A 48725-nucleotide genomic window follows, 5' to 3' on the forward strand; every position below is an offset into this window, starting at 1 on the left:
CGCGGTCTCCGCGCCCAGGCGGCCCCTGACGGCACGGGGGATTCACCCGAGTACGACCCGGTACGAGGGCAAATCCCCCGCACCGCCAGGAACCACCTGGATCACGAAGCCCATCGAACAGATTCACCAGACACGACCTAGGTGAAAAAGGGCTGGGATTGTGCCTCTTCAGGCAGAATCCCAGCCCTTTTTTGATCGAGGATGGTAATACGAGTGGATTTGGATTCCTGATGACCCGTGGTCGTCGGGGAGAGCACGGGTCATCAGGATGTATTGGGGGGCCGGGGAAAGCTTCGGCGCCGTGGTTTCGAGTGTAGCGGATTCAAGTCGCCGATGAACTAGGGAAAACGCGGTTTCGGCCGCGATCGGGGAATACTGGGGAAAAGATGCGTGACGCATCCCTCTGCCGTAACCCTGGTCGGCGCTAGCGGAGAAGTGGATCACGCGTGCTAACTTTGGTGAAAATGTTTTGTGAACAAACTTCCTCGAAGGGGCGTGTCGGTGCCAGAATCGTCGACTTCCTGCGTTTTACGTGAGCGGTTGAAACCGGCGGACGGAGTGACCGTGAGCGTTTCGCGGTATGGCTGGCTGGAACTCACCCACTCCGAAACGGGCGCCAGGGTGCTGTGCGACGAGTCCGGCACGGCGATGTGGATCGCGCTGCGCCAATATGGGGGAACGGTCAGCGAGGCGGCGCGGAAACTGGCCGAGATCTGCGCCGTCGATCCTTTCGAGGTCCGCGATGTCATGGTGCCGTGGTTCGCCGAGTTGCATGAATCGGGCTATTTGACAAGCGCGGGTCCCGCCTAACGGTATGTGGATTTGAACGTCCTTATGTGGCTTTGCTTGAGATGTGGTCACGTTGTGCGATCGGGCACCTTCTCCTCGGCGAAGGGGATGGAGGAAGACTGTCCGTATCCGTAGTGTCGGGGGCGGATACTCGACCAGATCTCTAAGTAGCGGTCCCGTCGGTTGTGGCAACGGGTCGCCAACTCGCAGAGGGCGCGGACGGTGCGGATGAACGTGGTGGACAGGCGGGGCCCGACCCCGGTGCGGTGGACGCCGTCATGGTGAAGTCCCACCGGCAGGGTTCGCGGAACCAGCAATATCACGCTCTGTCATTCGGCGGCTGGGGTGACTACCAAGAGTGGGCGGACAACGACTTCGTTCCGCGTCCGCTGGACCCGAAACCACCTGCCGAGCCGGTGGCCGAAGCCCCGCACGTTCCGCCGCAGGGTGTGCCTGTGGATGAGGGCAAGGACGAGGATCAGGACTACGCCGACTTCGACCATGACGAATTCGCGGACAGCGAAGACCACTGGCGGCCCGCCGAATCGCGTGAACCCGAGTCGCCCGGCTACGGGGAAAACGATTACCAGGCTCGCTCGCCGCATTTCGAGCGGCAGGTGGAAGCGCCTGAAGAAATCGATTCCCGGATCACCATGGCGCGGCCCTACGTCCGCACGGGCGGGCGCGCGAGAGCCGATTACGACCTTCGTATCGAAACGATGATTTCGACGAAGCACATCAGCATCACCGGCTACGGGCGGCGGGACATCAGCGCCGACCACCAGCTGATCTGCCAGGTCTGTGAGGTGCCGAAGTCCGTCGCCGAGATCGCCGCGCACATCCACGCACCGCTCGGCGTCGCCAGAGTCCTGATCGGCGACGCCATCACCGCGAACCTGCTGACCATCCACGAGCCCGTCACCACGGCCAACGGCAGGCCGTCGATGGAACTGCTGCAGCGCGTCTACGAAGGCCTGGTCCGGCTCGAGTAGCGCGTCAGCCCATGCCGGTCTGGTGCGCGCTCGCCTTCCACAGCCGCTGGACGGCGCCGAGGTCTTCGACGCACGCGGCGGGACGGTAGGGCAGCGCCCGGTCGTTGTAGTAGCCGCCGTTGATCACCGTCGCCTGCGTGCACAGCTGGGCCACGACATGCGCTCCTTCGCTGGGATGCAGTCCGATCTCGCTGTACGTACCGAGCAACGCCGTGTCGAGGATCCCCGGATGCACGCTCACCGCCGTCAGGCTGGTGGGGCCGTAGAGGGTGAGGGCCTTGGTGAACATCGTCAGCGCGAGCTTGGACCGCGCGTAGGCGGCGTGTCGCAGATAGCGGCGCGTTTCCGCCAGGTCGGCCGGCTCGAGGTTGGCCCGCGCGTGCAGCGGTGAGGACACGTTGACCACCCGGCCGCGTCGTGCGTTCGCGAGTGGTCCGGTGAGCATGGTCGTCAGCAGGTACGGCGCCAGGTAGTTGACCTGCCACGTCACCTCGTGCCCGTCGACGGTCAGTTCGCGCGTTTCCGGCCCGGCGACGGCGGCGTTGTTCACCAGCAGGTCGAGCCGCCGATGCGCTTCGCCGACCAGATGCGCCATGGTCGCGACCTGACGGAAGTCGGTGAAGTCCGCGACGGCGACGTCCAGCCGCAGCGGATCCGTGCCGTCCTTGACCAGCCGTTCGACGGCGTAGTCGGCCTGATCGGCCGTCCGCCCGTGCACGACGACGTGGTGGTTCCCGGCGACCAGCAGGCGCGCGGTCTCGTAGCCGAGGCCTTCGCCGGCGCCGGTGATCAGCACCGTGCGGGGCCCGGGCTCAGGCTTCGACATGGTTGTTCCTTTCGGGGTTGTCGGTGCTGCGTCCCATCCGGCGCGGCAGCGGGGAAGGCGGGACGACGAGCACCGGACAGCACGCGTGGGCCGCGCAGTACCTCGCGACCGAGCCGGCGAAGACGCGGCGTACCGGGTTCCTCCGCCCGGCACCGACCACGAGCAGATCGGTTTCGTGGTCCGCGAGGGCCGCCAGCGCGCGCCGGGGCGTTCCGCGCGCGACGAGCAACCGGATCTTGACATCGGGCGGGAAACCGCCGAGCGCGTCGCCGCACGCCTTTTGCAGGCGCTCCCAGGCCGACCGCTCCCAGAGCGGGCGCAGATGCGCGCTGGGGGAGCGCCGATCCGCGATCTCCCCACCGGGTGGCGTCCACGCCAGCACCGCGTAGAGCACCGAACCCCGCAATCGGGCCTCGGCCAGTCCACGGCGTAGCGCCCGCAAGCTGCCCACCGAACCGTCCACTCCGACAATGACCCGCTGTACGCAGTCGTCCACGGCTGATGTCCTTTCGCCACAACACGTCCGCTCTTCCCACTGTCGCCCGGCGCGCCGTGGCCGACAGCGGTGCTGACGCTTTCCTCGCGTGGCTCGCGCGATCCTTGACGCCGTCTTTGCGTGGCGTCGACGGCGAAGGCAAGCTGGGGGTATGGGTGAACCGAAGATTCGGCTGGGGATCGGGCTCGGCGCGCAGACGCGGGCGGCCGGGTTCGGCGAAGCGGTCGACAAGCTCGAGGCGAACGGCGTCGACTCACTGTGGCTGCCCGAGATCGTCTACTCGCCCGCGGTCGACCCGATGATCGGGATGACCCATGCGCTGGCGCGGACGATCAACCTGAAGGTCGGCACCGGGATCTCGGTGCTGCCCGGCCGGAACCCGGTGCTGGTGGCGAAACAGCTGTCGACGTTGGCGGGCCTGGCGCCGAAACGCGTGCTGCCGGTGTTCGGGCTCCAACCGGCCCGGGCACCCGAGCGCGACCTCTTTCCCGTCCCCCGAGGGCGCCGGGCGGACGTGTTCGACGAGTCGCTTCGCCTGATCCGGCTCCTGCTGTCGCGGGACGAGGTGAGCTTCGAAGGCGAGTTCTTCAGCGTCGACAAGGTGAGTCTCGGGGACCGTCCGGCGAAACCGCTCGACCTGTGGCTCGGCGGCAGCGCGCCTGCCGCCCTGCGTCGCATCGGCCGCCTCGCCGACGGCTGGCTGGGCAGTTTCCTCAGCCCGGAGCAGGCCGAGCACGCCGTCGACGTCATCCGCACCGCTGCCGCGGAAGCCGGGCGGGAGATCGAGGCCGATCATTACGGTCTCAGCGTCGCTGTCGCGCCCCACGGCGTCCCCGACGACCTCGCCGCCGTCGCCCGGCAGCGCACCCCGGACATCGACGTCTCGGAGCTCGTCCCCGGGAGCTGGCAGGAGACCCGGCGGCTGCTCGAGCGGTACATCGAGGCGGGCCTGACCAAGTTCGTGCTCCGGCCCGCCGGGGAGATACCGTTCGACGAGTTCCTCGACGGTTTCCTCACCGAGGCAGCCGCCCTCCAGAACTAGGCTGGCGCACGAAGCCGAGTACCCGGGTGGTGATCCGGCCGGCGTCGCTCTCGTCGAGATAGAGCCGGTGCCCGTAGTCGGGCCACAACTCGACTTCCGCGTGCGGGAGAAGTCTCTGGAGACGGGCAGCCGCGGCGGACGAATCCTGTACGACGGCGCGTTCGCCGAACACGGCCAGCATCGGCACGCGGATCGAGCGGAGGTCGTCGTCGGCAGGGCAGGTCTGCGGCGGGATACCGGAAGCCTTGAAGGTCCGTATCCCGGTAAGGATCAGGCGCACGGCCGGTCTGTCCAGCACGTCCTCGCCGGCCGCCCACCGCATGAAGCGGCGCCATAGCCAATCCCGGTTCACGACCGCCGCGGGCAGGCCGTACCAAAGGAAAGCCTTGGCGTAGCCGGCCGTCACGGTCGTGGGTTCGAGCAGGGTGACCGACGCTAGCCTGTCCGGCCGGTGGATCGCGTAGTTGGTCGCGTGCCATCCGCCGGCCGAACCGCCCACCAGATGGATGCCGGTGAGCCCGAGCCGCTCCAGTACGTCGGCGAGCCAGCTCACCTCGTCCGCGACGTCCGTGAGCGGCGCTGTCTGCACACTGGCCCCGGGTTCGCCGAGCGTGTCGACGGTGTAGACCGGATGCCGGGCGGCGAGCGCCGGGAGGAGCGGCGCCCAGCATGCCGAGGTGCACGAGAGCCCGGGCAGCAGCACGATCGGCGGCGCGTCGCCCTGGCCGAAACGGTAGACCCGGGTGGTGCCGAACCTCGTCTCGACATTGTGCACGGCGTCCGGAGCCGGACACTGCGCCATCGCGGTTTCGTAGGCCTCGAAGTACCGTTCCCGGCTTGCGGGATTCTTGAACTGGCTGAGCTTTTTCATGCCACCGAAGTTACGGATCGGCGTCCTCGGAGTCTTGGACGAAAGTAAGGTGGTGGTATGCCCGGGTGGACGCTGGTCGCTTCGCAAGCGGACATCGAGCGAGCGCCGGCCGAACGGGTTTTCGGCACCCCGCACCCACGGCTCGGCGGTCACGTGCTGAGCTACACCTCGCACGACTTCCCGGACATGCCACCGATGACTTGGCGGGTGGCGCCGCTGGGCGTGATCACCATGGTCCTCGATTTCGAAGTGCCGCTCCGGCGGGAGGCCGGTACCGACACGACTTTCCCGGTGTCCCCGGTCAACGGCCTGCGGGACCGGCCGATGATGATCGAGCAGTCGGGTCCGTCACGCGGGATCGCTGTCGCGCTGACCCCGTTGGGCGCGTACGCGCTGTTCGGCCTGCCGTTGCGGGAACTGGCCAACACGAGCATCGGCCTTGCCGACCTACTCGGCGGCTGCCTGATCGAGCAGCTCGCCGAAACCGACGGCTGGGACGCGCGATTCCGGCTACTGGACGAGTATCTGAAGTCGCGCATCGGCGGCGGCCCCGAACTCGCGAGACCGGTCGAAGGCGCTTGGCATCGGCTGAACAGCTCACGCGGTCTCCTGCGGATCAGCACGCTGGCCGACGAGATCGGCTGGACCCGCCAGCACCTCAATATCCGGTTCCGCGAACAGATCGGCCTGCCCCCCAAAACCGTCGCCCGCATCGCCCGCCTCCACCGCGCCGCGTCGATGATGACGCGCCCGTCGCCGCTGCCGTGGTCGGATATCGCGGTGGGCTGCGGCTACACGGACCAGTCGCATCTCAACCGTGACTTTCGGGCCTTGACCGGATGCACACCGTCGGAATTCGTCCGTCCATTGTGGAAATGATCTTTCCCCGGCGTTGCCCCATGGGGCGGCCAACCTTAAGTCTCGCCTAATTCTTTAGCCGTCCGGCCTGGGCGGATCTACTATCAGAAGATGAAAATCGTCCTATGGAGTGCACTGTGTGGGCTGTGCATCCTTGCCGGCCAGGTAATGGTGGGTACGGTCGCGTTTCTGTTGCTTATGGGATGCGTCCACGTCCGCAACGAACCCCGCTACGACTACGACGACCGCCCCGAACGGGAAGAATCGCTGGTCTGAGCGGATCTGTTTTTGCGCGCGTTTCGCCATCTGTCGACAGATGGCGGTCTCTTGGTCACCGGGCCCCACGGGGCAACCCGGTCCGGACCTCATCAATCCCCAGCGGGCGAATAACCAGCGAGTACTCGTAATCAGCATCAGCCCGGACCTGATACCGCTCCCGCACGGGATTGGGCGTATCCCCGACCCCGGTCACCGCATGACTGGCGTGCAACGTAACCCACCCGTCGTTACGCACCCGCTGGAACGGATAGGCCGCCCGGTCAAGATCGTCATACGGACTCACGCTCACATCGTTGGCCCCGGCGACCAGTAACCCGCCGGTCCGGCCGTCCGTCAGCAACGCCCACCGCGAATCGGTGTGGTTCCCATGATCCTGCGGCCGGTAGTAGTCGACGTACTGCTCGTCAACCGTACTGGAGAACACCCCGACCGGAGTCCCGTCCTTCCGGTCGTTGTAGCTCTCAGCCGGCCCACGCCCGTACCACGCGAACCGCTCGAAACTCGACGGCACGGCCAACTTCACCCCAATTCGAGGCAAATACGGCAATTCCCGCGCGACCCCCACCGGACGCACCTGATGCCCCAACCGCACAGTCCCGGCGCCATCGATCTGATAAGTCATCTCCTGATCGAAGAGCCCCGCCGCCGAACTCGACACCACAACGCGAGCATCGGTCCCCGAAGCCTCAACACGAACCGAACCGACCGTGGTGGTCAACCGATCAAGCCCGGCCCGCCGCCAGTCTTCCCCTTCGGCGCGCCCCCAGTCGTACGTCTCGTTACTGATCGGCGCCCGCCAGACGTCGAGCGCGGGACCGCCGCGCAGCAACTCCGTGCCACGCACCTTCATCGAACCGAGCGTTCCCGTCCGCTTGTCGACCACGTAGGTGAACTCGCGCCCGGTCACCGTCACCGAGTCCGCGTTCTCCGTGACATCGACGCGTCCACGGGCGGCAGGAGGCTCCGCGCCGGGAATCCGTGACCCGCCAAGGGAGAACTGGTCCCGCGCGAGGACTTTCCCGGCGACGACGGCTTCAACGGTGAGCAGACGTTCGACATCGCCGGGGTTGCGGGGAACGCTGATCGTGGCCGTTTCTCCGGGGCCGACTCGTAGCGGCTGGGTGCTTTCGGAGACGGTCCTCGCACCTTCGGTCACTTTCCAGTGTAGCGAGGTGCCGTCGGTGCCTGCGAACTGCCGCTCGTTGAAGACCTGCAGTTTCCCGTCGCTGTGGGAGAATCGCAGCGGCTGGTGCGCCCAAGCCAGCTGGACGGTTTCGGGCTGCAGGAAGCGGTCCGACCCGATGAGACCGTCCACGCCGGACAGGCTTTCGCCGTACGAAAGGTAGTCGCCGCGGTCGTCGATCCGGTCGAAGTCCGAGGCGAACAAGGACTCGGAAACCGGGTCGGCGGCGAGTTCGGCAGCCGTCAGCGCGTGGTCGTAGATCCGGACGTCGTCGATCGCGCCGTGGGCCATCCGGCCGCCGTACTGGTCCTGCATGACTTCGGGGTTGCGGCCGATATTGACCGGGTACGAGGACGCGTCGATCGTCCCGGTGAACGGCGTGCTGCCGACTTCGGTGCCGTCGATGAGCAACCGCAGGGCGGTGCCGTCGTAGGTGCCGCTGATCCGGTGCCAGGTGTCGAAGAAGTTCGCGGGCACCTTGGCCTGCACAGTCCGCCAGGTTCCACTGTGGACGAAGAACTCCAGCGTCTGCTCGTCCTTCATCTTGAGCGCGTACTGGTGGTCTCCCTTGGCGATGACGGTGAAATCACCCGTCCACGGCCGCGCGGGCTTCACCCAGGCGTCCAGCGTGAGGCCCGTGCCGGTGAGGTCCAGGGCGCGGTCGCGGTAGACCTCGACGAAGTCGTCCAGGCCGGAGAACGACAATGCTTTGCCCCGGTGGCCGTCGATCACCGCGGGGGCGCCCGAGATGTTCGCCATGATGTCGTGGCCCGAGGCGTCCGGGATGACTTTCAGCCGTTGCCGGAGGTTCTGCTCGGCCCAGTCCCAGATGAACCCGCCCTGCAACGACGGATTCGCGCGGATGGTGTCCCAGAACTCGCGGAAGTTGCCGAGGCTGTTGCCCATGGCGTGCGCGTACTCGCCCAGGATCACCGGTTTCGTCGTGCTTTTCGCTTGCTCGGCAAGCCTTTCCGGCGTCGGATAGCGCGGTCCCCAGACGTCGGCGTAGGGCGCGTCGCCGTTGGGGGAGTTGGACTGGTGGTACAGCGGCCGCGACGGATCGCGCTGCTTCGCCCACGCCGCCATCTCGAAGTGGTGCGCACCGAGACCGGCTTCGTTTCCGGTGTCCCACAGGAAAACACTGGGATGGTTCTTGTCGCGTTCCACCATGGCGATGAACCGGTCCATGAAGGCGTCACGCCATTCCGGCTTGTCGGCGAGGCACACCGACGGGCAGCTTTCGTGGTTGTGCGTCTCGATGTCCACCTCGTCGTCGATCCAGAGCCCGTGGGTGTCGGCGAGGTCGTAGAAGTACGGGTCGGACGGGTAGTGCGAGGTGCGCACGGCGTTGACGTTGAGCTGTTCCATCAGCGCGACGTCCTGTTCCTGCCGCGCTTTCGGCACGTGCCGGCCGTGGTCGGGATCGGTCTCCGCGCGGTTCACTCCCTTGAACAGCACGCGCTTCCCGTTCACCAGGAGTTGCTTGTCCGCGACGCTGATCTCGCGGAAACCGACAGTTTCACTGGTGATGTGGGCGACTTTGCCGTCGGGACCGGTCAGGGTGAGCACGAGCGTGTACAGGTTCGGCGTCTCATCGGTCCATTTCGCCGGATTCCGTACCGGCATGGACAGGGAGACGTCGGCGCCCGTGCCATTGAGGTCCGCGCGGGCCGCAGTATGAGCGACCTCACGACCGCGCGCGTCCCGCAGGCTGCCCTTGACAGTGTGTTCACCGGCAGATCCGTTTGCCTTACGTGCCAACGAAACACGGGCGTTCAGCGTCGCGTCGGTGTAGGTGGCGTCGAGGTCGGTGGTGACGGTGACATCGCGCAGGTAGCTGTTCGGCGTCGAGTACAGCCACACCGAACGGAAAATGCCGGCGTAACGCCACTGGTCGTAGTCCTCGAGATACGAACCCGAGCCCCAGCGGTGGACCTGCACGGCGATGCGGTTCTTGCCGGGATGCAGTGCGGGGGAGAGGTCGAACTCCGCCGGGGTGTACCCGCCCTGGTCGTAGCCGATGTACTGGCCGTTGACCCACACGAAATAACCGGACGTGACGCCTTCGAAGCGCAGGAAAGTCGAGCGCTGCTGCCAGTTCGCGGGCAGGTCGAAGTCGCGGGCGTAGGCCGCGGTCGGGTTGACGTCGCGAGGTGCCTTCGGTGGCGCATCGGGATACATCTCGGTGGGGATGTTGCGGAACATCGGATGGTCGAGGCCGTCGGTCTGCCAGGTGTGCGGCACCGAAACGCCGCGCCAGCCGCTGACGTCGTAGCCCTCGTCGTAGAACCCGGCCGGGACGTCCTGTGGCCGGTCGGCCATGGAGATCTTCCAGTCGCCGTCGAGGCTGCGGGTGTACGGCGTGCTGTCCCCGCGCCGGGTCGCGGTGGCCTCGTCGGCGTAGGGCAGCAGCTCGGCGTGGGGTGCTTGCTGGCCTTCGCCGGTCATCCGCGGGTTGTCGAGGTACTCGTACGCGTCGGGAGGCGGGGCCGCGATCGCTGTCGGCGCCACGATCAGGCCCGCCAAAAGTGCGCCAACCACGCCGGGCAGAACCAAACATCGAACAACGGACATTCGCATGCCAAGCCTCCATGGTTGGACAAAATCCAACAACAGTTGACAGTGTCGCCGTGGCGGGGGTCAATCCGCCAAAAGTTTGTCCTGTCCTTGTCCGGTCATTGACACCCCGACAGTCCGCTTGGTCTTATTCGGGGCGCCGAGTGCGTGCGTAGCGACTTCCTGGGGACGAACCGGGGGCCGCCGTCGCCAGATGACAACGTTGTCACGATCTAGGAGGAAAGCGTCCTATGCGGTCGAAATCCAGATTCGGAGCGGCGGTGGTGACGGCTTCGGTGGTGGCCGGGCTGCTGTCCACGGTCACTCTCGGGACGGCGTCGGCAGCGCCGGCCGACCCGGCCACGCTGGTGAACCCGTTCATCGGCACGCAGAACTTCGGCAACACCTTCCCCGGCGCGAGCGCGCCCTTCGGCATGGTGCAGGTCAGCCCGGACACGGGCGGCCAGGGCGGTTACGACTACCAGCAGAACTCGATCTACGGCTTCAGCCAGACGCACCTGTCCGGCGTCGGCTGCGGGGTCGCCGGTGAGCTGCCGATCATGCCGACCACCGGCGCCGTCGACAGCGTCGACGTGAACGGTTACCGCTCCGAGTACTCGCACGCCGACGAACAGGCCACGCCCGGCTACTACCGCGTCGGGCTCAAGCGCTATGGCATCAACGCCGAGCTGACGGCGACCGAGCGGACCGGCTGGCAGCGCTACACGTTCCCGGAGACCGGCCAGGCGAACGTACTTTTCAACACCGGCAAGGCAAACCAGTCGGTACAGAACTCCGAGATCCACGTCGTCGGCGACCGGACCATCGAAGGCCGTGTCGACGCCGGTGGCTTCTGCGCCGGGACAGACCGCCACACGGTGTACTTCTCGGCCACCTTCGACCGGCCGTTCGCCGCGCAGGGCACCTGGCGCGGCTCGACGAAGACGCCCGGCTCGCGCGACGCGGCGGGTGAGGGCAACACCGGCGCCTGGGTCACCTTCGACGCGACCACGGACCGCGACGCCGTCGTCAAGGTCGGCCTGTCCTACACCGGTCTCGAAGGCGCGCGGAAGAACCTGACCGCGGAAACCGCCGACTCGTACGACTTCGACGCGACCCGCACGCGCCTGCACGACACCTGGGTCCAGAAGCTCGACTCGATCCGCATCGGCGGCGGCACCACCGAGCGGCAGACGGCGTTCTACTCGGCGCTGTACCACTCGCAACTGCACCCGAACCTCGCCGGCGACGTCGACGGCCGGTACGCCGGTTTCGACAAGCAGGTACACACCGCGGACGGCTACACGCCGTACCAGAACTTCTCGCTGTGGGACACCTATCGTCCGCAGAACCAGCTCCTGGAGATGCTGGAACCGCAGGTCGCGCGGGACGTCGCGTTGTCGATCGTGGCCATCGGCCGCGACGGCGGCTGGCTGCCGCGCTGGGCGCTCGCGAACAGCGAAACCAACATCATGACCGGTGACCCGGTGGTGCCGTTCCTCGTCGAAGCGTGGTCGAAGGGCTTGCTGGCGGGGCACGAAGAAGAGGCGTACGCGTTGATGAAGAAGAACGCGACGAGCACACCGCCCGCGGATTCGCCGTACAACGGCCGGTCCGGCGTCGCGTACTACCAGGATCGCGGCTACATCCCGTCCGGGCTCACGCTCGGCACCGACTGCGCGCACAAGGGCGGCGACAACGACTGCGTCCACCCGGCGTCCGCCACGCTCGAATACTCGGCGGCCGACGCGTCGCTCGCGTTGATGGCCAAGGGACTCGGAAAGACCGCCGACGCGAAACTGTTCGCCGACCGCGGCCAGTGGTACCGCAACCTGTGGGACTCCTCGATCGGCCAGTTCCGGCCGCGTACCACCGACGGCACCTGGGTGACGCCGTACGACCCGGTCGAGGCCGGGCACCAGTTCCACGAAGGTGGTGCGAACCAGTACCAGTGGCTCGTGCCGCAGGACCCGGCCGGACTCGTCGGGCTCATGGGCGGAAAATCCGCCACGGAGAAGCGGCTCGACTCCTTCTTCGTCTACGACAAGCTTCTCGCCGACCCGCACCGCACCGCGCGGGAGGACTGGATCGCCGCGCCGTACGACTACTACGCCAAGGCGACCTACAACCCGAACAACGAGCCCGACCTGCTCGCGCCGTACATGTACCTGTGGGCCGGGGCGCCCGCGAAGACCGCGACCGTGGTGCGGGCGGCGATGACGTTGTTCACCACCGGCCCGGACGGCATGACCGGCAACGACGACCTCGGCACGATGTCGGCCTGGTACGTGTTCTCCTCACTCGGTCTGTACCCGACGATGAGCGGCGGCGACTTCCTCGCGTTGTCCAGCCCGCAGTTCGAATCGGCGTCCGTCCAAATCGGACAGTACGGCGGCAAGCAAGGCGGCACGCTGAACATCACCGCGCCGGGAGCCAGTGACACCAAGCGGTACGTGCAGCGCGTGGCGTTGAACGGCAAGGACGTCAAGAAGACCTCGCTCGACTGGAGCGCGGTCGCCCACGGTGGCACCCTCGCGCATCAGCTCGGGGACAAGCCGTCGTCGTGGGGGACAGGGCGGGGAACCGAGCCGCCTTCGGTGAACCAGGCGGCCGGTGATCAGCGCCGTCATGTCGACGCGTCCTTCCGCTCGGCGTCGGTGGTCGTGCCCACGACCGCGAAGACCACAGAGCTCAGTCTCGACGTGCTGACGCAATCTCCCGACGCGGCTCTCGCGTTCGTGACGTCGAAGGCGCCGGCCGGGTGGACGGTGAAGACGAAACCGGCGTGGCCACTGGTGAACTGGTCGGGGCGGCTGCCGATGCGGCAGACGGTGGCGCTGACCGTGTCGATCCCGCCCGGCACCGCGCTGGGGAAGTACCCGGTCCAGGTCACGGTGACCGCGCCGGGAGCCAACAAGGTGACGCGCGACGCCACGATCGAGATACGTCAGGCCGCGGTGTGCGCGACCGGCGTCGACGGGCAGTGCGCGGTGGACCTCAAGGGCGACCTGAACCACGACGGCGCCGCGACTCGCACGGAATCGGCTCAAGGCAACTTCGACGGATCGGGCTGGAGTTATGACGCCGACCTGCTGCCGGCCGCTGGGCCGGTCGTGTGGGGCGGCGTGACCTACTCGGCTCCGGACGCCACCGGCACCGCGCCGAACTTCGTCGAAGCCCGTGGTCAGGGCGTTCTTTTGCCGGACGGTAAGTACGCGAAGCTGCATCTGGTCGCCGCCGCGCACAACGGCCCGGTGAGCACCTCGGTCACCGTGCGGTACGCCGACGGCAGCAGTGCGGACGTCCCGATCACCGTCGGCGACTGGGCCGGTTCGACGCCGCCGGGCAGCACGATCGCGCTCGACATGCCGAACCGCATCAAGGCCGGTTCGGGCGTCGACGGCCCGCCCGTGAAGCTCTTCAGCCAGGTCACAACCCTCGACAACGCCAAGTCGATCTACTCCGTTACGTTGCCGAATGACCCGAGAGTGGAGGTCTACGCGCTCACTGTCGTGTGACGAGCTTCAAGTGCAGTCTGTGCACACTCAAGTGCGATCCGTGCACACCTGAGCGCGATCCGTGCACGTCAGGCGCCGAAATCCTCCAGTGCTTGCTCGGCGTCGGCGAGGGCTTGGGTGGCGGCGTCCACGCTCGCCTGCTCGGCGGCTTCGGCATCCTCCGCTTCCCGAAGCTTCTCTCGCACCTCTTCGGACGCCTTCGCCGCCCGTTTCTCCGCTTTCGAGAGTTCGGCTTCGGCCGCGGCGACGGCTCGGGTTAGCTTGGTCCGCTCCCGCTTGAGCCGTTCCTGTTCCTCGCGCTCGCGTTTCGCGCGCTCCTTGTCCGGCTTGGGTTCGGGCTTGGCTTTCTCCACCGGCGCGGGCTTCTCGGGTCTCGGCTTCGGCGGCGCCGTGGACTCCGGCCACGGCGCCGTCGCGTCAGGACTCAACGCGGTGCTCAGCCGCCCACTCAGGACCTGTTCCGCCGCCACTGGGCTCCCGATGGCAGCCTCAAGCGTCGCCTCGACTTCGCGCGCGATGGCGTCGGGCATCTTCCCTGCCCGGCGAAGCAACATCTGGATCAGCTCGTGCCGCTTGCGCGACAACTCCCGCAGCTCCGCTCCCGCGAGTTCCGCGTGCGCCTTGCGCAACGACTTCCCCAACTCGGCGAGCTTCTCAAGCTCCACGCGCGGCAGGCGGTTGACGACGTCGGCCGCGGCAGTCGGCTTACGCAGCTTCTTGACGCGGTCCGCGAGCGCGCGATCGCCGTCCGCCTTCGCTTCGCGGGCCCGCGCGTCGCGCGACGCGGTGAAGTCCGCGGGGTCGCCCGCGTAGAGCTCGTCCGCGATCGAGTCGAAGTCCATGGCCGACCGTAGCGCTTTGTCCGCTTCAGGACGGAACGGTGGACATAAACCGCGTCTTCCGTTGACAGCAAACCGCCTGCCGCGCCATGGTCTTATAACGTTTCATTCCACGCCTGCAAAGGAGCAAGCCGTGGCTTCACCGCGCCGGAAAATCGCGTGCGTACTGGGAATCGTGCTGGTCGCCGCATCGATCAACGCTCCAGCGGAGGCGAAAGGCAAGGTCCGGCTCTCGGACCAGTGGCGGCAGTACGTAGCCGCGCCGCAGCATCGCGAAGTCGCCCCCGTACGCGTGCTGACCACCACCGGGGACGTGACGAACCCCGACGGCCTGCTGCGAGGGAAGCCGACGACGCTCTCGCGCCCGGTGCCCGCCCCGAAACCGGCCTGGCCCGGCGGAACGAGCGCGACGGCGTCGTCGTTCCACGACCCGAACACCGACAACGGCCAGCCGCGCACCTACGTGCCGGGCAACGCCGTCGACGGCAACACGACCACCTTCTGGAACGACGCCAACGCCGACACCTACCCCGCGGTGCTGACGATCACCTCTCCACAACCCGTCGCGCTGCCCGGCATCACCGTACTGTCCAATTCGGACGGTGTGCCGCAGGACTTCGGTGTCGAAACCTGGGACAGCAGTGCCTGGAAACCGGCGGGAACGGTGACGGGCAACAGTTCCGTCCGGCGTCAGGTGCCGTTCACCGCGCCGGTGACGACGAGCCAGGTCCGCATCACCGTCACCAAGAACCAGGCCGCGGGCAAGGGGAACTACACGCGGGTCAACGAAGTCTGGCCGGGTCTCGTCCCCGACGAGCCGATCGCCAGTGTCACGCTCGACTTCGGCCAGGTCGTCGTCGGCTACCCGAAGTTCGACTTCGCCGGGTCGTCCGGCACGCGCCCCGGCATCCGGCTGGCGTTTTCCGAGTCGCAGCAATACCTTTCCGACGTCTCGGACTACAGCCGCTCGGGTGTCGGCACCGACCAGTACGTGGTCCCGGCCGCCGGTGGCAAGTGGACGGACACGAAGAGCTGCCAGTTCGGCACCAAGGTGTGCGCCGAAGGGCTGCACGGGTTCCGGTATATGAAGATCTCCCTCGACGCGCTGCCCGGCGACGCACCCGAGGCGAATCCTTACGGCACCGTGGAAATCCGCCGCGCGACCCTGGACTTCACCGCGTTCCTCGGCACCCCGAACACCTTCAAGGGCACGTTCCTCTCCTCGGACGCGAACCTCAACAAGTACTGGTACGACGCGTCCTACACCAACGAGCTCGGCACCGACACCTTCCGCGCGACGGACGTCGATCCCCGCAACGCCGCTTCGCCCACGCTGGAAGGCAAACTCGTCCTGCACGACGGCGCCAAGCGCGACCGTGACCCGTACGTCGGTGACATCGCGGTGGCCGGCCGCACGGCGTATCTGACGCACGACGTCTCGGAGGCCGCGAGCAACGTGCTCGCCGACCTGGCCGATCACCAGCGCGCGGACGGTTTCCTCCCGCCGGCGTCGATCTTCGACTACACGTTGAAGCTTTTCGAATACCCGCTCTACTGGGTCACGTCGAGCTGGGATCACGTGCTCTACAACGGTGACGTCGACTTCGCGCGGAAGTACTACCCGCATCTGACGAAGCTGCTCGACGGCTGGTACCCCTCGGTCACCGACGCCAAGGGCCTGTTGTCCAAGGGACTCAACGGAACCGGCGACTACGGCGACTACGCGTTCCTGCCGCGCACCGGCGAAGTCACCTACTACAACGCGCTGTACGTCCAGGCGCTGGACAACGCCAGCCGGATCGCCGAAACCCTCGGGCAGCACGCGGACGCGGATCGCTGGGAGCAGCGGGCACGCGCGGTGAGCGTCGCGATCAACGCGAACCTGTGGGACCCGGCCGTGGGCGCGTACTTGGACTCGGCCACCGGGCCCGTCCGGCACGGCCAGGACGGCAACAGCCTCGCGATCGTCGCCGGTGTCGCCCAGGGCGCCCGGGCGACCTCGGCGCTGAATTACCTGAGCACCGCGACCTGGCAGCCGTACGGGAACTCCTTCATGGACAACAACACTCTCGTCGGCGACGGCACGCAGCGCGTCTACGCGTTCACGTCGTACCAGGAACTGCAGGCGCGGTTCCTGACCGGGCAGGCGGGTTCGGCGCTGGAGGAGATCGGCCGGTTGTACGGCTGGATGTCGGCACACGATCCCGGCCGGACGCACTGGGAGGGCATCGGCGCCGGCGGTTCGCTCTACCAGGGCGGTTTCACCAGCGCGGCCCACGGCTGGTCGACGGGTGTGCTGCCCGCGCTGACCAACGGGCTGCTCGGCGTCACGCCGACCGGACCCGGTTTCTCGACATGGACGCTGCGCCCGCAGCCGGGTGGCGTCCAGTGGGCGCAGGGTGAGGTCCCGACGCCGCACGGGCCGATCAAGGTGAGCTGGGAGCAGGGCTCCACGTTCCGGTTGACCGTCGAGGTGCCGCGAGGCACTACCGCTCAGCTGCGGCTCCCGCTGACGGCGGGGAACGCCCGCGGCGGGGAGACCGTGCTCCAGCCGGGGACTCACGAGATCACGGTGCGGAATCCATGACGCCGCCGCGCGCAAGAGATCGCCACTTGTCGACAGGTGGCGGTAGGTTGTGAGGTCATGGGTGACGTCGCGATCGTCGGTTCCGGCCCGAACGGGCTCGCCGCGGGCGTCATCATGGCCAGGGCCGGGCTGTCGGTGGACCTGTACGAAGCGGCCGACGGGATCGGCGGCGGCCTGCGCTCGAAGTCGTTGTTCGAGCCCGGGATCGTGCACGACATCTGTTCGGCGGTGCATCCCATGGGCGGCGCGTCGCGGTTCTTCCGGGAGTTCGACCTCGCCGCGCGCGGGGTGGAGATGATCCTGCCGGAGGTGAGCTACGCGCATCCGCTGGACGGCGGCCGTGCCGGAATCGCTTACCTGGACCTGGATCGGACCTGTGCGCGGCTCGGCGTGGACGGCGAGCGGTGGCGCCGTTTGGTGGGTCCGCTGGCCGAGCGCAGCGAGAGCCTGGTCGACCTGCTCCTGTCGGATCAGCGGCGCGCCCCGGCGGACCCGCCGGCGGCGGCGCTGCTGCCGAGCCGGATCCTGGAAGCGGGGACACCGTTGTCCCGGCGCATGTTCCGTGAGCCGGAAGCCGCGGCGATGCTCGCCGGTCTGGCGGCGCACTCGATGGCCCGGCTGCCCAGCCTCGCCGCGGCGGGCGTCGGCCTCCTCCTCGGGGAGCTCGCGCATTCCAGCGGCTGGCCGATCCCTCGCGGTGGCAGTCAGGCGATCGCGGACGCGATGGCCGCGGATTTCGTGGCCCACGGCGGAAAACTGCACACCGGTCACCGGGTCTCGGATATCCGGGAGCTGCGGGAAGCACGGACGGTGCTGCTCGACGTCGCTCCGCGTGGGCTGCTCGACATGGCGGGTTCGTTGCTCCCCAACGGCTATCGACGTCAGCTGGAGTCCTATCGGTACGGAGCGGCGGTCGGGAAGGTCGACTTCCTGGTCTCCGAGCCGATCCCGTGGGCGGATCCTGAAGTCGGTAAGGCCGGGACAGTGCATCTCAGCGGTGATCAGGCCGAGACGTATCACGGAGAAACGCTGGTGGCGCGCGGAAAACGCCCCGACCGGCCGTTCGTGATGCTGTCCGAGCCGATGATCGCCGACCCGTCGCGCGGCGAGCCGGGCAAGCGTCCGGTGTGGGCGTACTGCCATCTGCCGAACGGTGACGACGTCGAGCCGTTCGACCTCGTGCGCGACCAGATCGAACGGTTCGCACCGGGCTTCTCCGAGACCGTGCTCGCGTCGCGCAGTGTGACGGCCTCTGAGCTCGCCGCCTACAACCCGAACTACGTCGGCGGCAACATCAGCACCGGCGCGGTCACGCCGAAACAGGTCCTCGCCCGGCCGGTCGCCCGCTGGAACCCTTACCGCACCCCGCTTTCCGGGGTCTACCTGTGCTCGGCCGCCACCCCGCCCGGCCCGGGCGTGCACGGCATGTGCGGCTACTTCGCCGCGGAATCGGCGCTGCGCCGGGAGTTCGGCAGCACCGAAATGCCCAAACTCGGCATCTGACTACTCGAAGCGGGAGGTGTCGCCCGCGCCGCGTCGCACGATCTCCGGCTCGGCACCCGAGAAGTCGATGACCGTGGTCGGCTCCGTGCCGCAGTCGCCGGAGTCGATCACCGCGTCCACCACGTAGTCGAGGCGCTCCTTGATGTCCCAGCCCTGCGTCATCGGCTCCTCCTGGTCGGGCAGGAGCAGCGTGCTCGACAGCATCGGCTCACCGAGTTCGGCGAGCAGCGCCTGGGTGACCACGTGGTCCGGGATCCGCACGCCGACGGTCTTCTTCTTGGGGTGCATCAGCCGGCGCGGGACCTCTTTGGTCGCCGGGAGGATGAACGTGTAGCTCCCCGGCGTCGACGCCTTGATCGCGCGGAACACCGCGTTGTTCACCACCACGAACTGGCCGAGCTGGGCGAAGTCCTGGCACATCAGGGTGAAATGGTGCCGGTCGTCGAGGTGGCGGATCGACTTGATCCGGTCGATCCCGTCGCGGTTGCCCAGCTGGCAGCCGAGCGCGAAACACGAGTCGGTGGGGTACGCGATCAGGCCGTCGGCACGCACGATGTCGACGACCTGACCGATCGCACGCCGTTGCGGGTTCTCCGGGTGAACATCGAAGTACTTGGCCATGCGTGGAGCTTAGGATCTTGCCCCGCTCCCCGCCCGCCAAGCCACCCTCCCGGCGTGGCGCACCCCTACCGGAACGGGAAACACGGCTACGCGGGCGGGGAGCAGGGTGTTTCCCGTCTGTGTAGCCGTGTTCCCCGTATGTGTAGGGGTGTTTCCCGCTAGTGCACCCGGGAGGCCGTGATGGCGGCGCCCCGGGCCAGGCGGTGCTGACGGCGGATCTGGGCCTCGGCGAAGCGGCGCCGGTCCTGGTCGGTCCGCGGCAGCACCGGCGGCACGGTCCGCGGCTTGCCTTCGTCGTCGATTGAACCACCAGCTCAGTGGCCCTAGCCGACGCAAAGAAGGGGCTTTCGAAGGCGGCGCTGCCCTCGAAAGCCCCTTCAGTCACTGATCCCGGTCAGGGATAGTTCACCAGGTAGTTGACCTGGTTCGTGGCGTCGGACTGGCCGCCGGTGTTGTTGATGATGTGGGCGATCGTGCCCACCCCGCCCAGCGACACCGTCACGAGGTTGTGGAACTTCACGTTCGGCGTGTTGGGCACTTCGAACGATCTGCTCGCGACGATCGACGGGTTCACGTTGAAGAAGGAATAGCTTCCGACTCCCCAGGCCTCGTGGCTGGTCACCGAATCCGCGACCTTGTACGCCGCCCAGCCGAGGTTCCCGTTCCCGCTCGACCAAGCCGCTTGGTTCGGCGGGTCGTACGGCATCTCGTTCTGGTAGAAGTACGTCCGGCCGCCGTTGCCGTTCCAGAGGGTCTGGTACTCCTGGTAGTGCTCGACGAACAGGCCGTACATCGTGACGTTGTTCCCGTTGACGACCAGCCCGTTGGCCCCGGTGTTGAGGTTCCAGGCGACCTGGTCGCCGTGGTCGGCGCGCCAGATCCACATATGGTCGCCGATCACGTTGCTGCTGTTGATCCGCAGGCTGACCGTGGCCCGCCCGAGCGTGGTGCCGCCGCCGACGCGGAAGAACACGTCGTGCAGTGACGTCGGGTTCCCCGCGTGGTTGGCGGTGGAGCCCGCGGGACCGATTTCGGCGAGGACCGGCGAATTGACCGGGCTGGCGTCGATGAGCAGCCCGGCGAGCTTGACGCCGTCGACGTCCGCGGTGGAGATCGCCGGGAGGCCGGTGTCGGGCGTCAGGGTCGCGAGGCCGAGGCCGAGCACGACGGTGTCGGGCCGGGTCACCTTGATGGTGTCGTCGAGGTGGTAGACCCCCGGCGTGAACAGCAGGTTCTTGCCCTGCGCCAGTGCGGCGTTGATGGTCGCCGTGGTGGAACTCGGCTTCGCCACGTAGAACTCGCTCAGCGAGATCGACGAACCGGGGGCGTTGCCATTTCCCCAGCTGGTACCGACGGAGTTCTGCCGCAGCGACGGGACGAAGACGTTGTACTTACCGGTGTCGTCGACGTACAGGAACGGCTTCTCGCGGATGACCGGGGTCTGCGCGACGTTCGTGTTCGGCGGGGTGGGGAAGGTCTGCGCGGGAACGCCAGTGGAGCCGACGTAGACCATGTTCCACACCGAGCCCGCCCAGCGGCCGATGTCGGAGTTACGGGTCAGGAACTGTTGCTGGGAACCGGATTCGATCAGCCCGTCGACCTTGGAGTCGGCGATCAGGCCGCCGCTGGCCCAGCCGTCGCCCCCGTTCCAGAGCTGCATCTGGCCCTTGAGGTGCATCCTGCGGTACGGCGCGGCCTGCGCGACGGCCCACCGGTCGATCTGCCCGGCGGGCGGGGTCACCGCGAGGTTTTCCGCCGAGCGCCAGAAGTTCTGCGTGGCGTTGCCCTTGTTGTTCGGGTTGTCGCCCTGCTGCAGCCAGTCGGCTTCGACCCGGACGTGCCCGTTGATGTTCACCGCGTCCGGCGACAGGCCGAGACCCGCGACCTGCGTGTAGAAGCCGAGGTTCACGTCGGCGTTGTAGGTGCCGGGCTTGAACAGCGTGGCGTACCGCTGCTGGCCGAACTGGTTGGTGTGCTGCTGGTTGAAGATCGTGGTGAGCCGGTTCTGGATGTCGGCCTGCGGGGTCGACGGGTCGAACACGAAGACGTTCGGCCCGAAGTCCGGGTTCGCCGGGTCGGTCGGCGGGACGTCGACGGGTCCGGTGCCGCCGCTGGTGCGCACCGCGACCTCCCACAGCGAGTAGCCGTAGGCGGTGCCGCGCGCGGTGCCCGCCACTCGCAGGTACCGGCCGCTGCCGGCGACGTCGAGCGTCTGGACACCGCCGGTGCCCGTGGTCGTGGTGTAGATCGGGGTCCACGCGGTGGCGTCGGTGGAGGTCTGGAGCTGGAAAGCCTTGCCGTAGGCGGCTTCCCAGTTCAGGACGACCTGGCAGATCGACCTCGTGGCGCCGAGGTCGATCTGCAGCCACTGCGGGTCACTGGCCGCGCTGGACCAGCGGGTACCGGTGTTGCCGTCGACCGCGGCCGAGGCGGGAGTGCCGCCGTTCTCCGTCGACGAGCTGGTCGCCGGGCGGTTCAGCGCCGCGTTGTCGGTACCGCAGGCCGCGGCCGTGCCGGTCGAGCCGAAGACCTGGAACTCCCAAAGCGAGTAGCCGTAGGCGGTTCCGCGTTCGGTGCCGGTGAGGCGGACGTACCGGCCGCTGCCCGTGACGTCGAGCGTCTGGATGCCGCCGGCGCCCGTGGTGGTGCTGTAGATCGGGGCCCACGCACTGCCGTCGGTGGAGGTCTGGAGCTGGAAAGCCTTGCCGTAGGCCGCTTCCCAGTTGAGGACGACCTGGTTGATCGTCGCCGTGGCGCCGAGGTCGACCTGGATCCACTGCGGGTCGCTGAACGCGCTGGACCAGCGGGTGCCGGTGTTGCCGTCGATGGCGGCCGCGGCGGACACGCCCGCGTTCTCGCTGGCGGAGCTGGTGGCGGTTTTGCCTTGGGAGAGCAGGGAAACGGCGGCGTTCGCCGAGGGCGCGGAGCCGGCGAAAGGGGCGAGTGCGGTGATGGTCGCGAGGGCGACGGCGATCGAGAACACCGACCGCAGCGCGCGGCGCTTCCGAGGTACGGCAGAGCGGACTGAATCCGATCTCATGGTCCTACCTGTCGAGAGAGGGATGGGGAGGGGAGAAACCGTGCCACGAGCTGGAGAGCGCTCTCCAGATACAGCCGGGAACTCAGGGGCACGGCAGTGGAATCGGGGCGAAAATGCCTGCGGAACTCGGCACATTACGATCATGTTTCAGAGAGCGCTCTCCCAAGATGGTGAGCGCCGCCATTCGGACTGTCAAGAGTTGGGCGGGGTTTCAGTGGGAATTCGAGGTCGGGAACCGGGTCGGAGCGAGCCCCACTGCTCGAGGCGGCCGGGTTCGGGGCGAACGGACGGGCGTGACCCAGCCGCCGGGCCCACGCGAGCCTGGCGAACGACCTCGACGACTGTGTCATCCTGCGCTGAGCGCCCCGGAACCGGTTGCGGTACCGGTTCCGGGGGTGGTGTGATGCAGTTAACATGTTGGGAAATCCTTCGTCAAGAGCTCGTCGTGAATTTCGTTCACCCGGCCCAGGACTCCGGTGGTTCACCTGGTGGAAACGTGGCGTTGACAGTCGCGACGCCGTCTCCGTAACCTCGGGACGCAGAACGTCTCACTCCGGCGCGTGTCCCCCTGCATCCGCCGGTGTCTCCGCGTGAGTTCACGCGAGCCTTCCCGCTCCCCTCGGAGCAGCGCTGTGCCGTTTCCCGGCGAGGTGCCGCTCGCGTGACTTAGGAGATGAGATGTCCGCCTTCTCGATCCCCCGACGCCGTCGCGGCCGCTGGCTCGCCGGTGTCGGCCTGTTCGCCGGCGCGCTCGCCGTCGCCGCGTTGACCACCGCGGCTCCAGCGGCACAAGCCGCGCCGACGCTGCTTTCCCAAGGTCGCCCGGTGACGGCGTCCTCCGCCGAATCCGCGGCCTTCCCCGCCACCTCGGCGGTGGACGGCGACGCGGGTACCCGGTGGTCGAGCGCCTTCAGCGACCCACAGTGGCTCCAGGTCGACCTCGGCGCCACGGCCGCTGTCAGCCAGGTCGTCCTGAACTGGGAAGCCGCCTACGCCAAGGCTTTCACCATCCAGACCTCGACCAACGGCACCAGCTGGAGCACCGGCTACACCACCACGACCGCCACCGGCGGCAACCAGACGCTGGCCGTCACCGCGAACGCGCGGTACGTCCGGCTCAACGCCACCCAGCGCGCGACGCAGTACGGCTACTCCCTTTGGGAATTCCAGGTTTTCGGGGGCGGGACGACCGGACCGGCCGATGATGTCCTGCTGTCGTACAAAAAGCCCGGCACGGTTTCGTCCCAACAGGACGACGCCAACTGCGGCGGCTGTGTCGCGGCCAAGGCCTTCGACTTCGACCCGGCGACGCGCTGGGCGACCAGCGCGACCACCGGCTGGGTCGACCCGGGCTGGATCTCCGTCGACCTCGGCGCGACGGCCACCATCCATCGTGTTGTCCTGCAATGGGATCCGGCCTACGCCACGGCCTACCAGATCCAGACTTCCAATGACGGCACCAACTGGTCGTCGATCTACACCACCGCGGCGGGCAAGGGATTCAAGGAAACCCTGACCGTGACCGGAACCGGTCGCTATGTGCGGATGTACGGCACGGCGCGCTCCAACGGCTACGGCTACTCGCTCTGGGAGTTCCAGGTCTACGGCACCGGCGGCGCGCCCACCCCGCCGCCGGCGACGCCCGCCGACCCGGTTTTCCCCGCCACCAGACTGGTTTGGAGCGACGAGTTCAACAGCGGCGCCGGCACCACCCCGGACCCGGCCAAGTGGGTCGCGGACACCGGCGCCGGGGTCAACAACGAACTCGAGTACTACACGAACCACCAGAACGCCCGCCAGGACGGCGCCGGAAACCTTGTCCTGCAAGCACGTCGTGAGGTCACGCCCGGTTCGGCCTGCCCGCCGGACCCGATCAGCGGCAGCACGACGTGTCAGTACACCTCGGCGCGGATCAACACCTCGGGCAAGTTCACCTTCACCTACGGACATGTCGAGGCGCGGATCAAGGTGTCCGGCACGCAGGGGTTGTGGCCCGCGTTCTGGATGCTGGGCGCCAACTTCTTCGACAAGACGGCGAACTGGCCGTACTGCGGCGAGATCGACATCATGGAGCATGTCGGCAAGGAGCCGAACCTGTCCTATTCCACCCTCCACGCCCCGGCCTACAACGGCGCGGGCGGCGTAGGCGCACCACGGGACTTCGGCGCCGACGTCTCCGCCGGGTTCCATGTGTTCGGAATGGACTGGGACAGCAAGCACATGACGTTCACCGTGGACGGCACCCCGTTCCTGACCCTCGACAAGGCCACCGTGGAGGCCACCCGCGGACCTTGGGTCTTCGACCACCCGTTCGCGATCATCCTCAACAACGCCGTCGGCGGTGACTGGCCCGGTCCGCCGGGAGCGGGAACCGTGCTGCCGCAGGACATGGTCGTCGACTACGTCCGCGTCTTCCAGTAGCCCGTAAGGCGACTCCGCCATCTGTCGACAGGTGGCGATCTCTTGGCTACTGAGAGATCGCGAGATGTCGACAGCTCGTGGCTGGATGGCTCTACAACGTGACGTCGGCGCGCAGGATCGAGTAGCCGACGCTGTCGTGGTACGCGCCGTCGCGGAAGCCGTAGCCGCGCAGCACGCCTTCCTTGGTGAAACCGGCCTTCTCCAGTGAGCGCTGCTCGGCGACGTTGCCGATCTCCGTCATGGCTTCGAGGCGGTTCACCGTCGTGTGCGAGAAGAGGTACCGGGCCAGCAGACGTTGTGCTTCGGTGCCGTAGCCGTGACCGCGCGCGCCCGGGAGCAGGCCGATGCCGACGTTCCAGCAGGTGGAGAACGGGCCGGTCTGGCTCTTGGCCCACGAAACGAAACCGAGTCGCTCCTCGCCCTTGACGACCATCAGCAGTCCGCGCTGCGGTTCCAGCAGCCCGTTGTCGAACCAGCGGCGCTTGAGCAACTGCGGGGCCTGCCAGCCGAACCACTGGTAGGGACTGCTCGCCACGGGGTCGTTCGTCAGGACATCCACCACCGGCAGATCCGATTCCAATGCCGGGCGCAGTGAAACGTCATCAGTCATGGGCCGCAGCCTAGGGTGGCCGTTCGGCGCCGGTGCCGGGAGGGATCTCGGCCGTTCGGCCGATGCGAGGGCGGATGTCGCCGTTTACCGTCGGAATCCGCTGACCGAAGGTAAAGTGCCCCAGATCACATCGAGTGAAGAACCGTGGGACGGTGGGCCGCGTCTGAGGGGATGTGGCACGTTGGGGGCGGGACCCATCGCCGCGCTGGAGGAATTGTGATCAGAGCGGTAAATCTGACCAAGCGGTACGGCGACGCCGTGGCTGTCGACAATCTGACGTTCGACGTGCCGGTGGGCACGCTCGCCGGGCTGCTGGGGCCGTCCGGGGCGGGCAAAACCGCGATCATGCGCCTGGCGCTGGGCCTGGACATGCCGACCTCGGGCCGCGTCACCATCGGGGGCAAGCGGTACGAGGATCTCGAAGATCCACTTCGGATGGTCGGGACGTCGTTCGCGAACCCGGTGCCGTCGCCGGGCCGCTCGGCCAGGTCCTATCTGAACCGGCTCGCCAGGGTGCACAAGATCGCGCCGGGCAACGTCGATTCCGCTGTGGACGATGCGGGCCTGACCGAGGTGGCGGAGCTGAAGATCGGCGCGCTGCCCGCGGCGATGGTCCCGCGGGTGGGCATCGCGGCGGCGTTGCTGGGCGACCCCGGGATACTCCTGCTCGACGAACCGGCGGCCGGGCTCGATCCGCATGGCGTGCTCTGGCTGCGCAGGCTCACGAAGCGGCTCGCGGGGGAGGGGCGGACGGTGCTGGTGTCGTCGAAGCTCCTGGCGGAGATGGCATTGACGGTCAGCGAGCTGATCGTGCTGGACCAAGGGAAACTGCGCTGGCAGGGCCGCGCCGACGACTATCTGAACCAGGCCACCGAGGACTCCGTCAAGGTCCGCGCGCCCGCGCTGGTCGGCCTGCGGGCCGCGCTCGAACAGCACGGCGCCGTCACCCGTGAAGACGGCGACGGCGTCGTGGTGTTCGGAATGGACAGTGCGCGGATCACCGAGCTGGCCACCGAGCACGGTTGGACACTCGACGAAGTGACGCCCCGGCGCAGCGACCTCGAAGCGGCTTTCTCGACTTTCTGCGGTCCCTAGGACTTAGGAAAGCGGCTTGTCCAGGACCGCCTTCAGGTGACTGAAGGTGTCTATGGAGTACTTGCCGTGGTACCGGCCCATGCCGCTTTCGCCGACACCGCCGAAAGGCAGGTCCGACGCCGTGAGATGGGCCAGCGGCAGGCCGAACCCGAGCGCGCCCGAAGAGGTCTCGGAAAGCAGGCGCTGCTTGGTGTCTTCCGATTCCGTGAACGCGTAGAGCGCGAGCGGCTTGTCGCGGCCGGTGATGAACTCGATGGCGGCGTCGAGGTCAGGCACGGACACGATCGGGAGGATCGGCCCGAAGATCTCGTCGCGCATGACCGGTGCTTCCGGGTCGACGTCGGCGAGCACGGTCGGCGCGATGTAGCGGCTGTCGCGGTCGCTGCCGCCGCCGATCACGGTCCGGCCGTCTCCCAGTAGCGCGGCGAGCCGGTCGAAGTGACGGGTGGCGATGACGCGGCCGTATTCCGGGCTGGTGGCGGGGTTTTCGCCGTACAGCGCGCGCACCGCGGTGATCAGGTGCGGCTCGATTTCCTTGGCGGTGTCCCCGATCGCGAGGACGTAGTCCGGCGCGACGCAGGTCTGGCCGGCGTTCAGGAACTTGCCCCGCACGATCCGTTCGGCGACGACCGCGAGGTCCACGCCGGGCTCGACGACCGCGGGGCTCTTGCCGCCGAGTTCGAGCGCGACCGGCGTGAGGTGCTTGGCGGCGGCGGTCATCACGATCCGGCCGACGGTGCCGTTGCCGGTGTAGAAGATGTGGTCGAAACGCTGCTCCAGCAACGCCGTCGTCTCCGGGATGGCCCCTTCGACCACGGCGACGGCCTCGGTGTCGAGGTACTGCGGCACCAGGCGGGCGATCGCGGCGGAGGTGGCCGGGGCGAGCTCGCTGGGCTTAAGCACCGCGCAGTTGCCGGCGGCGAGCGCGCCGATCAGCGGCGCGATGACCAGGTGCAGCGGGTAGTTCCACGGCCCGATGACCAGCACCACGCCGAGCGGTTCACGCACGACCCGGCCCTGGGCGGGCAGCAGAGCGGCGGGCAGCGGCGCGTCTTCGGGGGCGAGCCAGCCGTCGAGGTGCTCGACGGTGTGGTCGATTTCCCGGACCAGGAAGCCGATTTCGGTGCGCTGCGCTTCGGCTTCGCTCTTGCCGATGTCGCTGTGCAGCGCTTTGACGAAGGTGCCGGCGTTCTCCGTGAGCAGCGTTCGCAGGGCTTCGAGCTGGTCATTGCGCCAGGTGACGGGCTTGGTGCGGCCGGTGCGGAAGCTTGCGCGGAGGTGGGCGACGACGTCAGCCGCGGTGGAGGTCATGATCACCACTGTAGACGAAACGAAAAGGTTTCGTTTCGTCTACAGTGCCTTCTGTGACTGACGACATGCGGACCTCGAAGAGCCGGGCCCTGCTGACGGCGACCGTCGCCGTGCTCCAGGAGAAGGGCTACGGCGGCCTGACCACGGCCGAAGTCGCGAAACGCGCCGGCGTGTCGACAGCGACGCTGTACCGGCGGTGGCGCTCCAAAGAGGACCTCGTCATCGGGACGTCGCAGGAATGGTCGTACGATCTGGGACCCGCCGAGGCGACCGGCAGCCTGGCGGGTGACCTGCGTGCGCTGCTGCGGGACAAGATGGCGACGCTGAACGGACCCGGCGGACATCTGCTGCGGGCGTTGATCGGGGAGGCCGCGCACAGTCCGGCGCTTTCCCAGGCGCTGAATACCGCCTACGTCCAGCCGATCGCCGCCCGGATCGGGACGGTGCTCGGCTGGGCGGTCGAGCGCGGGGAGATCCCGCCGGGGACGAATCCGCGGGTGGTGACCGACCTGGTGCTGGGGGCGACGACCAGCGCCGCGTTCTTCACCCGGGCCGAGGGAGACGCGGCCGAGGAACTGCTCCCGTTCCTGCTCCGCGCGCTGGGGGCTCAGACGCTATGAACGGACCTTTCCTTGCGCGAGACGCAAGGAAAGGTCCGTTCATAGCAGTTTGGCGAGCCCTACTTCCCGCTCGTGAACAACGCGCTCACGTCGGCGTCGGACAGCGCCCGGTCGTAGACGCGGACCTGGTCGATCGCGCCGTTGAGGTGGTCGACCTGGTTGCCGCCGAACTGGCCGCGCCCGATCACGGTGTGCCCGGTGGACGCCTCGCCGAGGCACGCGTCCTTCGTCGCCGCCAGCTGCCCGTCGACGTACAGCTTGACCTGGCCGGTCGCGGCATCACGTACGCCCGCGACGTGGTACCACCGGCCCGGCACTGGTGCTGTCGGTGCCAGCGCGCGAGTGCCGACGAAGCTGAACGCCAGCCGCTTGTCGGCGCCGGAGTACTGCAGGAAGAAGGCGCTGTGATCGCCGCCGTCCTGGCTGACCACGGTCTGGAACGCGCCACCCGCGGTGCCGTCGCCGGAGTCGTTGAGCTTGACCCAGGCGGCGACGCTGTAGTTGCCGGTGGTGTCCAGCAGTGCCGCGCCGGTGTCGGCGAACTGGCCGGAACCGTTGAGCGCCAACGCCGAGCCGCTCTTCCCGGCGGTCCAGGCGGCGCCCCCGACGAGGGCGGCGTCATGCGCGCCGACGCTGTCGTCCGCGACGGTGCCCTGGTTCTCGTCGAACGCGTACGCCGCGATCCCGTCCGGGCCGGGGGTTCCCGGGGGCAGGTTGCCGCCCGGCGTGGTCCCGACACTGCCGGAGGCGTCGATCAGCGCCCGGTTGGCCTGCCGCACCTTCGCGAAGTCCATTTTGGTCTTCTGGCGGTCGTAGGTGAAGAACCCGTTGACCTCCTTCTCGACGTCGGTGGTCTGCGTGTAGACGCTCGCGGACGTGCCGCACCGCTGCTCGGCGAGCAGCAACCGGTCCTGGAGCTGCAGGTAGCGGCTGGTCAGGGTCGCGCTGTCGGGCTCCATCTCGTAGGCGAAGCTGCCCGCCGGGTCGAACTCGTGGCCCGCGACCTTCAGGCCGAGCCCGCCGAACTCGCCGACGGCCGCGGCGCGGGTCGCCGACGGGGTGGGCGATCCCGGTCCGAGATAGTTGTGCTCGTCGTAGATGTCACCCTTTCCGCTGTCCGGCTCGGAATCACAGCAGTTGACACCGCTTTCGGCGTTGACCAACCGGCTCGGGTCCCAGGCCTTGACCTGGTCGGCGATCCGGCCGACCTCGTAGTCACCCCAGCCTTCGTTGAACGGCACCCAGGTGACGATCGAGGTGAAGCTCTTGTGCTGGTCGATCATGCGGTGCAGCTCGGACTCGAAGTTCGCCCGCGCGGCCGGCGTCGGCTGCCCGGCGTTCTCCGGCCAGCTGGTCTTCATCGCCGGCATGTCCTGCCACACCAGCAGACCCAGCTTGTCGGCGTGGTAATACCAGCGGTCGGGTTCGACCTTGATGTGCTTGCGGACCATGTTGAAGCCCAGCGCTTTTTCCTGCTCCAGGTCGAACTTCAGCGCCGCGTCGGTCGGCGCGGTGTGGATACCGTCCGGCCAGAACCCCTGGTCGAGCGGGCCGACCTGCATGATGAACTTGCCGTTGAGCAGCATCCGCGTCTTGCCGTCGGCGCCCTTGCCCAGGCTGATCGACCGCATGCCGAAGTACGAACCCACTTCGTCGACGGACTTGCCGTGGCCGCGATCGACGATCCGTGCCTTCAGGTCGTAGAGATACGGGTCGTCGGGGGTCCAGAGGTGGGCGTTGGGGACGCGCAGTTTCAGCGGGGTGTTCGCCGCGCCGGTGACCCGGCCGACTACCTGTTTCCCGTTGTAGGCGACCACTTCCACGCTCTGACCCCGGCCGAGGCCGCTGGCCTGGACGGTGACGCCGAGCGAGCTCGTCGCGAGGTCGGGGGTCATGTCGAGCCGGTCGATCCGCGCCGATGCGGTGGGTTCCATCCACACGGTCTGCCAGATCCCGGAGCTCGGCGTGTAGAAGATGCCGTCGCCGGGCTTGCGCTGCTTGCCCAGCGGCTGGGTCCCGGTGTCGTTCGGGTCCGCGACGCCGACGACGATTTCCTGCGGCCCCTTGCCTTTCAGCGCGTCGGTGACGTCGACGGAGAAGGCGTCATAGGCGCCGGTGTGCTGGGTGACCTTCTTGCCGTTGACGTACACCGTGGCGTCCCAGTCGACCGCCTGGAAGTGCATGAGCAGCCGCTGGTCGGACTTGCCGATCTTCCAGTCCTTCGGCACCTCGAAGGTGCGCCGGTACCACATCAGGGTTTCGTGCCGCATGATGCCGGACAGCGCGGACTCGACCGGGTAAGGCACGAGGATGCGTTCGGCGAGATCCACGCCGGTGGGCGGAGCCTGGCCGGCGGTCGCCGCGGCGAACTGCCAGACACCGTTGAGGTTCTGCCATTTGTCGCGGGTCAGCTGCGGGCGGGGGTACTCCGGCAGCGCGTTGGTGGGGGAGACCTGGCCGGTCCACGGCGTCGAGAGCGGTGGCGTGAGCCGTTTCCAGCCCGTGGACGGCTCGGCCGACGCGGCGCCGAGGCTGACCGTGGCCAGCGCGACCGCGACGGTGGAACCCAGGACGGCTAACCGTCTCCAGGTGGGGAGTTTCCGGGACATATCAGCGGACACCTTTCTCGAGGGGGCGAGAGCGGGGCGGCGGGACGGATCCGATGGTGAGCAGGATGTTGGCGTAGTAACGCTGGTCGCCGGTGGCGATCGTGGCGGCCAGCTCGAAACCGCGGCAGGCGGCGTAGAAGTCCTTACGTGCCAGTGACTCCATGGGCACGGCCGCGCCGACCATGCGCTGGTAGTCCGCTTCCACCGGCGACGGTGAACCGTCGTCCGGGCACATCAGCGTCGCCGATTCGATCGGGCTCGCGTCCACAAGGGACTCCAGCACCTGCTCGACGGTGACGAGTCCCGGCCTGAGGTTGAGGTTGATCACCTGCGCGAGCGGATTGGTGTTGGTATGGCAGGCATAGTTGGCGTCGGCGATCAGGATCCGGCTGCCGTGACCGGATTTCGCGAGCACGGCGATGATGTCCGGATGGATCAGCGGATAACGCAGCATCGAGGCTCCCCGGGGTAGTGGATCACTTACGGGCGCGGGCGAGGAAGCGCTGGATCACCACCACGACGAGCAGGAACGCGCCGCTGACGACGGACTGGAAGTTGCTGTCCAGCGTGCCGATCTGGTTGATGATGTTCTGGATCACGTTGCGCAGCAGCACCCCGATGACCGTGCCCAGGATCGTCCCGGCGCCGCCGACCAGCAGCGTGCCGCCGATGACGACCACGGAGATCGCGTCGAGTTCCAGGCCGATCCCGATCACCGTCACCCCGGACTGCAGGTACGCCGCGGTCATCGCGCCGGCGAACCCGGCGAGCAGCCCGCTCATCGTGTAGACCGAGACCTTGGTGCGCGCCACCGGAAGTCCCATCAGCAACGCGGAGGATTCGGCGCCACCGGTGGCGAACACCGACTGGCCGAACCGCGTCTGTTTCAACAGGACAGTGCCCGCGACGCAGAGGATCAGCGCGACGTAGACCGGGATCCCGAGGCCGAGGAACGTGCCGCGCCCGAGCTCGAGGAAGGCCGAATCTGGCGCGATCTTGTAGGTGGTCGCGCCTTCCTGGGTGATCGCGAGCAGCAGACCCCTGGCGAACAGAAGGGAAGCGAGGGTGACGATGAACGGTGCCATGCCGGTTTTGGCGATCAGCAAGCCGTTGATCAACCCGATCAGCCCGCAGACGGCCAGCGGCAGCAGCAGGGCGACGACGAAGCCCCATTGTGAACCGTAGGCGGCGAGCACCCCGCCGAGGGCGTAGACCGAGCCCACCGACAGGTCGATCCCGCCGGAGATGATCACGAAGGTCATCCCGAGCGCGATCACCGCGAGGAAGGAGCTCTGCAGCGCCAGTTCCCGCAGGTTGTCGGCGGTGCCGAAATGCGGGTAGGACAGCCACGCGATGGCCACCATGACGACCAGCACGATCGCCGCGCCCTGGCGTTGCAGCACACCGGCCATCAGCTCGCGGCGGGTCCGCGCGGCCATCTCCGGAGCGGAATCCGTGGGCGGGACAAGGGAAGTCGGGGCGGTCATCGGCTGCTCCGCTCACGTGCGGCGTAGACGGCGACGACGATGATCGCCGCCTGCACCATCTGCGCGGTCGAATCCGGCAGGTCGTGCTTGATCAGGGTGGCGTGGACCAGCTGCATGAGCACCGCGCCCATCACCGTGCCGAGCACTCGCACCCGGCCGCCGGTCAGCGGCGTGCCGCCGACGACCACCGCGGTGATCGCGGAGAGTTCCATCAGCATCCCGGTGTCGGCGGGATCGCTGGCTCCCAGCCGTGCGGTGGCGAGTACGCCCGCCACGGCGGCGAACACTCCGCACAGCGCGTAAACGCCCATGAGCACGGGTTTGACGGGCAATCCGGCCAGGGTGCTGGCGGACCGGTTCCCGCCGATCGCCACCAGCCGCCTGCCGAAAGTGGTGCGCCGCACCAGCAGGCCGACCACCACCGACAGCACCGCGGCGACGAGCACGCTGATCGGGATGCCGAACAGATCGTCGTTGCCCAGCGAGAGGAACTCGGGATTGCGGACCTCGACGAGCCTGCCTTCGGCGATGACCAGCGCGAGCCCTCGACCACCCACCAAGAGCGCGAGGGTGGCGACGATCGGCTGGATCCCGATGTAGGCGACCAAAAAGCCGTTGAACAGCCCCGCGAGAAGCCCGGCCGCGAGCGCCATGAGGATCGACAGGAAAACGCCGTAGCCGAGGTAGAGCGGGATGATCGCGGCCGACAGCGCCATCACCGCCCCGACCGACAGGTCGACGCCTTCGGTGCCGATCACCAGCGCCATGCCGAGCGCCACGATGCAGACCGGCGCCGCCTGCAGGAGCTGGGTGCGGAAGTTGGCGCCCGACAAGAAGTTCGCGGTGAACAGGAGATTGAACACGATCAGCACCACCACGGCGAGGTACACGCCGTACGCCTGGAGCCAGCCGGTCTTGCGTCCGCGGCCCGACCGCGTCGCCGGAGCCGTCGCCGTACTAGTCATCGGAGTTCCTTTCGCCGACCGCCGCGATCGCGGCCAGCACGTTGCCCTCGGTGACCTGGTCCCCGGCGAGTTCGCCGACGACGGCGCCCTCGCGGAGCACCACCACCCGATCCGCGCCGTCGATGAGTTCCTCCATTTCCGAGGAGATCAGGAGCACGCCGAGCCCCTCGGCGGCCAGTTCGTCGATCAGTCCCTGGACCTCGGCCTTGGCGCCGACGTCGATCCCGCGCGTGGGCTCGTCGAGCAGCAGGATGCGGGGCTCCATGCACAGCCACCGCGCGAGCAGGACCTTCTGCTGGTTGCCGCCGGAGAGCTCGGCGACCTTCTGATCCGGGCTGGACGCCTTGATCCGCAACCGTTTGACGAACGTGTCCACGATCTTGTCCTGTTTGGACCGGCTGACCACGCCGAAGCGCGAGAGCCGGGGGAGCGCGGCGAGCACGATGTTCTCCCGTACCGAAAGGTTCGGGATGATGCCGTCGGCCTTGCGGTCCTCGGCGAGCATGCTGATCCCGGCGCGCATCGCCGAGGCGATGTTCCCCGCGCGGACCGGTTTGCCGCCGAGCAGCACGGTGCCGCCGCTGAGCGGGAGCGCCCCGATGATCGCGCGGGCCGTTTCGCTGCGTCCCGAACCCAGCAGCCCGGCCAGCCCGACGACCTCACCGGGCCGGATCGTCACCGAAACCCCGGAAAGCCGATGGGGACTGGACAGGTTTTCCGCGCGCAGCAACGGTTCCTTCTCGGCGTGGCTGTCCTCGCCGAAACTGGTCGCGCCGTGCGCGCGGATGTCGCTGATGTCGCGGCCGAGCATGAGCGACACGAGTTCGATCCGGTCGAGCCCGGCCAGCTCACCGGTGTGGACGAGTTTGCCGTCCCGCAACACGGTCACCCGGTCGCAGATCCGGTACAGCTCGTCCATCCGGTGACTGACGTAGACCACCGCGATGCCTTGCGCCTTCAGCCTTCCGATGACCGACAGGAGCGTTTCGACCTCGCGCGGTTCGAGTGACGACGTGGGCTCGTCCATGATGACGACCCGCGCGTCGACCGAAACCGCACGGGCCAGCGCGACCATCTGCTGCGCGCCGACACCCAGGCTGCCCAGCGGACGCCGGACGTCACCGGTGATGCCGTAGCCGGCCAGCAGGTCGGCGGCCATCGCGTTCATCCTCGGCCGGTCGATCAGCCCGAACCGGGTCCGGGGTTCCCGGCCGAGGAAGACGTTGCCCGCGATGGTCAGCAGCGGGACGAGGTTGACCTCCTGGTAGATCGTGGAGATCCCGGCCGCCTGCGCCTGCACCGGAGTGCCGAAAGCGACCGGCTCGCCGAGTTGGCGCAGCTCACCGCCATCGGGCTGGTACACCCCGGTGAGCACCTTGATCAGGGTGGACTTCCCGGCGCCGTTCTCGCCGACGAGGCCGTGCACCTCGCCGGCCCGCAGGGCGAACGTCACGTCGTCGAGCGCCTTGATGCCGACGAACTCCTTCGAGACTCCGATGACTTCAAGGACGGCAGTGCTGTCCACGATAGTGCTGTCCACGAGCCGCGCCCTCCGCGTTGGTCCGACAGGTCAGGACGAGGTCAGTACGCGTTGCCGAGCTTCTGCGTCGCGTTGGTCTCGTCGTACTGGTCGTCGGTGATGATCACGTTCGCCGGGACCTCCTTGCCGTCGGAGAACTGCTGCAGCGTGTCGAAAGCGAGCTTTCCGAAGCGCGGGTTCGACTCGATGACGGCGTTGTAGCTGCCGTCCACGATGAGCTGCACGGCGTTGTGCGTGCCGTCGACCGAGATGACCTTGACGTCCTTGCCGGGGGTCTTGCCCGCGGCCTTCAGCGCGTTGACCGCGCCGATGCCCATCTCGTCGTTCTCGGCGTACACCGCGCTGATGTCGGGGTGGCTCTGGATGAGCTGCTCCATCACGGACTGGCCCTTGGAGCGGTCGAACTCACCGGTCTGCTCGGCGACGACGGACAGGCCAGACGCCGAGGCGATGCCGTCCTTGAAGCCCGAGGTGCGGTCGGTCGTGACGTTGTTGCCGGACGCGCCGAGCAGGATCGCGACCTTGCCGGTGCCACCGGTCACGCGGATCATCTCCGCGGCGGCGCGCTTGCCCTGCTCGACGAAGTTCGAGCCGATGAAGGTCAGGTAGTCGGTGCAGGCCGTCGCGTTCACCTTGCGGTCGATGGTGACGACCGGGACCTTCTTCGCCTTGGCCGCGTCGAGGGCGGGCTGCAGGCCGTCGGAGTTCAGCGGCGCGACGACGAGGAGCTGCGCGCCGCGGTCGAGCATCGACTTGATGTCGCTGATCTGCTTGTTGAGATCGCTCTGCGCGTTGGTGACCAGCAGTTTGTCGCTCGCGATGCCCAGCTTCCCCGCTTCGTCCTTGATGGACTGCGTCTCGGCGATGCGGAACGGGTTGGCCTCCTTCTCGGACTGGGAGAAGCCGACGACCGCGGTCTTGAGATCCACCTTCGGGTAGCCGGTTTTCGTGAGGGTGCAGCCGGGGCCGGACGCCTGGGAAGGCGCGGCGGAGGCGGCCGGGCCTTCACCGGACGGGGCGGCGCCCTGCGTCTCGGTCTTGGCGCATCCGGCTAGGGCGACGGAGGCCACGGTGGCGGCCAGTGCGACGACGTGTGCCCGGCGGCGGAGCACCGGGTGGGCGGAGGCGAACATTGGGGACTCCTTGGCGACGTTGACGTGGGGAGACGCGGAGAGTTGGTGACCCGGGTCACCTGATGCCGTTGTTTTTACATCGTTGATACAACGTTGTAAAGAGGTCGTCCAGATGGTTACACTCCGATCGCCGGTCAGGATCGCGAAGGGAACCATCGATGGTCGCCACGCTCAAAGACGTCGCCACGCTGGCCGGGGTATCGGTGAAAACGGTGTCGAACGTCGTCAACGGCTACGCCTTCGTGAAACCGGAAAACCGGCGCCGCGTCGAGCAGGCGCTGGCCGAAACGGGCTACCGGCCCAACGTCGGCGCGCGCAACCTGCGCCGCGGGCGGACGGGGTTCATCGCGCTGATGGTCCCGGAGCTGAGCATCCCGTACTTCGGCGAACTCGCCGGTCTCGTCATCACCGCGGCGCAGGGGCAGGACTGGAGCGTGCTCATCGAACAGACGCAGGGCACGCGGGAACGCGAGCGGGCGTCGCTGGAGTCGCTGGGGCCGCATATGGCCGACGGCGCCATCGTGAGCCCGGAAGCTTTGGAGGCCGAGGACTTCGGCGACATGGCGCATGGCGTCCCGCTGGTCATGCTCGGCGAGCACGCGGTGGACGTGCCGATCGACCACGTCGCCATCGACAACGTGCTGGCCGCGGAACTCGCCGTCCGGCACCTGACCTCGTTGGGGCGCAAGCGGATCGCGGCCATCGGCCAGAACCCGCATCGTGGCACCGCGGCGCTGCGCCTCGCCGGCTACCGGACCGCGCTCGCCGAGGCGGGCCTGCCGCAGCCGCCCGAGTTCGTCGTGCCCGCGCTCAACTACCATCGCCGCGACGGCGCCGAAGCGATGGCGTACCTGCTCAGCCTGCCGGAGCCGCCCGACGCCGTGTTCTGCTTCAACGACCTTCTCGCCATCGGTGCCATGCGCGCCGCCGCCGAACGCGGTTTCCGCGTCCCGGCGGACATCGCGATCGTCGGGTTCGACAACACCGAAGAAAGCGCCTACAGCCTGCCGTCACTCACCACGATCGCACCGGACAAGACCGCCATCGCGCAGACCGCCATCGACCTGATCCGGCGCCGCATCGACAGCACCGAAGACTTCGAACCCCAAGACGTCCAGACCCCGTTTTCCCTGCAAATCCGCGAAAGCACGGGGAACTGAGCGAGTCGAGGAGAGCGCTCTCCCTGCGTGCTATAAAGGTTTATGAGTGAAGTAGTGCGTCCGCCTGCCTCGCGGTCTCCGACGCTGGAGGACGTGGCGAAGGTCGCGGGCGTTTCCCGGGCCACGGTTTCCCGGGTCATCAACACCACCCGCAACGTCGATCCCGCGATCAGGGACACCGTCCAGCAGGCGATCGCGGCCACCGGTTACGTCCCCAACAGCGCCGCCCGGTCCCTGGTCACCAAGCGCACCGGCACCATCGCACTGGTCCTTTCCGGCGCGCAGGACCTGTCCAGCAGCCAGGTCTTCGTCGACCCGTTCTTCGGCCGCGCCGCCGGCGGAGTGGTGAACTTCCTTCGTACGCGGGGAAGGCATCCGGTGGTGATGCTCGCCGACACCGACGAGTCGCGCACGCACGTCGTCGACCATCTCCGCCAGGGCAACGCCGACGGCGCGGTGCTCATCTCCACCCATTCGACCGATCCGCTGCCGAAGCTGCTCGTCGACGCCGGGCAGCCCGTCGCGCTGTACGCGCGTCCGCCGAAGCCGCTCGCCATTTCCTACGTCGACCTCGCCCACGCGCAGGGCGCCGCGATGGCCGCCGACCATCTCGTCGCACGCGGCTGCCAGCGGGTCGTGACCATCTCCGGCCCGCTCGACGTGTTCGCCAGCCAGGACAGGCTGTCCGGTTTCCAGACGGCGATGGCCCGCCACGGCCGCCCGGTGGTACCGCATGTCGAGGGCAACTTCACCCAGGACAGCGGGGAAATCGCGATGCGGCGGCTGCTGGCCGAGCAGCCCGACCTCGACGGCGTCTTCGCGGCGAACGACCTGATGGCCCAGGGCGCACTGGACGTCCTGCGCGAACACGGCCGCCGCGTCCCCGCCGACGTCGCCGTCATCGGGTTCGACGACAGCAGCGCCGCGCAGGCCAGCCGTCCCGCGCTGACCACGATCCGGCAGCCGGTCGAGGACATGGCGGGCGAGCTGACCCGGCTCCTGCTGGACAGCCTCGACCAGACCGAGCGCCGGGTCACCTCCGTCATCTTCGAGCCCACCCTGGTGATCCGGCAGTCCGCGTGACCCGTGTCGGCTGGACAGCACGCGCGACATCGTGGTGAATGAACATCTCGCCTAGGAACTGGAGTACCTCGTCATGACTGCTGTAGCCGGGATCGACCCGTCCGTTCCGCCGAGCGGACCTGGTTGCGTCGAGTGCGACGCGGTGGACGGCTGGTGGGTCCACCTGCGCCGCTGCACCCAGTGCGGGCACGTCGGCTGCTGCGACAGCTCACCCGCGCAGCACGCGAGCGCGCACGCCGAGAGCAGCGGGCATCCGCTCATCCGCAGTTACGAGCCCGGCGAGGACTGGTTCTGGAACTACCAGACCGAGGAGTTCTACGACGGACCCGCGCTGGCCGGCCCCCAGCACCACCCGCTCGACCAGCCCACCCCCGGCCCGTCCGGCCGCGTGCCCGCCGACTGGCAGAGCCACCTCCACTAGCCCTCGAGCTGCCGGTCGTGGACGCGCCGGAGCAACAGCAGCGAGAGGACGGCACCGCACAGGCAGAGCGCCATGTCCCATTGCGTGTCCCAGACGTCGCCTTGGGTGGCGAGGAAGTCGTCCGCCCCGGCGCCCAGGATCACCGCGCTGAGCCATTCCACGAACTCGAAGCACGCGCTGATCGCCAGGCAGACGCTCGCCGTCAGGAACGACAGCCAGCCACCCGCGCGCAACGGCGTCCGCCGCACCAGGATTTCGCGGACCACGATGGCGGGCACGAATCCCTGCACCACATGGGCGAAGCGGTCGTAGTTGTTGCGCTGTGTGCCGAGCAGGTCCTGCACGGCGTTGCCCAGCGGGGTCTCGGCGTAGGTGTACTGGCCGCCGTAGCAGAGCACGAGCGCGTGGAACACCAGGAGCCAGCACGCCAGCCGGGTCAGCGGGAACCTCTTGCGCAGCAACAGGATCAAGGGGAGCCCGATGAGCACCCAGACGACTTCGAGCACCCAGGTGCCGAGGGAAACCGCGTTGATCCCGGTCCAGGCCAAGGCCAGTAGCAGGATGCCGACCTGCACGCTGCCTTCGGTACGGCTCACCGTCGTCACCGCGCTGATCTTAGACGGCCGCCGTTTCCCATGCCCCGCTGGAAAAGCTCGAACGCTACAAGGCGAGCAAGGGCTGGACCTTTCGCGGAGTAGCGCCCGCGGTCAGTGATCGGTCGACACGGCTCGTGTCCCTGTGCTCCGACGTGCCGAAAGGCGGCCGGTACGCTGCGTCGCAGGCAGTCACCATCGGCAGCGGGAGAACCTTGTCCGACCAACCTTCACCCGGCGTGGGTCGCGTCAACCTGCTGGCCGACTGTGAAAACTGCTTCGGGCTCTGCTGTGTCGCGCTGGCCTTCACCGCGTCGGCCGACTTCGCCGTCGACAAAAACGTCGGGGAGCCCTGCGCCAACCTGCGCCCCGACTTCCGCTGCGGCATCCACCAGAGTCTCCGCAAAGAGGGTTTCCAGGGCTGCACGGTGTACGACTGCTTCGGCGCGGGACAGCAGCTCTCCCAGGTCACCTTCGCCGGGACGGACTGGCGCGACGCGCCCGGCACGTCGAAGCGGATGTTCGCCGCGCTGCCCGTCATGCGCCAGCTCCACGAGCTGCTCTGGTACTTGACCGAAGCCCTGACCCTGCGCCCGGCGCGCGAACTGCACGGCGAGCTCGCCGCGCAGCTGGAGAAGATCGAACTGCTCACACGATCCGAGCCGGACGCTCTCCTGGCGCTGGACGTCGCGGCGCACCGCCAGGAGGTCAACGTCCTGCTGCTGCGCACGAGCGAACTCGTGCGCGCCGGCTCACGACGTCAGAAGAAGGCCCGCCGCGGTGCCGACCTCATCGGGGCGAACCTCAAAGGCGCGGACCTGAAGGGCGCCGACCTGCGCGGGACCTACTTGATCGGCGCCGATCTGCGCGGTGCGGACCTGCGGCTGGCCGACCTCATCGGCGCCGACTTCCGGGACGCCGACGTCCGCGGCGCGGATCTCGCGGAGAGCATTTTCCTTACCCAGTCCCAGGTGAACGCGGCGAAGGGCGACTCCGCCACGACACTGCCCGCGACCCTGACCCGCCCGTCGCACTGGCCCTCGTGAGTGTTTACGAGTGTTATTGATAACACTCGTAGGCACTCACGAGCCACCCCCTCAAGCCCGCGGAAACGAAGAAGGCGGGGACGGCCCGTTTGGACCGTCCCCGCCTTCGGTGTTCGTCAGGCCTTGCTTTGGTCGTTGCTCAGCCACTTCTCCGGACGCATCCGGACCAGCAGCGAATTCTCGCTGAGTGCCCCGGCCACGTACTCCTTGGCGTGCTCCTCGGGCAGGTACCGACGGGCGATGCGGAGTGCCTGCTCGAGCGTCGGCGGGCCGTCGCTGGCGACGACGGGTCCCTCCGCGGTGACGTACTTGTACGGCACCTCCTCGGTCTGGGTCGCCAGGCTGAACCGGCCCGCGGCACGGATCGACTTGTCCTTCACCGTGTCGCGGTCCATCCAGACCAGGATCTCGCCGCCCGGCTCGTAGTCGTACCAAACCGGCACGGCCAGCGGCGCCCGTTCAGGCCGCTCGATCGCCAGCACTCCGATGTGTACTCCGCTGAAGAACGCTTCGCGCTCCTCGACGGTCATGACCAAGGACATGACTGCTCTCTTCCCCTAGACGGCCGCGCGCGGCCAGAAACACGTCATTTCGGACAACACCGAACTGGCCGCGCGCATTCCGTCTACTGGAAGGGAGTCAGGGTGATGCGCGCTGAGCTGGGGTTACCGTCGTGGACGAGGGACTCGAAGTGGCCGACGTCGTCGAACGCGAAGCCGTAGGCCTTGCCGTCGACCATGTTCTTGTGGATCTTGGCCGAGTAGTGGTCGGAGATGGCGCGCGTGTAGAAGTCGTTCGCGCTGTAGGTCGGCTGGGTGTGCAGGTAGCCGAGCGTCGAGCGGTGCAGCGCCGCGCAGAGCGTCCGCGCGATCGGGCCGACGACCTGGTCGTTCGGCGCCTGGAGCTTGCCGTCGCAGCCGAAGACGTCCCGCGTCGCGGGCTTCTGGAACGAAGCCACCGTGGCCCCGGTCGAGTCCGTGAAGCGCAGGACGTTGTCGGTCCCGGTGCGGCCGGAGAACTTCTTGTTGGGCTCGGCCTCGAACGGCACGACGGTCAGGGTGGTGTTGCGGTAGGTGTCCCACACGGTGTTCAGGTAGCCGTCGAAGTAGGAGGCGTTGAACTGGCCGGCGTCGAGTCCCTTGCCGGGCGCGAGGACGCGCAGCCGCGTGCCGTCGGCGCGGGTGTAGATCAGCTTCGACCAGTCACCGGGCTGGTCCCGCACGGCGTTGAAGACCGCGTCGCGGCCGCCGGAGACGAGCCTGCCTGTCTCCTGCGTCGCGCCCGTGGCACCGGTGACGGCGACCGCGTGCGGCACGCTGAACATGTCGACCTGCGAGCTGTTGATGAACAGGCTGCCGCCCAGGTCGTAGGTGAACTCGCTCCAGTCGAAGAGGATGTCGCGGTTCGCGTCGCCGCCCGCCCATGGCGCTGGTTGCACGAGGCCGTCGGGGGTGAGGAAGAACTTCAGCTTCTGCCCGAAGGACATGTAGACGCGTCCGGACATCCCGCGTGGAACGCGCAGCACTGTCGTGCCGCCTCCACCGGGACCGTTGATGGCGACGTCCGGCGCCGGGCTCGGTGGGTTCGACCCGCCCGACCAGGGGGTGAAAGTGCCTGCGGAGTTGACGTAACCGAGTCTGCCGGTGGTGAGGTTCGTGCCGAGCAGGTAGAGGTAGACCTGGTCGCCTCTGTTGGAGTTGTTCGTGACGTTCAGCGGCAGCAGATCGGGCGCCGCGACGGCGCTCGATGCCGACAGCGTTGACACCCCGGCGACCAGGGGCAGGCTGAGCGCGGCGGCGGTCAGCAGACGCACGAGTTTTCGGGTGATGCGCACAGTTCACTCCTCAAAATGGGGGCATTCTGCTCGGAGACGTGACTCCTTTCACGATCCTGTGATCCGAGTCACAACGCACGGTACGTACCCGGTGAAGAGTTGTCTAGACCACTTGACGCTCTGTCGGATTTTGTCGCGAATCGGACACGTATCGGACAACGTCGAGCGCGCAAACGTGCAACATGGCTGCACAAAAGGGAAACACGGCTGCGCAGGAGTTGCACAGCCGTGTTTCCCGTTGGCGTAGCCGTGTGTCGCGGTCCGGTAGGTGTGTTGCGCGGAACTAGAGGAGTTTGTCCAGGGTGATGGGGAGGTCGCGGATGCGTTTGCCGGTGGCGTGGTGGACGGCGTTCGCGATCGCGGCGGCGACCCCGGTGATGCCGACCTCGCCGACACCGAGGATGCCCGCGGGCATCGTGGGATCGGGATCGTCGAGGTAGTGGATGTCGATCGGCGGGATGTCGGCGTGCACCGGGACGTGGTACTCCGCGAGGCTGGGGTTCATGATCCGGCCGGTACGCGGGTCGACGAGGGTCTCCTCCTGGAGCGCCATGCCGATGCCCATCACGATGCCGCCGCGCAGCTGGCTCGACGCCGTCTTCGCGTTGATCACCCGGCCGACGTCGAAACTCCCGACCCAGCGCGAAATCCGCACTTCACCGGTGTCTGAGTCGACCCGGACCTCGCAGAACTGGGCGCCGGAGGCGGCCTTCATCCACCGGCGGTTGTCGAGCATGAACTTCGACATGAACTTCACCTGCCCGGTCACCGCCCCGAGCCCGGTGTCCGAACCGATGGCCACCTCGACCGAAGGACGGCCCGCCCGCGACAGGATCGACACATACGTCTCGCCCGCACCCGACTGGTACAGACCGCCGTCCCGTGCCTTCAGCTCGGCGAGTTTCAAACCCTTCAAGGGAGATCCACTCGACTTCTTGGCCAGCGTCAGCATCGACTTCTTCAGCTTCTCGCAGGCCGCGATGAGACTGTTGGCCACACTCGCCGTCTGCATGGACCCGCCGGCGCCCGGCCCGATCGGGAGATCCGTGTCGCCGTACTCGACCCGCACGGATTCGAACGGCACGCCGAGCGCGTCGGCCGCGATCTGGCCCTGCGCGGTCGCCCCGCCCATGCCCATCTCGTGGAACCCGCAGCGCACCAGCACGCCGCCGTCCACCGAGAGCCGCACGGTCACGTTCGCGTTTAACTGCCAAGACGGGTGGAACGCCGTCGCGACGCCCATCCCGACGAGCCATTTCCCGTCCCGCATCGAGCCGGGTTCCGGCGTCCGCCGCGCCCAGTCGAACTTCTCGGCGCCGAGCGCGTAGGCCTCGCGCAGCATCCGGTGCGAGAACTTCTTGCCGTCCATCGGGTTCTTCGCCGGTTCGTTCCGCATCCGCAGGTCGATGGGATCGACGCCGAGCTTGTACGCCAGCTCGTCCACGCTGGCTTCCAGCGCGTAGGTCCCGATCGACTCGCCGGGCGCGCGCATGGCCGTGTTCGCCAGTACGTCGAGCGAAACCTGCTTCTGCTCGGTCAGGATGGTGGCGGCGTCGTAGAGATGCCGTGACTGTGAGGTCACCTGTTCCGGGCTGCCGCCGACGTTCCCGACCTGGGTCACGCAGGTGTGGATCAACGCCGTCATCTTGCCGTCGGCGTCCGCGCCGAGCGCGACCCGCTGCGTCGAGGGCGTGCGCCCGCCGACAGTGCGGTAAACGCCTTCCCTGGTCAGCATCATCCGCACCGGGCGGCCGCTCACCCGCGCCGCGAGCGCGGTCAGGATCGTGCCCGCCCAGAGCATCGACTTGCCGCCGAAACCGCCGCCGACGAACGGCGCGATGACCCGGATGCCCTCCACCGGGACGTCGAACTTCGACGCCAGCAGTTTGCGCGTCCAGTCGACGTTCTGGGTGCCCTCGTGGATCGTGAGCTTGTCGCCGTCCCAGAACGCGGTGGTGGCGTGGGGTTCGATCGCGTTGTGGTTGTGCATCGGGGTGGTGTAGTCGAGATCCACCGACACCGCGGCCACCGCGAGCGCTGCCTCGGCGTCACCCTTTTTGGCCGAGCCGACGGAGATCATGCTGCTCTTCTGCGGGAAGGCGTTGGGCAGTTCGGCCCTGAAGTCCACAGTGGATGGAAGCTCGTCGTAGCTCAGCTTGACCAGTGAGGCGGCGTGCTGCGCGCCTTCGAGGGTGTCCGCGACGACGATCGCCACCGGCTGACCGTTCCAGTGCACCTCGTCGGTGTTGAGGAAGGTCACCGAACCGGACACCGCCATGGTCTCCATGTTCAGCATGCTCGCCGACGGTGAAGGCTTCATCTCGGGCGCGTTCTCGTGCGTGATCACCGCGAGCACACCCCGGGCGGCCAACGCGGCGGCGCTGTCGACGCCGGTGATCCGGCCGCGCGCGATAGGCGCGTGCACGAGCGCGGCGTGCGCGATGTCGGGATACGGGTACTCGGCGGAGAACTTCGCCTCGCCAGTGGTCTTCGCGACGCCGTCGACCCGGTCCATCGGCCTGCCGACGTACGGTCCGGCGGGCGTGGTCTTGGGTTCGGTGCGAACCGGTGCCTGGGTCATGCCGCACCTCCGTCGGTGAGCAGCTGGTTGAGGGTCGCGACGATGGTGCGCTGCGCCAGCTCGATCTTGAAGGCGTTCTGGGACTGGCCCGTCGCCGGTGCGAGTTCGGCCGCGGCGGCCTTCCGGAACGTCTCCTCGGTCGCAGGTGAGCCTTGGAGAAGCCGCTCGGCTTCGTAGGCGCGCCAAGGCTTCGCCGCGACCCCGCCGAGCGCGAGCCGGACGGCGGTGATGTGGCCGTCCTCGACTTCCAGCGCCGCGGCCACCGACACCAGTGCGAAGGCGTAGGACGCCCGGTCCCGCACCTTGCGGTAGCGCGAAGTCGCCGCGATGGGCAGCGCGGGCAGCTCGACGGCGGTGATCAGCTCGTCGGCCGCGAGGCTGGTTTCGACGTCCGGGGTCTCACCGGGCAGCTGGTGGAACTCGACCAGCGGGATCCGCCGGACCCCGCGCACGCTCTCGACCTCGATCACCGCGTCGAGCGCGGCGAGTGCGACGGCCATGTCCGAAGGATGGGTCGCGATGCAGCTTTCGCTGCCGCCGAGGACGGCGTGGTTGCGGTTGAAGCCGCCGATCGCGTCGCAGCCGGTGCCCGGTTCGCGCTTGTTGCACGCGGACGTGCTGTCGTAGAAGTAGAAGCATCGTGTGCGCTGCAACAGGTTCCCGCCGACGGTGGCCATGTTGCGCAGCTGCGCCGACGCGCCGGTGAGGATCGCCTGGGACAGCAGGGGATAGCGCGACCTGATCAGCTGGTTCGCCGCGAGGTGGCTGTTGCGGACCAGTGCGCCGATCCGGAGCCCGCCGCCGGGCAGCTCGACGACGTCGGTCAGGGGGAGCCGGGTGATGTCGATGATCGTGTCGGGCGCTTCGACCTCTTCGCGCATCAGGTCGACGAGATTCGTCCCGCCACCCAGGAATTTCGCGTTGGGCTCGGTGGAGATCGCGCGGACCGCGGCTTCGACGTCGGGCGCGCTCACGTAGGCGAAGGACTTCATCGGGTGACCTCTTGGATCGAGTCGGCGATGCCGTTGTACGCGCCGCAACGGCACAGGTTGCCGCTCATACGTTCCCGGATCTCGCCGTTCGACAGCTCGGTTTCGGGCGCGCACAGGTGCTCGGTGACCGCGCTCGGCATCCCGGCGTCGTGCTCGGCGAGCATGCCGATGGCGGAGCAGATCTGGCCCGAGGTGCAGTAGCCGCACTGGAAACCGTCGTTCTTGACGAACGCGGCCTGCAACGGGTGGTCGACGCCTTCGATGGTGGTGATCTCGCGGCCGGAGTACTGCACGGCCAGCGTGAGACAGGAGTTGATGCGCTCGCCGTCGACGAGGACGGTGCAAGCTCCGCAGGCGCCCTGGTTACAGCCCTTCTTCGTGCCGGTGAGGCCGAGTTGCTCGCGCAGTGCGTCGAGCAGGCTCACCCGGGGTTCCAGATCGACCACCTCGGTCGTGCCGTTGACCCGTATTCGTACCTCGACCACGTGCTTTCTCCGTCCTGACGTACGACACTGGAAGCCGTCGAGGCTAACAGAACGTCGGTCCCTTAACAAGGAAACACTGTTCTGTTAACCGCGTCGTATGCTGTCGCAGACATGTCGCACTCAGCATTCCTCCGGGCCAGGAGCCCGGAGCACAAGCAGCAGCGGCGCGAGGCGATCCTCGCCGCCGCGCGCGAGCTTGCCCTCATGTCGGGAGTGCGCAACGTCAGCCTCGGCGGGGTCGCGTGCGCGGTGGGCCTGGCGAAGTCCAACGTAGGCCGCTACTTCGGCACGCGCGAGGAGATCTACCTCGAACTGGCCGCCGAGGGATGGCAGGACTGGCGCGGTGCCGTGCTCGAGCGGCTCCGCGACGCGAGCGGCAAGGACGCGGTCGTCGACGCGCTCGCCGAGCCCTTCGAGACCTTGCCCCTGTTCTGCGACCTGCTCAGCCAGCTGTCGACGAGCCTGGAGCACAACATCTCCGTCCCGGCGGCCCGTGCGTTCAAGCATCTCGTGCACGACGTCATCGCCGACCTGTGCGGCCCGGTCGTGGCGGCCTATCCGGAGCTGAGCGAGTCCGAAGCCAGGGAACTGATCTCGGGGGCGGCCGCGATGGCGGGGGTGCTCTATCCGGTCGGCCACCCGCCGTCCACGATCCTCGAGGTGTACGCGCAGGACCCGGAACTGGCCGCGCTGTGCCCGCCGTTTCTTCCCACTCTGAAGCGGTTTCTCTCGGCCGTCGTCGTCGGATTGCCCACGCTGCGCTGAGTTTTTCCGAGCGGATAGTCAAAACCGCTCGGTATGCTGCCCCCATGCCCCGCGGAATCACCGGCAAAGGCTTGGCCACCCGGCGGCGCATCATCGAAGGCGCCGCACGGGTGCTGCGCGAACAGGGGACCGGTGGGCTGGAAGAGATCCGCGTCGCGACCGGCACCAGCAGCAGTCAGCTGTTCCACTACTTTCCCGGTGGCAAAGCCGAACTGATGCTCGCCGTCACGTCTCACGAAGCCGGGCAAGTCCTCGAGGAGCAGCAACCCCATCTCGACGACCTGGGCTCGTGGGAATCTTGGGCCGCCTGGGCGGCGGAACTGTTCGCACGCCACGAAAGGCAGCGCGAGCATTGCGGGCTCAGTGTCCTGATCGGGCGGCTGGACCCGAACGACCCGGCCGGTCGCGAGATCGTCGTCGCGATGTACGGACAATGGGAAAACGCGCTCACCCGGGGCATCGTCACCATGCAGGCGGCGGGAAAGATGCGTGCCGACATAGACGCCGTGCAGGCGGCCGCGGCGCTGCTCGCGGGGATCCAGGGCGGGATCCTGATGATGCTGGCCACCGGGACGACTTCGCATCTCAAGGCTGTGCTCGATGCCGGTCTCGCAAGGTTGCGTTGACTACTTGGGTACGGCGACCACGGTCGGCTTGTCGCGTCCCCGCAGGGTGATGCTGTCGGTGGGCCGCCACTTCCCGGCTTCCCCCGGCGGCGCGTTTTCGACCGTGTACCAGGACGTGGCGAGCCTGCCGGGGACGTCCTTCGCCAGCTCGGTCAGCCGCGCGGCTTCGTTGACCGGGTCGCCGATCACGGTGTACTCGAACCGGCGGGTGTCGCCGACGTTCCCCGCCACGGCCTGACCGGTCGCGACGCCGATGCCCGCCGCGCACTCGGGAATCTCCGCCGCCAGGCGGGAAGCGATCGCGCGGCCCGCGGCGAGCGCGTGCCCGGCGTGGTCGTCGAGCTCGGCGGGTGCGTTGAAGATCGCGAGCACGGCGTCGCCGACGAACTTGTTCACGAGGCCGTGGTGCTTGTCGATCTCGTCCACCACCACGGTGAAGAACCGGTTGAGTAGCTCGACGACCTCGGTGGGCGGACGGGTGACGGCCAGTTCTGTCGAGCCGACGACGTCGACGAAGAGGACCGACACCTCACGGACTTCGCCGCCGAGCTCGAAGGTCTTGCCCAGCGCGGCCGCCGCGACCTCCTCGCCGACGTGCCTGCCGAACAGGTCGCGGATGCGGGCGCGGTCCCGCAGGCCGGACGCCATGTGGTTGAAGCCCGACTGCAGCAGGCCGAGTTCCGTGCCGTCGTACACCGGGATCTGGACGTCGAGGTCACCGTGCTGCACGCGGCGGAGCGCGTCGCGCACCGAGCGGATCGGCGCGACCGTCGCCCGCGCGGTGAAAACCGTGACCAGCAAACCGAAACAGAGTACGACCGCGCCGAGCACGATGATCGTGATCGCCAGTTTTGTCGCGGAGGTGTCGCCCTGGATCAGGGAGAACAGCGCGACCATCACCAGCCCGGCCACCGGCACCCCGGTGCCCAGGCACCAGAACAGCAGGATGCGGACGTTGACCCCGGCGCTGAGCGGCCGCCGCGGCATCCGCTCGGACAGGGCGCGGGCGGCGATGGGCCGCAACGCGAACTCGCTGAGCAGATAGGCGTTCGCGCACACCACGATGCCCGCGAAGGCGACGGTGAACGCCACGGTGAAGATGAGCTCCGGCTGCACAGCTGCCACCAGCGCGGTGAACAGAACCGTGGCCACCGCCCACAACGTGGCCTGCAGGAGTGTCAGCCGCAGTGGAACCCGCAACGTCTTGCGCCGCTCGGTGTCGGTCGGCTGACGCTGGTCGATCGCCCACCGCAGGGTTCGCAGTGCGCCGCGGGTGCCCCACAACGCGCCGACGACCACCGCGGACAGGACGTAGACGGGCACCGCCACCGCGGCCATGACCAGTGTG

39 protein-coding genes are annotated in these 48725 nt (G+C 67.9%); 17 read left to right on the forward strand and 22 right to left on the reverse strand.

Going from position 1 to position 48725, the window contains the following annotated elements; genetic code table 11:
• Positions 1-564 precede the first annotated feature (564 nt).
• Together VGP60_RS19440 and VGP60_RS19445 are read left to right on the forward strand one after the other, a co-directional pair.
• Positions 565-810, forward strand: coding sequence for a hypothetical protein (locus VGP60_RS19440; protein WP_327549454.1), 246 nt, complete (start codon positions 565-567; stop codon positions 808-810).
• A gap of 257 nt (positions 811-1067) precedes the next feature.
• Positions 1068-1781, forward strand: a complete 714-nt coding sequence (locus VGP60_RS19445; protein WP_327549455.1) for a DUF742 domain-containing protein — start codon at positions 1068-1070, stop codon at positions 1779-1781.
• Positions 1782-1785: 4 nt separating this feature from the next.
• On the opposite strand, the gene VGP60_RS19450 is transcribed toward VGP60_RS19445, so the two are convergent.
• A complete protein-coding gene (locus tag VGP60_RS19450; protein WP_327549456.1) occupies positions 1786-2607 on the reverse strand; it encodes an SDR family NAD(P)-dependent oxidoreductase in 822 nt (273 codons plus the stop codon).
• A complete protein-coding gene (locus VGP60_RS19455) occupies positions 2594-3103 on the reverse strand; it encodes a universal stress protein (RefSeq protein ID WP_327549457.1) in 510 nt (169 codons plus the stop codon). The genes VGP60_RS19450 and VGP60_RS19455 overlap by 14 nt, the downstream gene beginning before the upstream one ends.
• Positions 3104-3254: 151 nt before the next feature.
• Here VGP60_RS19455 and VGP60_RS19460 point away from each other — a divergent pair, with 151 nt between their 5' ends.
• Complete coding sequence (locus VGP60_RS19460; protein WP_327549458.1) at positions 3255-4145, forward strand: TIGR03854 family LLM class F420-dependent oxidoreductase; 891 nt, start codon at positions 3255-3257, stop codon at positions 4143-4145.
• Here VGP60_RS19460 and VGP60_RS19465 read toward each other — a convergent pair.
• Entirely contained in the window at positions 4117-5016 is a 900-nt protein-coding gene (locus VGP60_RS19465; RefSeq protein WP_327549459.1) for an alpha/beta hydrolase, read from the reverse strand. The two genes, VGP60_RS19460 and VGP60_RS19465, sit on opposite strands and share 29 nt — an antisense overlap.
• Before the next feature lie 57 nt (positions 5017-5073).
• Here VGP60_RS19465 and VGP60_RS19470 point away from each other — a divergent pair, with 57 nt between their 5' ends.
• The gene (locus VGP60_RS19470) at positions 5074-5895 is read left to right on the forward strand and encodes a helix-turn-helix domain-containing protein (protein WP_327549460.1); all 822 of its coding nucleotides are present in this window, start codon (positions 5074-5076) and stop codon (positions 5893-5895) included.
• A 90-nt stretch (positions 5896-5985) separates the two neighbouring features.
• Entirely contained in the window at positions 5986-6150 is a 165-nt protein-coding gene (locus VGP60_RS19475) for a hypothetical protein (protein ID WP_327549461.1), read from the forward strand.
• Between the two features lie 55 nt (positions 6151-6205).
• Here VGP60_RS19475 and VGP60_RS19480 read toward each other — a convergent pair whose 3' ends face one another.
• Positions 6206-9910, reverse strand: a complete 3705-nt coding sequence (locus VGP60_RS19480) for a glycoside hydrolase family 2 TIM barrel-domain containing protein (RefSeq protein ID WP_414640379.1) — start codon at positions 9908-9910, stop codon at positions 6206-6208.
• Between the two features lie 233 nt (positions 9911-10143).
• Here VGP60_RS19480 and VGP60_RS19485 point away from each other — a divergent pair, with 233 nt between their 5' ends.
• Positions 10144-13410 carry a GH92 family glycosyl hydrolase gene (locus VGP60_RS19485; RefSeq protein WP_327549463.1) on the forward strand — a complete coding sequence of 1089 codons (3267 nt, stop codon included), beginning with the start codon at positions 10144-10146 and terminating at the stop codon, positions 13408-13410.
• Between the two features lie 68 nt (positions 13411-13478).
• On the opposite strand, the gene VGP60_RS19490 is transcribed toward VGP60_RS19485, so the two are convergent.
• Complete coding sequence (locus VGP60_RS19490) at positions 13479-14252, reverse strand: hypothetical protein (RefSeq protein ID WP_327549464.1); 774 nt, start codon at positions 14250-14252, stop codon at positions 13479-13481.
• A 130-nt stretch (positions 14253-14382) separates the two neighbouring features.
• On the opposite strand from VGP60_RS19490, the gene VGP60_RS19495 reads away from it, so the two are divergent.
• Both VGP60_RS19495 and VGP60_RS19500 read left to right on the forward strand, forming a co-directional pair.
• Positions 14383-16836 carry an alpha-L-rhamnosidase C-terminal domain-containing protein gene (locus VGP60_RS19495; protein ID WP_327549465.1) on the forward strand — a complete coding sequence of 818 codons (2454 nt, stop codon included), beginning with the start codon at positions 14383-14385 and terminating at the stop codon, positions 16834-16836.
• A 57-nt stretch (positions 16837-16893) separates the two neighbouring features.
• Positions 16894-18339 carry an NAD(P)/FAD-dependent oxidoreductase gene (locus VGP60_RS19500; RefSeq protein ID WP_327549466.1) on the forward strand — a complete coding sequence of 482 codons (1446 nt, stop codon included), beginning with the start codon at positions 16894-16896 and terminating at the stop codon, positions 18337-18339.
• On the opposite strand, the gene VGP60_RS19505 is transcribed toward VGP60_RS19500, so the two are convergent.
• On the reverse strand, positions 18340-18960 hold the full coding sequence (locus tag VGP60_RS19505) for an L-threonylcarbamoyladenylate synthase (protein WP_327549467.1): 621 nt from the start codon (positions 18958-18960) through the stop codon (positions 18340-18342).
• Positions 18961-19354: 394 nt separating this feature from the next.
• Positions 19355-22000, reverse strand: a complete 2646-nt coding sequence (locus tag VGP60_RS19510; RefSeq protein ID WP_327549468.1) for a discoidin domain-containing protein — start codon at positions 21998-22000, stop codon at positions 19355-19357.
• A gap of 678 nt (positions 22001-22678) precedes the next feature.
• Between VGP60_RS19510 and VGP60_RS19515 the strand changes: the two genes are divergently transcribed.
• A complete protein-coding gene (locus VGP60_RS19515; RefSeq protein WP_327549469.1) occupies positions 22679-24421 on the forward strand; it encodes a discoidin domain-containing protein in 1743 nt (580 codons plus the stop codon).
• 91 nt (positions 24422-24512) lie between these two features.
• Here VGP60_RS19515 and VGP60_RS19520 read toward each other — a convergent pair whose 3' ends face one another.
• A complete protein-coding gene (locus VGP60_RS19520) occupies positions 24513-25031 on the reverse strand; it encodes a GNAT family protein (RefSeq protein WP_327549470.1) in 519 nt (172 codons plus the stop codon).
• A 216-nt stretch (positions 25032-25247) separates the two neighbouring features.
• Here VGP60_RS19520 and VGP60_RS19525 point away from each other — a divergent pair, with 216 nt between their 5' ends.
• Complete coding sequence (locus tag VGP60_RS19525) at positions 25248-26126, forward strand: ATP-binding cassette domain-containing protein (protein ID WP_327549471.1); 879 nt, start codon at positions 25248-25250, stop codon at positions 26124-26126.
• Between the two features lie 3 nt (positions 26127-26129).
• Here VGP60_RS19525 and VGP60_RS19530 read toward each other — a convergent pair whose 3' ends face one another.
• Complete coding sequence (locus VGP60_RS19530; protein ID WP_327549472.1) at positions 26130-27437, reverse strand: aldehyde dehydrogenase family protein; 1308 nt, start codon at positions 27435-27437, stop codon at positions 26130-26132.
• 53 nt (positions 27438-27490) lie between these two features.
• Between VGP60_RS19530 and VGP60_RS19535 the strand changes: the two genes are divergently transcribed.
• Positions 27491-28057, forward strand: a complete 567-nt coding sequence (locus VGP60_RS19535; protein WP_327549473.1) for a TetR/AcrR family transcriptional regulator — start codon at positions 27491-27493, stop codon at positions 28055-28057.
• 59 nt (positions 28058-28116) lie between these two features.
• Here VGP60_RS19535 and VGP60_RS19540 read toward each other — a convergent pair whose 3' ends face one another.
• From VGP60_RS19540 to VGP60_RS19565, 6 genes are read right to left on the reverse strand one after another with little or no spacing between them, the layout of a single operon-like run.
• On the reverse strand, positions 28117-30666 hold the full coding sequence (locus tag VGP60_RS19540) for a LamG-like jellyroll fold domain-containing protein (protein ID WP_327549474.1): 2550 nt from the start codon (positions 30664-30666) through the stop codon (positions 28117-28119).
• Between the two features lies 1 nt (position 30667).
• Positions 30668-31120: an RbsD/FucU family protein gene (locus tag VGP60_RS19545; protein ID WP_327549475.1), complete on the reverse strand. Its 453-nt coding sequence runs from the start codon at positions 31118-31120 to the stop codon at positions 30668-30670.
• Between the two features lie 22 nt (positions 31121-31142).
• Positions 31143-32105: an ABC transporter permease gene (locus VGP60_RS19550; RefSeq protein ID WP_327549492.1), complete on the reverse strand. Its 963-nt coding sequence runs from the start codon at positions 32103-32105 to the stop codon at positions 31143-31145.
• A 44-nt stretch (positions 32106-32149) separates the two neighbouring features.
• A complete protein-coding gene (locus tag VGP60_RS19555) occupies positions 32150-33118 on the reverse strand; it encodes an ABC transporter permease (protein WP_327549476.1) in 969 nt (322 codons plus the stop codon).
• Entirely contained in the window at positions 33111-34658 is a 1548-nt protein-coding gene (locus tag VGP60_RS19560) for a sugar ABC transporter ATP-binding protein (protein ID WP_327549477.1), read from the reverse strand. The genes VGP60_RS19555 and VGP60_RS19560 overlap by 8 nt, the downstream gene beginning before the upstream one ends.
• Positions 34659-34699: 41 nt before the next feature.
• On the reverse strand, positions 34700-35791 hold the full coding sequence (locus VGP60_RS19565) for an ABC transporter substrate-binding protein (RefSeq protein WP_327549478.1): 1092 nt from the start codon (positions 35789-35791) through the stop codon (positions 34700-34702).
• A gap of 158 nt (positions 35792-35949) precedes the next feature.
• Between VGP60_RS19565 and VGP60_RS19570 the strand changes: the two genes are divergently transcribed.
• The 3 genes from VGP60_RS19570 (at position 35950) to VGP60_RS19580 (ending at position 38455) form a co-directional block, all read left to right on the forward strand.
• Positions 35950-36951: a LacI family DNA-binding transcriptional regulator gene (locus VGP60_RS19570; protein WP_327549479.1), complete on the forward strand. Its 1002-nt coding sequence runs from the start codon at positions 35950-35952 to the stop codon at positions 36949-36951.
• Between the two features lie 42 nt (positions 36952-36993).
• Positions 36994-38034, forward strand: a complete 1041-nt coding sequence (locus tag VGP60_RS19575) for a LacI family DNA-binding transcriptional regulator (protein ID WP_327549480.1) — start codon at positions 36994-36996, stop codon at positions 38032-38034.
• 73 nt (positions 38035-38107) lie between these two features.
• Positions 38108-38455 carry a UBP-type zinc finger domain-containing protein gene (locus VGP60_RS19580; protein WP_327549481.1) on the forward strand — a complete coding sequence of 116 codons (348 nt, stop codon included), beginning with the start codon at positions 38108-38110 and terminating at the stop codon, positions 38453-38455.
• Here the strand turns inward: VGP60_RS19580 and VGP60_RS19585 are convergent.
• Positions 38452-39060 carry a DUF2238 domain-containing protein gene (locus VGP60_RS19585; protein WP_327549482.1) on the reverse strand — a complete coding sequence of 203 codons (609 nt, stop codon included), beginning with the start codon at positions 39058-39060 and terminating at the stop codon, positions 38452-38454. The genes VGP60_RS19580 and VGP60_RS19585 overlap by 4 nt on opposite strands.
• A 227-nt stretch (positions 39061-39287) precedes the next feature.
• Between VGP60_RS19585 and VGP60_RS19590 the strand changes: the two genes are divergently transcribed.
• On the forward strand, positions 39288-40094 hold the full coding sequence (locus tag VGP60_RS19590) for a pentapeptide repeat-containing protein (protein ID WP_327549483.1): 807 nt from the start codon (positions 39288-39290) through the stop codon (positions 40092-40094).
• Between the two features lie 116 nt (positions 40095-40210).
• On the opposite strand, the gene VGP60_RS19595 is transcribed toward VGP60_RS19590, so the two are convergent.
• The 5 genes from VGP60_RS19595 to VGP60_RS19615 form a co-directional block, all read right to left on the reverse strand.
• On the reverse strand, positions 40211-40636 hold the full coding sequence (locus tag VGP60_RS19595) for a pyridoxamine 5'-phosphate oxidase family protein (protein ID WP_327549484.1): 426 nt from the start codon (positions 40634-40636) through the stop codon (positions 40211-40213).
• An 83-nt stretch (positions 40637-40719) separates the two neighbouring features.
• Complete coding sequence (locus tag VGP60_RS19600) at positions 40720-41928, reverse strand: beta-1,3-glucanase family protein (RefSeq protein ID WP_327549485.1); 1209 nt, start codon at positions 41926-41928, stop codon at positions 40720-40722.
• A gap of 283 nt (positions 41929-42211) precedes the next feature.
• Positions 42212-44509, reverse strand: coding sequence for a xanthine dehydrogenase family protein molybdopterin-binding subunit (locus VGP60_RS19605; RefSeq protein WP_327549486.1), 2298 nt, complete (start codon positions 44507-44509; stop codon positions 42212-42214).
• A complete protein-coding gene (locus VGP60_RS19610) occupies positions 44506-45501 on the reverse strand; it encodes a xanthine dehydrogenase family protein subunit M (protein WP_327549487.1) in 996 nt (331 codons plus the stop codon). Before VGP60_RS19610 ends, VGP60_RS19605 begins: the two co-directional genes overlap by 4 nt.
• Positions 45498-45986, reverse strand: coding sequence for a 2Fe-2S iron-sulfur cluster-binding protein (locus VGP60_RS19615; protein WP_327549488.1), 489 nt, complete (start codon positions 45984-45986; stop codon positions 45498-45500). The genes VGP60_RS19610 and VGP60_RS19615 overlap by 4 nt, the downstream gene beginning before the upstream one ends.
• A 111-nt stretch (positions 45987-46097) precedes the next feature.
• On the opposite strand from VGP60_RS19615, the gene VGP60_RS19620 reads away from it, so the two are divergent.
• Both VGP60_RS19620 and VGP60_RS19625 read left to right on the forward strand, forming a co-directional pair.
• Positions 46098-46751 carry a TetR/AcrR family transcriptional regulator gene (locus VGP60_RS19620; RefSeq protein ID WP_327549489.1) on the forward strand — a complete coding sequence of 218 codons (654 nt, stop codon included), beginning with the start codon at positions 46098-46100 and terminating at the stop codon, positions 46749-46751.
• A 44-nt stretch (positions 46752-46795) separates the two neighbouring features.
• A complete protein-coding gene (locus tag VGP60_RS19625) occupies positions 46796-47377 on the forward strand; it encodes a TetR/AcrR family transcriptional regulator (RefSeq protein ID WP_327549490.1) in 582 nt (193 codons plus the stop codon).
• Here the strand turns inward: VGP60_RS19625 and VGP60_RS19630 are convergent.
• Positions 47378-48725, reverse strand: a 1348-nt coding sequence (locus VGP60_RS19630) for an adenylate/guanylate cyclase domain-containing protein (RefSeq protein ID WP_327549491.1), incomplete at its 5' end; no start/stop codon positions are given.

The organism is Amycolatopsis sp. (assembly GCF_036008905.1).
Lineage (GTDB): Bacteria > Actinomycetota > Actinomycetes > Mycobacteriales > Pseudonocardiaceae > Amycolatopsis.

What these genes read in the sequence shown, in the direction of transcription:
- VGP60_RS19445 (WP_327549455.1), top strand. Translation starts at nt 1,068, where the DNA reads ATGGTGAAGTCCCACCGGCAGGGTTCGCGGAACCAGCAATATCACGCT.
- VGP60_RS19450 (WP_327549456.1), bottom strand. Translation starts at nt 2,607, where the DNA reads ATGTCGAAGCCTGAGCCCGGGCCCCGCACGGTGCTGATCACCGGCGCC.
- VGP60_RS19460 (WP_327549458.1), top strand. Translation starts at nt 3,255, where the DNA reads ATGGGTGAACCGAAGATTCGGCTGGGGATCGGGCTCGGCGCGCAGACG.
- VGP60_RS19465 (WP_327549459.1), bottom strand. Translation starts at nt 5,016, where the DNA reads ATGAAAAAGCTCAGCCAGTTCAAGAATCCCGCAAGCCGGGAACGGTAC.
- VGP60_RS19470 (WP_327549460.1), top strand. Translation starts at nt 5,074, where the DNA reads ATGCCCGGGTGGACGCTGGTCGCTTCGCAAGCGGACATCGAGCGAGCG.
- VGP60_RS19475 (WP_327549461.1), top strand. Translation starts at nt 5,986, where the DNA reads ATGAAAATCGTCCTATGGAGTGCACTGTGTGGGCTGTGCATCCTTGCC.
- VGP60_RS19480 (WP_414640379.1), bottom strand. Translation starts at nt 9,910, where the DNA reads ATGTCCGTTGTTCGATGTTTGGTTCTGCCCGGCGTGGTTGGCGCACTT.
- VGP60_RS19485 (WP_327549463.1), top strand. Translation starts at nt 10,144, where the DNA reads ATGCGGTCGAAATCCAGATTCGGAGCGGCGGTGGTGACGGCTTCGGTG.
- VGP60_RS19490 (WP_327549464.1), bottom strand. Translation starts at nt 14,252, where the DNA reads ATGGACTTCGACTCGATCGCGGACGAGCTCTACGCGGGCGACCCCGCG.
- VGP60_RS19500 (WP_327549466.1), top strand. Translation starts at nt 16,894, where the DNA reads ATGGGTGACGTCGCGATCGTCGGTTCCGGCCCGAACGGGCTCGCCGCG.
- VGP60_RS19505 (WP_327549467.1), bottom strand. Translation starts at nt 18,960, where the DNA reads ATGGCCAAGTACTTCGATGTTCACCCGGAGAACCCGCAACGGCGTGCG.
- VGP60_RS19510 (WP_327549468.1), bottom strand. Translation starts at nt 22,000, where the DNA reads ATGAGATCGGATTCAGTCCGCTCTGCCGTACCTCGGAAGCGCCGCGCG.
- VGP60_RS19515 (WP_327549469.1), top strand. Translation starts at nt 22,679, where the DNA reads ATGTCCGCCTTCTCGATCCCCCGACGCCGTCGCGGCCGCTGGCTCGCC.
- VGP60_RS19520 (WP_327549470.1), bottom strand. Translation starts at nt 25,031, where the DNA reads ATGACTGATGACGTTTCACTGCGCCCGGCATTGGAATCGGATCTGCCG.
- VGP60_RS19530 (WP_327549472.1), bottom strand. Translation starts at nt 27,437, where the DNA reads ATGACCTCCACCGCGGCTGACGTCGTCGCCCACCTCCGCGCAAGCTTC.
- VGP60_RS19540 (WP_327549474.1), bottom strand. Translation starts at nt 30,666, where the DNA reads ATGTCCCGGAAACTCCCCACCTGGAGACGGTTAGCCGTCCTGGGTTCC.
- VGP60_RS19545 (WP_327549475.1), bottom strand. Translation starts at nt 31,120, where the DNA reads ATGCTGCGTTATCCGCTGATCCATCCGGACATCATCGCCGTGCTCGCG.
- VGP60_RS19550 (WP_327549492.1), bottom strand. Translation starts at nt 32,105, where the DNA reads ATGGCCGCGCGGACCCGCCGCGAGCTGATGGCCGGTGTGCTGCAACGC.
- VGP60_RS19555 (WP_327549476.1), bottom strand. Translation starts at nt 33,118, where the DNA reads ATGACTAGTACGGCGACGGCTCCGGCGACGCGGTCGGGCCGCGGACGC.
- VGP60_RS19565 (WP_327549478.1), bottom strand. Translation starts at nt 35,791, where the DNA reads ATGTTCGCCTCCGCCCACCCGGTGCTCCGCCGCCGGGCACACGTCGTC.
- VGP60_RS19570 (WP_327549479.1), top strand. Translation starts at nt 35,950, where the DNA reads ATGGTCGCCACGCTCAAAGACGTCGCCACGCTGGCCGGGGTATCGGTG.
- VGP60_RS19575 (WP_327549480.1), top strand. Translation starts at nt 36,994, where the DNA reads ATGAGTGAAGTAGTGCGTCCGCCTGCCTCGCGGTCTCCGACGCTGGAG.
- VGP60_RS19580 (WP_327549481.1), top strand. Translation starts at nt 38,108, where the DNA reads ATGACTGCTGTAGCCGGGATCGACCCGTCCGTTCCGCCGAGCGGACCT.
- VGP60_RS19595 (WP_327549484.1), bottom strand. Translation starts at nt 40,636, where the DNA reads ATGTCCTTGGTCATGACCGTCGAGGAGCGCGAAGCGTTCTTCAGCGGA.
- VGP60_RS19605 (WP_327549486.1), bottom strand. Translation starts at nt 44,509, where the DNA reads ATGACCCAGGCACCGGTTCGCACCGAACCCAAGACCACGCCCGCCGGA.
- VGP60_RS19610 (WP_327549487.1), bottom strand. Translation starts at nt 45,501, where the DNA reads ATGAAGTCCTTCGCCTACGTGAGCGCGCCCGACGTCGAAGCCGCGGTC.
- VGP60_RS19620 (WP_327549489.1), top strand. Translation starts at nt 46,098, where the DNA reads ATGTCGCACTCAGCATTCCTCCGGGCCAGGAGCCCGGAGCACAAGCAG.
- VGP60_RS19625 (WP_327549490.1), top strand. Translation starts at nt 46,796, where the DNA reads ATGCCCCGCGGAATCACCGGCAAAGGCTTGGCCACCCGGCGGCGCATC.